The organism is Chryseobacterium sp. ZHDP1 (assembly GCF_018603435.1).
GTDB classification, from domain to species: Bacteria; Bacteroidota; Bacteroidia; order Flavobacteriales; family Weeksellaceae; genus Chryseobacterium; species Chryseobacterium indicum.
The window spans coordinates 3,171,936-3,229,606 of record NZ_CP075682.1 but is presented as its reverse complement, the minus strand read 5'-3'; the positions used below and the strand labels follow the sequence as shown (position 1 = coordinate 3,229,606).

Below are 57,671 nucleotides of genomic sequence, written 5' to 3'. Positions count from 1 at the left end.
CGTCTAAGGTTCTACACATACAGGTTTGAACTCAAAACATTAAATTCTGAACTTATTGAATTTGCAAAGATACAAAATATTGTGACAGAATGTCAGGATTATCTTTCATAGAAATTTGTAGAAAAAATTATGGGATAAACTATTTTCTCTTTTATCGGAATGTTGGAATATAAAGCTGGCTTCCAGACTTTTTTAAGTCGAGACAAAGTTCTCAGAAAATCGATATTAAATTTTGGATCATAAATTTCGGGATAGATTCTCGGGTTTGTAATTTCTCCTTTTTGATTGATATAAAACTCCAGATTAACGTTCCCGTTAATATGATAGTCTGCAAACAAACTCATAAATTCATCATGGAAATCCTTTCTAAATCTCTCATACCCTTTTGGATACTGTGCAGACAAAACATAATTATCCGCATTATATCCTTCTTTATAATTTTCCATAACATCTTTCGGATACAATATGAATTCTGCCAAAGCACCGAATTTTCCTCCTTTAACTTCAGCAGGTTTCCAGTGTTTCAGGTTTTTCAGAAGTTCGAGCGACAGATCGTATGCACATCTGTTTTTTGCAATATTTGCAGTGTCGTTGTCTTTTACCAGCTTCACAGCCGCATCTTTTGTTACCACAAATCTTGGCTGATAAATTTCCTGATCACTGCATTTTTTAAAATTACCTTTAGACAAATAATCATGGGCTTCTTTATAAAAATTCACCGGTCCGCCTTCATAAAATTCCTGATTTTTAGGATATTCATCTAAAACCTGAGCATTCGATACAAAAAAGATGATGATTGCAGAAAAACTCAAAAACTTTTTAATCATGGTCATAAGTATTGGTACTGAAATTCACCTTCATAACAAATTTTGAATCGACCGGAACACTGTTCTTTTTTGCGGGAGTCCATTTTCCTTTTACTTTTTTCGCCGCATATTTCATGTCGTCGATAAACATTTCATTGTTTTTGAATTTCGGAAGGACATCGATCTGACTGATTTTTCCTTTGGCATCAATATTAAACACAAAAGTCACTTTTCCCTGAATGGCATACAGAGCCATATCAATATAGGCATGAACCATATTCATGAATTCTTTCTGAAAAGCCTGATCGCCTCCCGGAAATTCTGCTTTTTGATAACTTTCCGCTGCCTGTTGAACCTGAGTAGTATTTTCTTGAGAAAAGCCTTTACCGCTTATAAGCAATAAAGGTAAAATTAAAAGATATTTTTTCATGGTTATTAAAAGTTGTCTTATACATCTGTTGCTATGGAAGACAGATTCATTTTTATTTTGATCTGAGATGTTACAGGCTGTCCGTTGCAGCTTGCAGGAATCCAGTTTTTCTTAATTCTTCTTACCACATATTTCATATCATCAAAAAATACCTGACTGTTTGAAACTTTTGGAGTTCCTTCGATATTGGTTACTTTTCCGTTTTGGTCTACGGTAAGGGTAAATGTGAAATCACCGTTCAGAACATAAAAATCTGTATTCAGGTAATCGTACATATATTTTCTCAGCATTTCTTTGTAAGCCGGAATTCCGCCTTCAAAACTTGCCGCCTTAAAATCGTTACAATTTTTTACAGCAACCTGCAGCAAAGGTTCTTTTATATCTATTTTGAGAATATTTTTATTGTTCTCCGTCATAAAATTATCATCTCTTTCTTCTACATCATTAAACTGTGCTATTGCAAAGTTTGATGCGAAAAACGTAAGAAGTACTAATATCGTTCTCATAGGATTTTTCATTAAAATTAAATTTACTTAAACAAAGATACTACTTAAACCAAATAGAGAAAAGTATTATCTCATGATGTGCATTACAAAAGATCTTTAATGTGTTTGTAATTGCTTTTCACAGTGTCGAGTGCTTCTTCCATTTTTCCTCCCAACATAAGCTGAGCCATGGATTTTGTCATTCCTAAAATCTGAGCGGCTTCAATTTTCGGAGGTAAAGCCAGTGCATTCGGATTGGTAAAAATATTTAAAAGATAAGGACCGTTATAATCCAGACATTCTTTAATGGCAGCTTCCACATCTTCAGGTTTATTTACATTTTTTCCGGGATATCCCATTGCTTGGGCAATCATTGTAAAATCAGGATTAATCATATCCGTTTCATTGTCCGGCATTCCTCCTACTTCCATTTCCAGTTTTACCATTCCTAAAGATCGGTTATTGAACACAATAATTTTCACCGGAAGTTTATATTGAAAAATCGTTGCCATATCTCCCAAAAGCATAGATAAACCTCCGTCACCGCATAAAGCAACAACCTGTCTTTCAGGATACGCTAAAGACGCTCCAATTGCCATCGGCATTGCATTCGCCATCGAACCATGATTAAAAGAACCGAGCATTTTCCGTTCTCCGGTTCCTGTGATGTATCTTGCACCCCAAACACAGCACATTCCTGTATCTACTGTAAAAATGGCATCTTTCTTTGTTAATTTATCCAAAGTATGGGTAACAAATTCCGGCTGAATGGCATTTTCTGTTCCCGGATCTTTCACATAGGTTAGCTGATTTTCTTTAACCTTTTCATAAAACTCAAGTTGCTGTTTAAGGAAATTGGCATCAGTCTTTTCTTTCAATAATGGCAAAAGTGCTTTAATGGTTTCTTTTACATCGCCCGTTAATCCCAATTCCAGTTTTGCCCTTCTTCCCAAACGTTCGGGCGCTTCATCAACTTGTACAATTTTGTTTTTGACGGGCATAAATTTCTCGTAAGGAAAATCTGTCCCCAGAAGAATCAGAAGATCGGCTTCGTGCATGGCATGATAAGCAGAAGGGAGTCCCAAAAGTCCGGTTAATCCGACTTCATTGGGATTATTCGGCTGAATAGACATTTTTCCGCGGAAAGAATATCCCACCGGAGCTTTTAAATATTTTGAAAGCTCAACCACTTCAGCATTGGCATTTTCCGCACCGATTCCGCAATAGATCGTTACTTTTTTACTTTCGTTGATTAAATCTGCGAGTTCTTTTAATTCTTCATCTGAAGGACGAATAACAGGATTTGTTCTGAAAATTTTATTGGAAGTCACCGCTTCTTCTGCATCCAGTTCCGAAACATCTCCCGGAAGACCGATTACCGCAACGCCTTTTTTGGAAATTGCATGCTGAATTGCCGTCTGTACCGTTCTCTGAACCTGTTCCGGTCTTGTAATCATCTGGTTGTAATGACTGCAGTCGTCGAACAACTTAATAGTATTGGTTTCCTGAAAATAATCCATCCCCATTTCTTCACTTGGGATGGTGGAAGCAATAACGAGCATAGGAACATGAGAACGGTGTGCTTCGTAAACCCCATTGATTAAATGAACGTGTCCCGGTCCGCAGCTTCCGGCGCAAACTGCAAAACCATCCAGTTCCGCTTCCGCAGCAGCGGCATACGCTCCGGCTTCTTCGTGCCTTACGTGAATCCATTCGATGCTGCTTTTTTTTACGGCTATATTTAAATGGTTTAAACTGTCGCCTGTAACGGCATAAATTCTTTTCACATTGGCGTTTTCAAGCATTTCTACAATTTGCTCTGCAATATTTTTAGCCATATTTTGATATTTTAGTGTTGATGTTTAAGAAAAATTTTTGGCATGGACTGATAATGTAGAGATGTAAAGATTATGCCAAGAGCGTAAAATAAATATTAAAAAACAATAAAAAAGCTCCGCAAAAAATGCGGAGCTTCCATATATCTTCGAGCCGGATTATTTTGTATTCTGATTCGCAAAAGAGTCTCTTCCCTGAAACGCCAGTCTGCCGTCTGAAGTTTTCAAATCTCTTCCGAAACTTAATCCAACGGAAACTTTTTTTGGTTGATTTACTGCAAAATGCTTTTTCATTCTGCCCAAATCTCTTTTTACTTCTCTTTCAAATCCTTTATCATAAAGCTCAGGCAAAAGTTTAACGTCGGTAATATCTCCGTTTTCATTTACTTTAAAATTCAATGTAAAATCACCGTTTGCCTGAAATGCATTTGCTGTATATCTCAAATTATTGGTGAGATCATATTCAAATTTTTCCTGTCCGCCTTTGTAAACATTTTCTACCTGATTTTTAACCGAAGAAACATTTACATACGTCTGGGAAAATGAAAAGGCAAAAACTGTTACTGCCAAAACTGAAAATATTTTTTTCATAAATTATTACTATTTTGTTTTATAAAGTTAAGCCTTTTTTAAGAATCTACAACACCTCGATCTGATTTTTCAAAAGATCTTCGAATTCATCTCTTTTTCTGATAAGGTGGGCTTTTCCGTCTAAAAACAGAACTTCGGCAGGTTTTAATCTTGAATTAAAATTGGAACTCATCTCAAAACCGTAAGCTCCTGCATTGTGGAACGCCAGAATATCGCCTTCTCTTACTTCATTAAGCTTTCTGTCCCATGCAAAAGTATCCGTTTCGCAGATGTTTCCTACCACGGTATAAATTCTTTCCGCTCCTTTCGGGTTCGATAAGTTTTCGATCACATGGTAAGAATCGTAGAACATCGGACGAATCAGATGGTTGAATCCTGAATTCACCCCGACAAAAACAGTTGCCGTTGTTTGTTTAATCACATTGGCTTTCACCAGTAAATATCCGCTTTTTCCGACAAGGAATTTACCCGGTTCAAACCATAATTCGAATTTTTTTCCGGTTGATTTTGAAAATTCGGAGATTACTTTTTCCACTTTTTTTCCTAATGTTTTTACGTCGGTTTCTTCTTCCGTGTCCTGATAAGGAATTTTAAATCCGCTTCCCATATCCAGATATTTCAGATTCGGAAAATGTTCGGATAATTCCAGCATGATCTCCAAAGCCTGAAGAAAAACATCCGGATCTTTGATCTCGCTTCCGGTATGCATATGAAGACCTTCCACATTAAGATTGGTAGATTTCATCACTCTTTCGATATGACGAACCTGATGGATGGAAATTCCGAATTTACTGTCGATATGCCCTGTAGAAATTTTATAGTTTCCGCCGGCAAAAATATGCGGGTTGATTCTTACTAAAATCGGGTAAGAGTTTCCGTATTTGTTCCCGAACTGCTCCAGAATAGAAATATTATCGATATTGATGTGCACCCCGAAAGTCATCGCTTCTTCGATCTCGGCAAGATCTACACAATTGGGCGTAAAAAGTATTTTTTCTTTTGGAAAACCTGCTTTTAATCCAAGTTTTACTTCATTGATGGATACACAATCTAATGAAGCTCCCAGATTTTTCACATACTTCAGGATGTTGATATTGGTAAGCGCTTTTGCTGCGTAGAAAAACTTTGTGTGTTTTAGGAAAGAAGAGGTAAGTTTCTCGTATTGTGTTTTAATGGATTCGGCATCGTAAACATACACCGGGGTGCCAAACTCATTGGCAATCTTTAATAATTCTTTTGAATTCATAATTTCTTTTTAGCATAAAAAAGGCAGATTCTTCGAAAAAAGAGTCTGCCATTAACATTATTTTTTATGCAATACAACTCTTTTATACATTCCAAACCTTAGAGAACTTCACAGTTCCCTTTTTACCGGTTTTATGTTGTTTAAAATTTAGCATTGCTTTCTTTAATTTTTTACAAAAATACTAATTCTTTTTTACTTTTAAAAAACTGATTTTAAAATGATTCCTTTCAGATTCAGCCGTGTTCTATTATTTCGGTAAAGGCAGGGTTTCAAAATCTCCCCTGAGCAAAGCTAGCTGCAGCTCATTAATGAGGTCTGCAGATTGTGAAAGCAGATCGATCTTTAATTTATTAACCTTGCTTAAGGTCTGAATCTGCGTAAAAAGTTCATAAAAACCATAAGAAACCACTTTTCCGTTTTCGATAATCAAAAACAGTTTTTCACCCAGTTTTCTGCCTTGTCCTAACCAGAGTTCATTTCGTTTTCTGAATTCGATTTTCTTTTTAAAAACCTCTATATCATTATATTCTTCGAACTTTCCGATGAACTGTACTGCTTTCGAGCCTTGTGTAAAAGACCTGAATTTTAAAATCGGTTTTTCCAGTTTATTCAGCTTGTTTTTTTCCACGACGTATTTTCCGTTTCTGCAATACAGACCGAATGAAAGAATTTCTCTTTTTTTAATTCCTTTAGAATTCAGAATTAGTTTGGCAATGATATCCGTTCCTGTAAGTTCGTAATTGATCTGTTCAACGTCTTTCTGAATGGTTTCCCACTTTTTAGATTTGGAATTAAAAACTTTTTTTGAAAATTTATTAATGTCCTGAACATGATCGGAAAAAATGATCTTTCCCGCTTCATTCTGAAAATATACAAAGCCTTTTTCATTGGGAAGATCCTGCGTTAATTCCTTGATTTTGTTGATGTAAGTCTTGGAATTGGTTTCATCATGCTGCTTCTGAATGATTTCGTTTTCTGTGTCTTTTGAAATCAGAAGTTTGAATAATTCCAGCGTTGCTCTTGCATCGCCTTCTGCTCTGTGATGATTGGTTAGAGGAATTCCTAAAGATTTCACCAATTTTCCGAGAGAATAACTTACCTCATCCGGAATCAGTTTTTTAGCTAAAGGAATTGTATCTAAAGTATTGATTTTAAACTCATAACCCAACCTCTGAAACGATTGACGAAGCATTCTGTAATCAAAATCTATGTTATGACCTACTAAAGTTGTATTTGCCGTAATTTCAACAATTCTTCGGGCTATTTCATGGAATTTCGGTGCTGTTTTAACCATTTTCGGGGTAATATTGGTTAATTTCTGCACAAAAGGGGTAATATCACTTTCGGGGTTTACCAATGAGATAAACTGGTCCACAATTTTCTGACCGTCATATCTATAAACCGCAATATCAATAATGCATTCTTTCCTGTAACCTGCACCATTACTTTCTATGTCTATTATTGAATACATTTAAATTTTTTACAACTTCTTTTTAGATTAACGATTCATTTCCTTTACTTCTGGAAACATAACTTATGCCAATACATCAATAGCAATAAGGCAATTCTGCTAAAATAATAAAAATATTTATCTTCGTCTTCCTCCCAGACCAAGCATTCCCAGGATTGCTTTTGCTCCTTCACGCATCAGTGTGCTGGTAAAGGTTCTTCCCGCCCTGCTCTGTAAAACCTGCTCGAAAATTCCGGGTTCTTCTTTTACAGGCTTTGTCTTCTGGTTAGAACTCTGCGATGCTTCCTGTGCAGCCTGTTCCATTCTGCCCACTAAAATTTCATATGCAGATTCGTTATCCACTACTTTATCATATTTGGCAACTAAAGCTGATCTTTTTGTTAAATCTGAAATTTCCGCATCATTCAGAACGTCCATTCTGGATTCTGGTGAAATTAAATAGGTATGAACCAGCGGTGTCGGAATTCCTTTTTCATCCAGAGCGGTAACGAAAGCTTCCCCGATTCCCAGATTCTGGATCAGCGTTGGAGCATCATAAAATTCTGTGGTCGGATAATTTTCTACTGCTTTGGAGATTTCTTTTTTATCTTTAGCGGTAAAGCCCCGCAATGCGTGCTGAATTTTCAGACCGAGCTGAGAAAGCACCGATTCCGGAACATCACCCGGAATTTGCGTGATAAAATAGATTCCGACTCCTTTTGAACGGATCAGTTTTACCATGGTTTCAATCTGTGAGACCAAAGCTTTTGAAGATTCATCAAAAATTAAATGCGCTTCATCGATAAACAAAACCAGCTTCGGTTTTCCACTGTCGCCTTCCTCCGGAAAGGTCATGTAGATTTCCGCAAAGAGCGAAAGCATAAATGTTGAAAACAACTGCGGCTTACTTTGAATGTCTGCAACTCTAAGAATGTTTACTACTCCTTTTCCGTCTCTTGTTTCCAGTAAATCGTGAACGTCAAAACTCAGTTCTCCAAAGAAACCGGAAGCTCCCTGCTGTTCCAATGCAACGATGGATCTTAAAATCGCGCCCAGAGAAGCAGAAGCTATCGAACCGTAATTGGAAGAAAGTTCAGCTTTTCCCTGTGGATTTTCTGAGACGTACTGAAGCACTTTTTTCAGGTCATTCAGATCAATCAACGGAAGACCTTTATCATCACAATATTTAAAGACAATCGACATGATGCTTTGCTGAGTATCGTTCAACTGTAAGATTTTGCTTAATAAAACCGGACCGAATTCTGTAACAGTGGCCCTTAATTTCACGCCTCTTTCGCCGGAAATGGTCATTAATTCTACCGGAAAAGCCTGTGGATTGTACGGAAGCTGCGTTTTGGCATATCTTTCCTGAATGGCAGGATTTTCAGTTCCCGCTTCTGCGATCCCCGAAAAGTCTCCTTTAATATCCAAAACCAGAGACGGAATTCCCTGATGCGAAAGCTGTTCTGCGAAAACCTGTAATGTTTTTGTTTTTCCGGTTCCCGTTGCTCCGGCAATTAATCCGTGGCGGTTGATGGTTTTTAACGGAATGGTAACATTAACTTCCGGAACGACTTCGCCATCCAGCATTCCTTTTCCTAATATAATATGATCTCCTTTGGGAGTGTATCTCGCATTTAATTCTTCAATGAATTGTGTTTTGTCTGCCATTTGCTCTTTTTTAACCTATAAATATAAAGTTTTTTGTAAAATCTGACCACGATGAATCATTAAATTAATTTCCATTGTGAAATATTTCATATAATCAATAAATTCACCAATTCTTTCAGGAATTTTCAGACAGGAAATCGTAAATTAGAACAAATAAAAACTTTATAGATTTATTCTATCAGTATCCATTTTTTATTTTGATGGTATTTAAAAAAATAAACACGATTTTTGTATTTCAAATATAAAACATTAAAACGGTTACAATCACATAATGAAAGTCGAACAAATATACACGGGATGTCTGGCTCAGGGTGCGTACTACATCGTATCTGAAAATGAAGCAGTAATTATCGATCCTTTAAGGGAAGTAAAGCCTTATCTGGATCGTCTGGAAAAAGACAATGTAACTTTAAAATATATTTTTGAAACACATTTTCATGCAGATTTTGTCTCGGGACATCTGGATTTAAGTAAGAAAACAGGTGCTCCTATTGTTTACGGACCTACCGCTCAGCCTGAGTTTGAAGCTATTATTGCAGAAGACGATCAGATTTTTGAAATAGGAAAAATAAAAATAAAAGTTCTTCATACACCCGGTCATACGATGGAAAGCACGACTTATCTTCTGATTGACGAAAACGGAGTTGAAACAGCCATCTTCACAGGAGATACTTTATTTTTAGGAGACGTGGGAAGACCGGATCTTGCCCAGAAAGCAGGAAGTATTACTCAGGAAGATCTTGCAGGAATTTTGTACGACAGTCTTCAGACAAAGATTATGCCTCTGGATGACAGCATTACAGTTTATCCGGCTCATGGAGCGGGTTCTGCCTGTGGAAAAAATATGCAGAAAGAGACGGTTGATATTCTGGGAAATCAGAAAAAAACAAATTATGCTTTGAATCAGCCTGATAAAGAATCTTTTATCCGCGAAGTTCTGGACGGTTTAACGGCTCCACCGAAATATTTCGGGATGAATGTTGCCATGAACAAAGGCGGTTATGAAAGCCTTGATGCCGTAATGGATAAAGGTTTAACTGCAGTTTCTGTTGAAGATTTTGAAGCTTTTGCGGAAGAAACAGGCGCGTTAATTTTAGATACCAGAAGTCCAGGCGAGTTTTATAAAGGATTTGTGCCGAATTCTGTAAATATCGGATTAAAAGGAGATTTTGCACCATGGGTAGGAACGCTTATCGTTGATGTAAAGCATCCTTTGCTTCTTATTGTAGACAAAGGCATGGAAGAAGAAGCCATTACAAGACTTAGCCGCGTTGGATTCGACAATGTTCTGGGCTATCTTAAAGGAGGTTTTGAAGCATGGAAAAACAGCGGAAAAGAAACAGATGAGGTAAAAAGAATTTCTTCTGCAGAATTTGCAGAACTTTATAATGAAAACTCAAAAGTAATTGATGTTCGTAAGATCTCGGAATATTCTGCCGAACATATTGATAATGCTTACAACAAACCTTTGGACGTAATCAGCGACTGGGTTCACACGATTGATGATTCTGAGCATTTTTTCCTTCATTGTGCAGGAGGCTACAGAAGCATGATTGCAGCAAGCATCCTTAACTCAAACGGAATCAGAAACTTTACTGAAATAGAAGGAGGTTTCGGCGCAATTAAGAAAACGGAAAAATTCCCGACTTCAGATTTTGTATGTCAGTCGAAAACAATATAATACCTCTTTTTTGAAATTATCATTGTAGTAAATATAAAGTCATGACACTTTAGTTTATTGACTGAAAAGCATTTAACAGCACAAAGTTTTCGGTAACCTCCGTTTTTTTTAAGTGATTTTAGATAGTAAGCTTTTCGGATTATTAAACTAAAGTGTTTCTTTTTTAATAAAAACCACCAACTATGTCTCAAGCATTTCAGGAAATTATCGATTCGGAAAGACCTGTTCTTATCGACTTTTTTGCAACGTGGTGTCAACCCTGCAAAGTACAGTCGTCTGTTTTAAATACCGTAAAAGAAAATATAGGAACTTCGGCAAGAATCATTAAGGTAGATGTGGATCAGTATCCTGCTCTTGCCAATCAGTATGGCGTTCGTGGTGTTCCGACATTAGCTATTTTCAAACAGGGAGAGATGCTGTGGAAAGAAAGCGGCGTGCATGATGTAAATACATTGACTCAGCTTCTAAAGCAGTATACATAAAAATAAAGATTAAGGCTAAGATTGAAAAAATTTTAGCTTTAATTTTGATATATTTTCTTTAAAATTCAATTGAAAATGAATCGCGGTCATTTAAAAACTGAAAATGGCTTCTGAAATCTTTCAGTTCTTCTAAATTTAATTCTGCTGTTACAAGATTTCCGCTCTTTTGTGAAATTTCTTTTCCGTCTGCAAAAAAACAGTGTGAACTTTCCTGATAAAACAGGTTATTTCCATCGGTCCCGATTCTGTTTAATCCAAAAACGAAGGACAGATTTTCAATAGCTCTCGCTTTTAACAGATGTTCCCATGCTCCTACTCTTTTTTCGGGCCAGTTTGCCACATACAAAATCGCATCGTAATCATCATTATTTCTTGCAAAAACAGGAAAACGAAGATCATAACAAACCTGCAAAAGGATTCTGAAACCTAAATAATTTACAATCACCCTTTCTTTTCCGGGAGTGTACACTTTATCTTCTCCTGAAAACGAAAACAAATGTCTTTTATCATAAAATTCAACCTGAGAATCGGGCTGCACAAAATACAATCTGTTGTAGAATTTTCCGTTTTCCTCAACCGGAGCGCTTCCGCAGAATGCAGCGTTTTTTTCCTTCGCCATTTTTTTTAAAAACTCCATCGATTCCAGATTTCTGTCGGAAACTTCGGAAGCATCCATACAAAACCCCGTTGAAAACATTTCAGGCAAAAGAAAGAGATCTGCCTCCTGATTCTGCAACTCTTTTTCAATAATGTTAAAGTTTTCTGCTTTGTTTTTCCAGATAATATCTAAATTCAATCCTGTAATCTTCATAAACTTTGTTAAAAAACTTCCCTAAAAATACGATTTTTCAATGATTTCGGTTTTATTTTTGTTGCGAATATTTAATCGATAAAAATTAGTAAAAAGTAAAATTTATGAAGAAGTTATTTTTTATGTTTGTTCTCATCCTTACGGGAACATTTGCCAATGCTCAGGCGTGGACAGGAAAAGGAGATCAGAAAATCAATGCCGGACTCAGCGCATGGGGCTACGGAACAGGAATTACCGGAACTTATGATTATGGATTGAATAAACTAATTTCCGTAGGAGCCGGATTGAACATTTATTTTGATAATTATAAAAATAATGATGATAAAAACCGTGCTTTTGTATTCGGAAGAATCAATTTTCATCTGAAAGACGCTTTACAGCTTCCTGAAAAACTCGATATTTATCCCGGAGCAGATGTAGGAGTTGTAGGAAACAGTTTTGGGTTAGGAGCCCACATTGGAGCGAGGTACTTTTTTACTGAAAGAATCGGCGTTTTCGCAGAAGTCGGCAACAATGGCAGTCTCGGAGTTTCGATTAATTTATAATAAATCATCCCATTATATGACAAAGCTTCTCGTTTCGGGGAGCTTTTTTATTTGGCATAGTTTTGATAATTGTTACCTTTGCAAATTAAACATAAAAAGCATTAATGGAAATAGCAATCAAACTGTTTCAATTTATATTGAGCATTTCTATCCTGGTTATCCTACACGAACTTGGGCATTTCTTACCCGCCAAATACTTTAAAACCAAAGTTGAAAAATTCTATCTGTTCTTCGATCCATGGTTTTCTTTAGCCAAGAAGAAAATTGGCGAAACGGAATACGGAATCGGATGGCTTCCTTTCGGAGGATATGTAAAAATTGCCGGAATGGTGGATGAAAGCATGGATACCGAACAGTTGAAACAGCCTGCACAACCATGGGAATTCCGCGCAAAACCGGCTTGGCAAAGGCTGATTATCATGTTGGGCGGTGTTACGGTGAACTTTTTCTTGGCTTGGTTAATTTACTCGTGTCTTTCACTTTTTAACGGTGAAACATACACAGATCTTACCAAATTCAACAACGGAATCGGAGTTACGGAAGCCGGAAAAAAAATGGGATTCCAGAATGGTGATAAGATCATTAATATCGACGGAAAACCTGTTGAAAGACTGGAAAATGCTTCCATCAATATTCTTTTAGGAGATAATGTAACGGTACTTAGAAACGGAAAAGAAGTAACTTTTCCTGTTAATAAAGATGGCGTTGCAGAAGTTTTAAAACAAAGAGAGGCTAAACTTTATATTACGCCGAGATTTCCAATGATTATCGATTCTCTGGCAACTCCTGTTTCTCAGGCTTCAGGGCTTAAAAAAGGAGACCAAATTGTTGCGATTAACGGAAAACAAACACCTTATTTTGATGAAGTAAGTTCTTCTTTATCTGAAAATAAAGGAAAAACGGTAAACATAGAAGTTGTAAGAAACGGAAAACCTGAAACAATTGCTGCATCTGTTGACAAAAACGGAAAATTGGGTGTTGGTGTAGATCAGAAAGCATTAGCAAACTTCATTACAGATAAAAAATATTCTTTCGGGGAATCTATTCCCAGAGGTTTTGAAAGATCTATTGAGTCTTTAACGATGCAGGTGAAACAGTTTAAAATTATGTTTAACTCTAAAATTCAGGGATACAAAAATGTAGGAGGACCGATTGCTATTGTAAAAAACATGCCGGTAGATAAAAATGCAAACGGAGAAATTTCCATCAATTGGGCTGCATTTTGGGGCTTTACTGCGATGTTCTCGGTTTGGCTGGCATTCCTAAACCTTATTCCTATTCCAGGACTGGATGGAGGACACGTTATTTTCACTCTTTATGAGATGATTGTGGGTAAACCTGTTCCTCAGAAAGTTTTAGAAAATGCACAGACGATTGGTGTTATCTTCCTGTTAGGCTTGATGTTAGTAATCTTTGGAAGCGACATCTTCAAGATCTTCGCGGGGAAATTATAATATTTTTACAAAATTTTAAAAAAATATTTGCAGGGTACAAATATTCGTCCTATATTTGCACCACTTAAAACAAAGGACATTCCTCCTTAGCTCAGTTGGTTAGAGCATCTGACTGTTAATCAGAGGGTCGCTGGTTCGAGCCCAGCAGGAGGAGCCACAAAATGAAACACTTACGAGGATCGTAAGTGTTTTTTTATTCCTGTTGCAAGAATATTGCAAGAACTTTTCAAAATCATAAGTCATTTTAAACTCGTAATATTATTTTTAATTAAATCAAATGACTGTTGATTTCAAAAACCGTATCCAAATCCATTGAGTCTAAATAATGCTGAGTAGTTTTAGTGTTGGAATGGGATAACATTTCTGATATTTTATCAATAGAAACCCCACTTCTTTTTAAAACTGACGCATAGGAATCTCTTGCGGTCTTGAGTTTCAAAGGAACGGAAAGTTCTAATTTTTCTGATAATTCCGATAGTGAATAATTAATCTGTTTTCTAAGTTTACGATTATAATAATCAAAGTTCTGCTCTGAATATCCTTCTTTTAGAAAACCCAATACAAATTTACTGTTTCTATCACCTACTTTTTGTAGCAATAGTTCCAGCTTCCTGTCAATAGGAACAACAACATCCTTTTTTAAATTTTTTCTTGTTTTTTCAGTTTTTTTCCTGAAAAACACAAAACATTTTCCATTTTGCTGTTCCCACCTCAATCTCAATAAATCGGCAAAGTTGATCCCATTACAACGGTAAAGAAGTTCCCAAATATTTCTTGCAAATTCTTCTTCAGGATTTGCAAAATTTTTAAAATTTACGATCTTTTCAATTTCTTTATTTGACAACACATATTTTTTGGGAATATATTCTGTAATCTTATATCCTTCTGCTGAAAAAGGATAAACATAATCTTTTGGTATTATTTTCTTTTTATTGCAAAAGTAATTGATAACCGTTCTGAGATCCCGTAAATTGGAATTAATGGATGATATAGACGTTCCTTTCCTAAGTCTCTTTTTTTCATTAGTTACTAAAAACTCTTTGTCAATCTCGGTAATACTAATCCCGGAATTTCCTCTCAAAAAAACATTCCGGGAATGCTCCATATGTTTAATAGTTCTAAAACTCAGATGCTCATTTTCTGAAATGTACCGTGTAAATAAGTCTGATAGTTTTAAAGAGGTAAAAATCTGTTCATTTTTTAAATCAGTATCTTTATTGAAAAACTTAGTTTTAATCTTATTCCGGTCAAAAAAATCAAGTTCAGATATTATTTTTTCAGCTTGAGAAACCCGTTTAATGCATTCATGGCGGAATTCTACTGATTTTTCCTCCATATTCTTTTTATCAAAAATATGAGAATACTGTACCTCTGTTAGTTTTGCGATATTGAGATACAATTGATTTTTACCTTCAATAATACGGATGCTTAGATTATAATTATTATTTTTCAGTTTAACTCTTTTGTCGAGTACGAGACTACATGTTGCCATTTTTGAAAATATTTAAATTTAAACCACTAAAACCGGAATTTTCACTTCTTTTTTCATTTTTCCGCCTTCATCAATCCAACGGTCAATCTCCTCTTTACTGAATATTAGTTTTTTTCCAATTTTTTTAAATGGTATTTGATTTCTGTTTACTTTTGAGTAAATCGTTGCCTTTGTGAAAGGGATATATTTTATTAATGAATTGAGATCCATATATCTGTTTTCTTGCATAGTTTTGATATTATTTTGAAAACAAAGGCATCGCAATGCTAAGCCTTTGTTTTGATTTTGCCAAAGCGGCAGTTAAAAATTTACGTTTTTTCAATGTAACCATACCCAAATTCAAGACATGACTTATTCTGTTCACAAAATCTGTGAATTAAAAAATTTGATAAAAGTTTAGATTAAATTATAGGAAACGGTAAATAAAAATTTCCTGATGGTTATTGAAAACCTTTAGGCAGCAAGATCAATTTGATCATCTGAGGAAAGAAAATCTTTTCTCAAAGAAGAATATTCATTTTCATCATATTCAGAAACACCCTTTTCAAGAATTTCTGAGATTTTGGCAACGTTTTTTTCATACAGTTCACTGATAATCACTTTACGGTTCAGCATCAATGCCGCTCTTCCTGTTGTTCCAGTTCCGCCGAAGGGATCCCATACAGTCCCGTTTTCAGGAAAAAATGATAAGATAAATGGAATGGGTAGCAAGGTTGGAAACGACCCGAAAAACCCATTCTGAAGACCATCCTTCTGTGATCTCTCCTTTGAGATATTTAACTTTAAAATTTGTTCAATGTCGTTATCACATAGGAAATTTCTCATCGTTTTATAGGGATTAGAAATATGATATGATTTCTTTTTGCCCAAACCTTTGTTTCCCTGTTCTGAACAACCACTTTTAACGGTTGCTGATTTTTCTGGATCAAATATTCTCAGTTGATCGTAGTAATAATCCGGTGATTTGGAAAATATAAGAATAGATTCGTATGAATTTGTAAAACGTGAAGTTTCGTTACTTTGGGGCTTAGGATTTGATTTTTGCCAGATAATCTGATCAATAAAAAAGAAACCAGCCTTCTGCATCTCTAAAATCAATAACGCAACGACACCAACACAAATTGAACCTTTATAGGTATCATGGAGATTGATAATGATAACACCATCCTCAGTCATATGATCTGCCCCTATTTTCATAACATCAACAATATTTTCTACGAAATCTTCACGTTTTTTCTCTCTTCCAATTTCCAACTCAGATCCTATATCTCTACTTCCCTTCGAAATATTATCTTTTCCATATTCTATTAGGTTGAAATAAGGAATTGAGGTAAAAATACCGTTGATCAATGTTCCTTCCGGAAACTGAGTATCCAGACTGTTACCGGGAAGTATTAAATATCTGTCTGAAGAAATATCATTTAAAACAGTGATTTCAGATGTTCCCCTATCAACTTTAGTATTGTATTGACGCATCATTGACTCTGCTTTTTTTAAGTCATAGTTTTTACTGATATATCCTTCAAGAATTTTAGCCTCATTTTCCTTTTGGAGGTCATAATTATTTTTTGGATCTGCTAAAATATCAAGACATTTTTTTGCTCTGTCGAATGATATTTCATTTTCTAAAAGTCTTGTAGAAAGATTAAGGGCATTCTCCGGATTTTCGTTATCGAAGACCAATGATCTTTTTGCCGTAATAACATTATTTCGTCCCCATCCTCTGCCATATTGTTCAGAAACGAATCCATACTTTTCATTACATGAAATTTCATCCTCTTCATTACCATCTACCACTCTCAAATAGTGAGAGAGTAATCTTCTGCGTTCCTCAACAGTTGGAACCGATTTCAGATTAAATTCAATAATCCAATCTTTGACTTGGTCTTTCGAGTTGGGTGTCTTTTCAATAATTATACAGTCGATTTGGTTTAAATTTAAATCCTGTAACGCTAAAAATCTTAAAACACCATCTACAATGACATATTTATCGTTATACCTGAAGACAACCAGAGGAATATAACATCCTGTCTTCTCAAACTGTTCCTGTAATTTTTTAATGAACTGTTTCTTTTCTTTCCTGTCAAATAACTCATCCCATTCTTCCGGAATTTCAATTTGATTTAATGATAATTTGGTTACTCTGTTAAATAACGGCAAAACTACCCCTGCTGTAAATGTTTCTTTGTGCATGATATTATTGTTTAAATATTATGATGCAAAGTAACAGGGGTCACCAAAAAATGTGAAGACAAATTACATTACAAACCTCGTTTTGTAACGTTACAAAAATGACGATTATTTTGTTTTGCCTTTCTTTAAAATGTATTTCTGATCCATTGATATAATCTCCTTTTGAATATTGATTTTATAGTATTTATCAACAGAATCATCGAAAGTATTGATCATGTAGAACTCCGCTAATTTCTCACCGACAGTCTGATTAATTTCCTTATTGATAGAATTTTTTTCTTTTAAAAATCTTTTATACCCATAATCGTTTTCAAATAATTTCTTTACGATTTCATCAACCTCTTTCTGTTTTAAAACTAAAATATGATCTTTAATCTCCTCCTTATCTCTATTCTTTAAAGACTTTGTTGGTGGATATTTTATCTGAACATAAATTTCAGTCAGATCTTCTTTATATTCGTCTAATTTATTTGTTAGAATACCATTTAAATGATTCAGAAAAAGGTAATATAAAGATTTAGGTTGGGGACCCAGACTGATCTTATGTTTTCCTATCGTAAGTATTCCTTTTTCATCCACACATATCGGTTCTTTTGGAATCTGGTTTAGAATTAAACTAAAATTATCCACCATCGAATTCCGTATAGAATCTATAATTGATTTCAAATGGCTTATAACAACAATATCAATATTTTCACTCAAAATTCTCTGTACACACGAGTCACAGATATACCCCTGACGAAGTTTAAACATGATGTCTTTCTTGTTACCACAAAAATCATTAATACAACCTATGGATTCCTTATGGATATTAGGTTCAGTATAAATATTATCGATATTTAATTTCATTAAAGACTGAATAATATTCTCGACAATTTGAAAGGCTATCCCATACTTTGAATCTTTATCAGAAAAATATTCCCAATCGTTAGAATCCACAAATATATTATGACCGTTAAAACCACTGAACCAATTCTCATCATGTTTATTTGGTGATATTAATACAGCATAATTATCGGTTGGGATTTTATTAATAATCCTGTACATATTGAGGATTTCCCAATACTGTCCGAAGGATAAACGTTTTTGCAAAGAATAATCCTTAATCTGTAGTTGAAGTATTTCGGTGGGTATTGTTTCTCCCTTTATAAATTTTACCGTTCCGGGAACAGTGTTAAGTAATTTTACAACTTCATTCAGTTCTTCCTTTGGACATTGAGGAAGGGCAGTGACAATAATATTCATGCTGAAAATTTAAACCCTAAATGTAGCGACTGTTTGGAAAATAAACAAGAAACGCTAAAAACTGCTAAAGTTTATTGTCTTTTTTGGTTTTTCAATTTTTTGCGGTTATATTTTTATTAAGAGTGGTTTTCCACTTCATAAACTTTCCAAATAAATAAAAAATGGAAGAAAAAACATTTAAATATTCTGTAAGTAACAGAATATTCAACGAAAAAATAGAGGATGGTTTGTTTAAAACTATTTATAATTCAATGATTCCGATAAAATCAACAATAGAAGAATTTTCGAAACTAATTTTAAAGCCAGAGGCACACAGTTGGTGTGGTGGTACATTTTCAGGATTAATAAATGATAATAACTGGATTGACTCTTCGATAATTGGAATGGACTTCGATAAAGGAGAAATAACACTAGATGAAGTGTATTATAAATTCAAAGAATTTGATATTATCCCAAATCTTCATTACGATACGTTCAGTAGTTCGGAACATCTGCATAAATTCAGGGTGGTTCTCTTTTTTGACACCCCCATTACATGTAAGAGAATTTATACAAAGATTTTGATTACTTTGGAAAAGTTATTCTACACGGATCCTAACTGTAAAAACCCTTCTAGGATTTTCTATGGTGGTACGAATGTTCATATAACTAATAAAATTCCCCTTTCTTTAGAATATTTCATACAATTTATTGATATAAATACAATTGCCAGAGATAATAATCTTACTAGAGGAATTACAGATACCAGTTCAATTGATGCTAATTTTTGTAAACCCTTATATTCTAATAATAAGAATGTACATTTTTTAGCATCACATAATAAATTAAATTGTACTTCTATAGCAGGGGAAAAAGTAATTAATTGGGATAAGGCGTGCGAAAAAATAAAAATATTAAATGATTTCAATAGTGGAAAATGGTTATATCATCAAGAATTATTTGGGTTGGCAACCAATTTAATGTACGTGAGAGGAGGATTAAAGAAGATGAAATCAATCATGAATAAATTTAATAAGACTGGTAAAACAGATTATACCAAAAATAATTTTGCCATATTACCTTATGTGAAACTTAAAGGATATAATCCGATTCCAGTTCATAGGTTTTCATCCCATCTGGAAGATCAGGAGATTCATGATATTATAACAGAAGTTCGCAATATCCGGGGACATATCGAGGTCATAACACCGGTAGAGAATATAAGTCTCAAAGAAGCAGAAAATAAAATGATTTCAAAATTCAATGAGGTTATTTCAAGTGAAGAAACCGGTAAAACTTATATTTTTTCGTTACCAACCGCCATTGGTAAAACCCGGTTACTTGAAAATGTAGAAAAGTGTATCATTGCCTTACCTACCAACCATTTGAAAAATGAAATAAAGGAAAGAATGAAGGTTAATTATACTTACTCACCGGATTCGATTGAGTTTAAAGACTCTTTTCTCAATAAAAAAATTGAATATTTTTATAAGATCGGATTACCAAAAAAATCAATGAAAATCATACGGAATATTGCCGAAGGAAAATATCTTTCCAACAAGGAAGATGTACAGTTGGCAATAGATTATTGTTCTCAACTTGATCTGTGTGATAATCCAGACATAACCGTTTTATCCACCCATAAAAGAATAATTAATTCTGATTGTCTTTTGCACAAAACCGTAATTTTCGATGAAGATCCTTTAAATACTTTGGTTGAGATAAAAACAACTTCAATCAAAGATATAGCTGGAGTGCAGTATTTCTACACCCCTTTAAAGTCAGTAGCAAATCATCTTTCAGATATTAAGGAAGGAATCTATGAAACACCATTCTTTAATATCGATCAGGATGATTTATTTAAATTTATTGACGATAAAAGAATATTGGAAACCAATGTGTTTGATTTTCTTAACAGTAAATTCTTCATCAAACATGAGGGTTCTATTCATTACATTATGAAAAAGGAATTACCGGAAAATAAAAAGAATATTATCCTATCAGCAACTATTCCAATTGACTTTTATAAAAAACTGTATCCAAATATTGAATTTGAATCTGTTGATATAAGAAATGTGGAACAGGTTGGAAAGGTCATCCAATATACCGGACGTTCATGTTCAAGAAGTGGTCTGGAAAGATATGGGGAAACTGTAAGTAAAGAAGTTGGGGAACAAACAGTAATTACTTTTCAAAGACTTAAAGGATTATTTAAAAATCCAACCCAAGATATCCATTTCGGGAACTGTTCAGGATATGATTATCTCAGTGGTAAAGATTTGGTGGTTGTAGGAACTCCGCACCGTAATAATATCGAATATTTCCTCCTCGCCAAACTTATGGGAGTAGAATTCGATTACTTCAACTCACCGTTCCGTTATCAAAAAATTGAATACAATGGATTTAAATTTATGTTCAATACATTTGATAATGAAGATCTCCGAAATATTCAACTCCAGTTAATAGAATCAGATTTAATACAGGCAGTTGGAAGAGCAAGAACACTAAGAAATAAATGTACAGCACTGGTTTATTCAGGATTACCTTTATCAATAGCAGACGAGTTTATCATCAAAAAGAAATCTGCATAGTCATCAAAAAAACTCAATTTTTAGGCAAAAAAATTGAAAAATTTTTATTTTTATTTTGGGTATCAAAATATTCTAAAGGTTTTTCTCCAGTTTAATATTAAATAACACTTTTCTGAAATTTTAGTGAAAAACTGGAAAAAAATAATTTTGAGATATTATCCCCCCTATCGAACCATAGTAATTAGGAGGAGGGAACGGAGGAAGGATTTAAGGCAAGGGGGGCAGGGGGTTATATAATCTACAATTTGAAAGGTGTTAATTCACACCTTTCTTTTATATATAGTAATTTTGATACATCCGGAAGATAGAATTGTTTTGCTCCACACAAGCAAAATAAATTTTCTATCCGGAGATCATTCAATTCATGTACAATTGTAACTATAGATTTCTACAGGACCTGCACTAAAAAATATTTTGCTCTTCAGTTTACTGCAGTTACCGGGGACCTTGAGTGCTTAATTTTATTCTGCTCTCCAATTGAAAAAAACCAGACTCAATTCCTGATCAACAATATTTAATTATTATTCTTTACAATTCTGCGGTCTTAAAATTTAAAACAAAAACTACATCTGTTTTTAAACGCTAAATAGTGCTAAAAGCATAGGCAGAACGTCCATTTCGCCGTAAATTTAATCTGAAATTAAAATTACAACAAAAATGAGGGTTAAATATAATAGAGTTTCTACTTTAGGTCAGACAGGAAATCGTTTTGAAGCAGATACGGATAAATATGATTTGGTATTATTAGACAAAGTTTCAGGCACAGTAAATTTTAGAGACCGAGAGAACGGACGGATCTTAATTGATCTTGCGGGAAAGAGTCAGATAACTGAAATAGTGGTCGAAGAAATTTCCCGTTTGGGTCGTAATACAAGAAACGTACTCGAAACACTCGAGATCTTTGAGGAGCATGGGATTAATGTGGTGGTAAGAAACATGGGACTACAATCCCGACCTAATGGAGAGAAAAACCCTATATGGAAAGTCATAATTACGATAATCTCAAGTTTGTATGAGCAGGAACTTAGTAACCTAAGGGAAAGGATCGCCGCCGGAAAATTAATCGCCCTTCAGCGAAATGTGCGATTTGGCCGTCCCACCGGGTCTAATGAAAGTGATGCAACCTTCATTAATAAACCAAAAAATAAAAAGGCGTTGGAATATCTGAAAAAAGGAAGAACATTAAGAGAGATTGGAAAACTACTTGAAATGTCAACTAAAACAGTACAGAAAGTAAAAAAAGTTGCTGTAAAACTTGATATGATGTAAATGTAAGTAATGTTAATCCATCCATTTAACCTTAAATTTTGAATTTTTCAAAAAAAACTAGCACTTGCTTGTTAATAGGTACGGTTTTTTTCGGTGCAAAATAATATTGTTTTTTATATTATAATTGAATGAACACTGTTATATGTTCCCAGATAAAGATTTTTATTTTCCGGTTTAAATTTCAATCTTTTATGATTTACGGCAAAAATGTACCTTAAAGGTACCGAAAAGTACATATAAAGTCTTAATAACTTAACATAAAGTACACTTTCAACTGATTAATTTTGAGTTTTGTATATTTTGCTACAACATTTACGAAAATAAATTTTCACTTTAATGATAGACTAATTATATTTGCTATTGATAAGATTAAATAATCCTATCAAATACATTTCGAACACATAGAACGCTTGTCTAACGACATTCCTCAGGTAAATCTGGTACATTTAATTAGGGGGAATATGTTAGCAACTCTCATGTCATATCTATATGGCGTGGGGGTCTGCTACTTATTTGACCCTAACGGTTTACCAGAACCTACCTGATAGAATAAGTTTAGTAGTCCTCACGCTTTCTTTATTAATTAACAACTCTTTTTCGGGACTGAAAGGAAATAAAACTTTAACTATGAAAAAAGTTTATTTATCTCTATTAACAGTAATCTTTTTAGGTTCATGTTCAAACAATGATTCTGAAACTACAGAAGAAAATAAAAATCAATCACAACAATTTATCGGTAAATGGCACCGTTACAAAACGGTAATTCTCAACGGTAAAACCGACACTCCCCTAAGTTCTTACGATCATGCTAAATGCGAAATAGAAGCAATACATGAGTTTACAACAAACAGTAAATACTTATTGACAAATTATGTTTTAAATTCTTCCACTCAACAATGTCAACAAATAGGGAGTATAGAAACATATCCTTATTCTTATAATGCTACAACAAATATTTTAGATATTGATGGAGAACGTTATTACATTAAACATAGTGATTCCAAGGAATTAATTCTTCAGGATTATGAATATTATGATCAAAATGGTGACGGAACAAAGGAGAAAAGATTAGATTACTATAAAAAATAAACCACCGAAAACCGAAATTCATCATGAATTATTTAAACTACCTTGAGAATCTTGATTTCGAATCAATGATTACAACTTCATTTCTATTGCCTTTCTTCGCTATAATGGTGGTTGTTAAAATTCTTTCCGCAATAATTTTTTCTTTCGTCCCGGATGATTATGACGATGATCCTTATCAAGTTACCGTATTTTCGAATATACTTTTGTACTTCATTTTCTCTTTCTTTATTGTAACAGTATATGATTATAATGATAGGAAAGGGATATTAGATTTCCGGTATTCTCAAAATGTATTTGAGGAAAATTCTAAAGAATTCGTAGTGAAAGAAGATACTAAATTAGAAAATGATCAAAACATTAATATTGAAGATCTAAATTCTTTTGAAAGTAAAACATTTTCTTGGGATGATATAGTAATTACACCCGAAGCTGAAAGACTAATAGATAATGCAAACCTAACCGAGAAATATGTGGGATTATCATCTGAGGATATTATCAAACTAAAAAAGATAATGAGTGACCCGAATCCCGATCCACTATCTAAGGCTGAAAACAAGATCGAGGTTGGAAGCACTGAATGTAAATGGTGTGAAAAAAAGATTGATATCAAAGCGATTATTTATACTTCAAAGGATTTGTTAGGGGTAATTGTAAAACCTAAGTCTGAAGACCCTTTTGAAATGATTGCTTCTGTAATGACGGTTTTAACAGTTAGTCCCCAAGCCTGCATTGAAAGTTATGAACTCCAAGATACAAATCAACATAAATATCAATTTATTGTAACCGATGAAAAAGAATTTTGTTCCTTAAAATGTGAGAAAGAATTCAAAAATAACAGAGGATACTAAAATTTAAAATAAACTTATGAAAACATTATCACTTATTGGAATTTTGATCAGTATTTTAGGAATTGTATTGTGTTTAGGAATTATTGATAATTTTGTCGCATACGGGAACAAACTTATTGACTATTTAAATTTAAACCACAAAGAAATTAAACACGAAATTTTCTCGATAACTTCCGTTTTAGATACCGGTAGAACTATTTGTTTTGTTTTAATGGGTCTTTTTGCATTCAATCTTTTTGTATGTACTAAAGTTTACCGTTCCAGAACTTAAGATATGTATTCCAAAAATATTAATACAAGTCAAAAGAGGCTGTCTCAAAAGTACCCTCTCTCTCGGACTCCTGTTTGACAACTTTTATCATTTAGGAGATTCTCAGAGCATTAGTTTACCTTTTGGGACAGCCTCTTTATTTTTTTCCGAATTGTTTCTTGGCAGTCCAATTTCATGTTCCTGAGGATAAGGCTTTCTAAAAGTCATACTTACATCTTCTTTAATTTGACGGTGAATATCATATTGTTTTTCTTTATCGTAAGAATACCGGGGATCGGTGATCATTGGCATCTTTGCCATTTTATGAATAGTAATGGTAGGAAAGTGAAAATCAACTTCAACCCTTCCGAGTAATAAATAACAACCGCCTTCCTGAAAATCATATTCCTTTAAACTATTGGGAAAATGTGCGGTGTCAAAATAATCACCGTTGACATCGATCCAAGTTCCAAAATACATCGTCCCTTTTTTAGTGGGAACGTGTTTTCTGGAAATAAGATATGCTAACATTTTTACCTGTCTTTTATGAAATTTCAACAAGTCTTTTACAAATACTGATCCTCTGTATTTGGTTTTTAATAAATCAAAAGGACTACATGAAACTGGAAGTCCAATTAACTCAATTTCATCAAATGCATCCTCGAAACTTTCTCTTTTCAGTTGTGGAAGTTTAAATTCCTGAACAGGTTCTTCAATTAACATCAAACCCCTATTCTTAGGTTTAAAATTTATTAATAGTAATCTTATTTCAACAAGCAATTCATTCTTTGGTTTACAAGTAAACCAGAATGCTCCAATAAAAATTAGAACCTTCATCGGTTCCATCATAATATTAATCCGTCTGATAAAATCTTCTTATGCTTTATAATCTCCACAAATTTTCAATTTCCATAGCAATATCATGAGATACTTGATTCAAAATTTCCAAATCTTTATCACCTCGATATATCATGGAAATGAAAGCATACATTTCAATTTCTTTTTTAATCCTTGGGATAAATTTACGACGCACTCATCTATGCCAAAAATAAAACAAACTCATAATCAATATATTAAAAAATAAGTTTAAATTTGCACTTCTATTAAAATCAAGATGAAAAATAAGATTGCCTTAGTTTTAGGATTATTCACAATAGTTACTGTAAAATCACAGAACACAGTACGCCCCGCTTCCGAAATATTTTCAGATTTCAATGGTTATTGGAGAAGCTCCAACAATGCAGTAATACCCAATAACAATCATAATTTACTTGCCTTTACTTGGAATGCAAATGGAATTAATAATATTAACACACCCATAACTTATTCTACCGGAGTTAATAATTCGGCTTTATCCAGCAATAATATTCCTTTCACATCTGCCACATTTATTTCATTACCCATTTACACAATCCCCTCTCCAGGTAGCGGAACTTTTATTGGGGTAGGACAAGCATTTGGAGGAAATGGTAATGTAACGCCGGTGCCGGTTAATAATAATTTAGTACAATATCTTACTGATGGTATTAACGGTTTAGGTTTAGGAACTGCTATTTTTAATATACCACAAGGCTCTAACATTGCCTTCAATACGATGGGAATTGTTCCCACATCAATCGGAGATGGTGTACCGGATCTTATTTTTACTCAGATGGGACAACCCAGCAGTACATCAGATGTATTTCACTTTCAAAATGGTCCCACCCCATCAGATCCGATGGTAGGAACTCCTTATTCGGTAGCTTTTGGTGCAGAAGTAAATGGTATACCGGTAGTTCCGTCTATTGGTAACGCCTGCTGGAAATTTTACAGAGCAAATGTATCGCCTCCTCTTTATGATGCAGGAACTTCAAGTGGATGTACGAGAAACATTAGAGTTATCGCTTTAGATTGGTCTGAAATGGGAATAACGACCGCAAATTATCAGAGTGCAACAACATTAATTCAAACATATTCAGGAACATCAGACCCTGCTTTTATTGGTGCTTATAACGCTGCATCAATTACTTTTGCGTCTACTTTTAGCGGAACTGTCTTTAATGATAACAATGCAGGAACTCCTGATGGTAACGGATATCAGGGAGCAACTGTTAAGCTCTTTAATAATGGAGTAGAAATAGGATCAAAAACAACTGATGTAAACGGATATTATTATTTTGACAATATAAACATCAATACTTATCCCGGTCCTTACACAATTCAGTTAACAGAGCCAACAGGTTTTAATGTTGTAGGTAATAAAGTGGGAACTACTGCCAACAGTTTCACAGCAACAATCTCTAACAGCATTTCTTCAGGGAATAATTTTGGAATCAATCAACCTCCTGTAGCGGTAGATGATAATGCTTCTGTTGGTAAAAATATGTCTAAAACATTCAGTATCGTAACGAATGATTATGACTTGAATTCAGGGTCTTTAATATACTCTACAATTAATCTCATCGCTCCCTCTGGTGCAACCAATATTATAACTTCCGGAGGATATACGAAAGGATTTATAATTGCCGGACAAGGAACTTGGCTGGTAGATAATCTTGGAAATCTAACATTTACCCCCGCTATCGGATTCTTCGGAAACGCTACTACCGTTAATTATAATATTAAAGATTTAGCCGGGCTTACAAGCAATAATGCCTCAATTTTCATCGCTGTAGATTACTGCATAAAACCAGGAGCGTCAGGAATTCCTGATGGATATTCAAAAGTAGGAATTACTACATTAAAAACCCGTAACAAAAACTGGCCCGAAGGCCCAACAATCAATGAAGGAGGTGTTCCCAATGGTTTTATTGCGTTAGAATCTAATACAAAAGGACTGGTTATTACCAAAACTACAAGTACAGCAAATATTATTAATCCCCAAAAAGGTATGATAGCATATGATATTACAGATCAATGTATAAAACTTTATAACGGAACTACTTGGAAATGTATAAAAAGAGCGTGTAACGATTAAATATAAAATATGAAAAATATAAAAAATACAAAAACATTCTATATAGGCAGTCTTATATTTTGTTCTTTAACCTTATCCGCCCAGGTAGCCATTGGTAAAACATCAGTAAATGGAAACAGTACACTGCTGGATTTCGGGGGAGCAACAGCTACTAATTCTCCGACAGATGTTGAAACCACTAATTTCAAAGGCATCATTCTCCCTGCATTAACAGCAACTCCTACATTTTCTGCTACCACTCCAACTACTAATAATCCACAAAACGGAACATTCATATTTGATAAAACTTCAGTAAAAGTGAGAATGTTTACTAATGGTAGTTGGGTAGATATGTCAGATACGGGAAGTTTAACCAATCTTACATCCAATACAAGTGCAGAGAGTGGGAATGGTGTGATAATAGGTTCCAATATAAGTTCGGCTACGGGAGTACTTGTTTTAGAGTCTCCCAATAAGGCAATTATATTACCTCACATTAAAAATCCTCATACAACAGTAAAAAGTCCCTATGCTGGTATGATGTGCTATGATACAGTAAGCAATTCGATTGCGGTATATGATGGCAGTAACTGGAACTATTGGAAATAAAAATCTTTACCAACTCTACGCCTCTGTTTTTGCTTTAATAACTGATAGAAGATTTTAACGGAGCACAGAAAGGATTCACAAAGATGGAGGTTTCCTGCGGAACGTCGAAGACTATTCGAAATACCCCGAACCTATTCACTTTTAGGAAAATAGCAACAGTGGCAGCAAAGCTTAAATTTAAACATAATATTCTGAATATAAGAAGTGATTCAATATCCTTCAACTCCACCAAAATAAAAGGGTATAACACCATTTAAAATCTAAAAATATTTTATAAATTGCTCAAATTCATTCCGTTTCATTGATTGCCTTTGTGGTGATTGAAATGGTGGTCACAAAATTTAATTATTTTTTAAAACATATTTTCTTACCGCGCTCGACGAGATCATTACATCCTTCTTGAATTTTCTTTACATAAAAAAATGTACGGAAATTATTGATGATGATGTGTACTTACAAACCTTCTAAGAATGGAGTCTTGCCGGTTTTGGCGGGATATAAATTTTAAAAAAGTTGCAAGATTTATTGCAAGACTTTTTTAGTAAATGGTCATAGAACATATTAAATCATCAAAGAAATGAAAGTACTATATTTTTTCAATCATCTCATATTCAGAACCTTAAAATCAAAAACACTATGACTGTTAATCAGAGGGTCGCTGGTTCGAGCCCAGCAGGAGGAGCCAAAAAGACTTACAGAAATGTAGGTCTTTTTTATTTCTGCGATTTTGCATCACATCAACTCAAAAATAATTTCTTAAAAATCATCATATTTTAACAAAACAATAACTATAACACCGTCAAAACGATGATGTTATTTTTATTACATTTGCAGTTTTGTATTTAAACCATTAAAAGTTTAAATAATATTTATTTTTTTATAATAAAAGTGCATACTTTTTGTTATGCAAATAGCTTGAAGAAACAACAAATGTTAATTAACAATTCCAAATATTATTCCCTCTTTTTATTTCTATTTTTTGCAGATCTCGTATACTCACAAAATTTGGCAAACGGCAGAATTGTAGACGCAAAGACCAATAAGGAGGTCTCAGGAGTAGATATTTTCATTAATGAAAATCAAAAACCATCTCTTACAACCACTTCCGGAAAATTTACCGTACAGTCAGACAGCCTGATTTATAAACTCAGATTTTTAAGAAAAAATTATTCTTTAGAAAGTGTTGATGTAACTCCACAGAATGCCAGCAATATTTTTGTGAAACTGGCTCAGGAAAAAGTCGGGAGTATACAGGAAGTTGTTATTCATAACGAAAAACCGAAATATAAAAACAAAAAGGAAAATCCCGCTTACGCGATCATGCAGAAAGTCTGGGAACGGAAGAGAAACAACGGTTTAGATAAATTCGACACCTATACCTATAAAGAATACGAAAAAATTCAGTTTGATGCCAATAATCTGGACAGTGCATTCATGAAGAGAAAAATCTTCAATAAACTTGAATTCATTTTTGATTATAAAGATTCCACGGCAAGCGGAAAAATTGGCCTTCCTATTTTCCTCAATGAAGCCGTTTACGAAAATTACGGAGAAAACAGACCTTCCAAACGTACAAAAAGGCTTCTCACGGCACAAAAAACATCAGGTTTTCAGGATAACCAGATCATTACTCTGATGGCTAAAAACCTTTACCGCGACATCAATATTTATGATAATACTTTAAATTATTTCGACATCGGATTCCCAAGTCCTGCCGGAGAAACAAGCTTCAGTACATATGATTATAATCTGGTAGATACTATTTCAGTACGCGGAGAAAATGCTTTCAAAATCCGCTATCAGCCGAAAAGGACAGAAGTTTTAGCATTTCAGGGATATCTTTATATTGATACAGACAGTTATGCAGTTTTGGGTGCAACCTTAAAATCCACGCAAAAAATTAATGTAAATTTTATTAACGGAATTTCTACAGAACTGGAATATGACAATCCCGACGAAAATACTTTTTTGCCGAGGAAATTTGTTACAGAAATTGAAATGACTCCTTTTTCAAAAAAGAAAACTTCAAAAAGCATTATTGCCAAAAGATCCGTAGATTATTCGGAATACCAGTTTAATAAACCGCTTGAAGACAAAATCTTTAAAAGAAAGGAAGAGGAATACAATGATAAATTTGTAGAAAAAGATGATGCGTATTGGGTAAAAGCAAGACCTGATTCCCTGTCAAAAAGCGAGCAGGGCATTTATGATATGCTTGATAAGCTTGAGCAGACTCCAAAATTTAACCGTATTGTAAAACTTTACGAAACGCTGGGTTCCGGATATTATAACATTACAAAAGGTATTGATTTAGGTCCTATTTTTTCTGTGTATGGAAAAAATCAGGTAGAAGGCGACAGGATACGAATTGGAGCAAGAACCTATTTCACACGGAACGATCCCTGGAGAGTTCAGTTTTACACCGCTTATGGATTCAAAGACCAACAGGTGAAATATGGTGTTGAAGGAAGATTTATGTTTAACAGAGTAAACCGTTTTACGGTAGGAGCAGGAACAAGAAGAGATATTCTACAGCTTGGCGTTCGGCTGACCAATGATGACGGAATTATGGCAAGAACGTTTGCTTCTTCAACGATTTTTGCAAGAGGAGAAAACGCTTCACTAAGCTCGATAAACCAGACAAATGTATTTACTTCTATTGAACCCTGGAAAAATTTTCAGATCAGACTAGACGGAACCATGCAAAGCATTAAATCGGCAAATCCCGAAGGATTTAATCTCATGTATTACAAAAACGGAGATTTGAGAAAAACAACCAATGATTCGCATTTTACATTAAGCTTAATCGCAAGACCGGGAGCAAAATTTTCCCAGACCGGAATCGACAGACACGAACACGGAACTCTTGCCCCCACTATTGTCTTGAAATACACAAAAGGTGTTGAAGGTTTATTCGGGTCGGATTTTAATTATAACAAATTGCAGTTCCTGTTTTATAAGCCTTTTCTGATCGGAAGCTGGGGAAAAACAGTAGTCAGCTTTGAGGCTGGAAAGAATTTCAATACCGTTCCCTTGGCTTTACAGAACGTAATTCCGGGAAACCAGTCATATAGTCTCGCTCAGAATACATTTGCACAGCTTAATTACTATGAATTTGTGGCTGATACGTATACTACGCTTCATTTAGAGCATCATTTCAACGGGAAAATCCTTTCTTATATTCCTTTGATCAAAAAATTAAAATTAAGAGAGATTGCCTTCATCAGAGGAGCTTACGGAACATTAAGCGACGCTTCTAAAGCGATTAATGTGGAAGGATTCAAATATTCTGCCCCAAGTGAGCATATTTATTATGAATACGGTTTCGGGATCGAAAATATTGGTTTCGGAAACCTTCGAATTTTCAGAGTAGATTTCAACTGGCGCGGAAATTACCTCAACAGACCGGATATTTCAACTTTCGGAATTAAAGCAGGTTTTCAGGTCGGCTTTTAAAATACAAAACTCCTTCAGCGCGAAGGAGTTTTTTTTTATTTCTTAAGATTCTTCACCATAACCTTTGCAGCTATTGCAATGCGCTACAATGTACACAATTTTACATGGCGGTCTCTGCCCTTCCGGAAGTCTACAATACACATCGCAAGGTAAGCATCCCTGATCCGGAGATGCTCCTCCCATTACATTTTTAAGATCCTGTCTTTGGATTTTTTTTAAATTTTTCATAGTTATAGATTTTTATAAAGTTGGTAAAACAGCCTCAAAAAAGAGGCTTGAATTCTTTAGTTTAGCAATCACAAGGAGTATCAATTACCGCATTCAGACAATGTGCTTTTTGCCATGCCGTCCAAGTACACCATTCAGAACACCAACTGGCTAAGGCAGGACATTTTTCTCCTCCAGCAATTGTTTTAAGCTGTCTTTTTGTTAATTTTTTTAGATTTTTCATATTAGTTTGGTTTAATTTGTTGCCTACTCTGTCTGCTTTTCGGCTTACGCAATATATTCGTTATTTGATAGTTACCAAATATATAAATATTTCCCGTTAAATTGAATAAATATAAAAACTTTAACTTTTCCTCACATCAAAATACAAAAAAGCCTCAGCAAAATTGCCAAGGCTTTTAATTTTTATAAAACGCTTATATATTATGCGTTTGCTTCTACAGATACGAAAGATCTGTTATTTGCTTTCTTTCTGAAAACTACTTTTCCGTCAACTAATGCGAACAAAGTGTGATCTTTACCGATACCCACGTTTGCACCTGGGTGGTGTTGAGTACCTCTTTGTCTAACAATGATGTTACCTGCAATAGCATCTTGACCACCGAAAATCTTTACACCTAATCTTTTAGAGTGAGATTCTCTACCGTTTTTGGAACTACCAACTCCTTTCTTGTGTGCCATTTTATTTTAAGGTTTTTTGGTTTAAAAAATTATTCTGCGCCTTCAGTTGCTTCAGCGTCAGCTTTTTTAGTTGTCTTTTTAGCAGGTTTTTCTGCTTTTTTAGCTCCTTCAAATCCTGTAATACCAGTAATCTGAATTTGAGTTAATGATTGTCTGTGACCATTTTTCACTTTGTAACCTTTTCTTCTTTTCTTTTTGAAAACGATTACTTTATCAGCTTTTACATGATCCAGGATCTCTGCCTCTACAGTGATTCCGCTTACAGCTGGGGCGCCTACCGTGATTGCTCCGTTTACAGTAAGAAGTACTTTATCAAAAGATACTTTTCCTCCTTTATCTCCTTTTAAACGGTTTACAAACAACTTCTGGTCTTGCTCAACTTTGTATTGAAGCCCTGCTATTTCTACAATTGCAAACATTGTTTATAAATTTTTAGTTATTTCGAGGTGCAAATATAAGAAATATTTTCTAATCTCTTCAAATTCAATTCAATCTTTTTTAAAATAAAATTTTACTATGTTTTGAATATTTTTTCACAATAAAGTGATATGAAATTCCTTTTTATTTTTTATCTTCGTTTTCACCAAAATATTTGTATATATGAAAAGAAAAATCCAATTCCCGATTCTTTTGGGAGCCATTGCTGCACTTTCTCTGTCAGCATGTAACGACGACACCATGGAAACACCTGTACAACAGGAGCAAAAGGCAGAAAGCTTAAAGCCGGAACAACCGAATGGTCTGGAGAAAGTCTGCTATTATGTTGATAACAACTGGAGTTCTTCATCTGTACTGCTTACTTCATTACAGAATTCTACAGACACCAATTTTATGAATTCTCAGATGACAAAAATTGCAAGCATGTGGGGAAGGAGCAATCCTACATTGAGATTTGTGAATGATCCTTCGAATTTTAATTCTACCTACAATGCAATTTCCTATTCTACAGGAAAAATCTATTACGGCTACGCTATTTATTACGATGCAAAAGCAAAAGGCGGAGACATTGTAAACGCGATGATTCTTGCTCATGAGTACGGACATCAGCTTCAGTACATTTTTGGACTGCCTACAGTAACAGAATCTACGGCAAGACCAAACGAACTGGAAGCAGATGGCTTTGCAGGATATTATCTGAGAAGACCAAACGGATACAACCAGACAAGCTTTACGCAGATTGCAGCCGCTTACGAATTTGCACAAAGCATTGGCGATTACCAGACTACAAGTCCGGGTCACCACGGAACTCCCGCACAGAGAAGATCTGCTGTTCGTCTAGGATTTTTACTGGGTCAGTACAGCCTTACTGCTGCAGATTTCGATTATAACTTCTTCTATTATTATCAGGGAGTATTGAACGGAACTTACAAAATGGCAAAAAATACGCAATATCCTGAACTTGATGCTTATATGCAGCAGTATCTTGAGGAGCTTAAACAAATTCAGACCGGAGAAATCTCTGCCGAAGAATTTAAAAACCTGAAATAGATTATCATTTTTTGGAAATATCTTTCTCGAAGAGACAGGGACACGATTCCTGTCTCTTTTTATTTGTCTGCATATTCTTAAAGTTTATTACTTTTGAAACATCATATCAAAAAAAATGAACAGAGACCTCTATATTGATTTCGCAAAAGGACTGGCTACCATTTCCATCATTTTCATCCATACCGCTTTCTGGTCGGGGCAATTTTATATCCAGCCTGAAGTGAGGGTTTTCTCTTTGGTATTTGATGTTGCATTGTTTTACGCATTAAGCGGAATAACATCCGGTTCCAATATCGAAAAAACATTATACAGGCTGCTGAAATTGCAGATCACATATATGATTTTTGTAACTCTTCTGTTCTTTCTGGATTATTTCTTCAAAGTTTTCGGATTAACATTTTTTTCTCTGGAATGGCTGCAGAATTTTTATTCGACCTTCGGATCAAAGTATGCCACCATAAGTATTTCTACCACTCCGCAATGGGAAAATTTAGGAAACTGGTATCTCCACCAATACATCAATGCAGATACTTTTCCTGTGGTAATGGGAAGTTTCTGGTATTTAAAAGTATATTATATTTTAACCGTTTTTGGTGTTTTAATATTAAAATTCTTTCCGAAACATGTTAACTGGTTCATTGGGCTTTGTGCCGGATTGACCTTATTATTTAATATTTTTCCGGAAATTTATCCTTCCGGACAGGTGGGATATGTTGCTTTTTATCTGACTGTTTTTCTGATTGGAAACAGAATGAAAGGTAAAAAAATTCCGGACAGAATGGTTCCTGTATTATACGGATTTGTTGCGATTGCGTTAGCCGGACTCTTCGGATTTTACGGACCGGAAATATTTTACAAAATCAATAAAAATAAATTTCCGCCTCAGATTCCTTATATTATCTGGACGCTGTTTTCTCTGGTAACGCTTTTTGTTTTTTATAACAGGTTTAAGATCACAAAAGAAAATGTTGTGACCTACATTGGGAAAAATGCGATATTTTTTTATTTTGCACAGGGAATAAGCTCTTCACTGGTTTACTTTTTAGTCGTTCCCATGAAACAAAATATGTCTTGGTGGATTTTAATGATTTTAATTTACGGAATCAATATTATTTTGGCATTCATCATTTCAGCCGGCTTGAAAAAAGTTGATGAATGGGGTTGGAAAGCTTTAGAGCTTTTAAGAAGCAAAACTGCATCTCATTAATCCCTTTCTCTTCCTCCTCTTGCAATAAGTGCTATGATTACAATTAAAACAACAGCTCCGATAATAATGTAAGTAGGATTTGCATACCATTCTGTCGTTGTAGTTGTAGTTTGTTCTGTTGTTACGGTTCCGCCTCCCGTTTTAGTTTCCTGTGCGAAGCTGAGCGCTGACATAAAAAGAACAAAAATTGCTGAAAGTAAAGCCTCTGCTTTAGATTTTAAAGTTGTAATAGTTTCCATTGTTTATATTTTAATTTGGTTTTTTATTGAAAACAAATTAAATACCAAGATTTTTAAATTATTAAGAAAAATATTTTTTCAACGTTCTGAATCTTTAAATAAACTTTAATCGTATTGCAAATTATTTTAATTTTACAGAAAATTTTAAAACATGTTTAAGTTGAAACTTCCTACCGATCCAAGGTGGGCAAATATTGCAGAAGGAAACATTGAAGAAATTTTAACGGATCATGCGTGGTGCGAGCAAAAAGCAGCTACCAATGCCATCGGATTAATCACAATGCTTCCTGAATATCCGGAAATCGTGACGGAACTTCTTGCCATCGCACAGGAAGAACTGGAGCATTTTCGTCAGGTTCATGAAATTATAAAAAAAAGAGGATATACTTTCGGACGTACCCGAAAAGATGACTATGTGAATGAACTGGTGAATTTTATCCAGAAAGGCGGCAACAGAGACGATCTTATTGTCGATAAAATGCTTTTCGCAGCTATGATTGAAGCCAGAAGCTGTGAAAGATTTAAAGTTTTGACTGAGAATATCAAAGATGAGGAGCTTAAAACTTTCTACAGAGAACTGATGATTTCAGAAGCCAACCATTACACCACCTTCATCGGATTTGCAAGACAGCTTGGAGACGAAGAAAAAGTAAATAAACGATGGGAAGAATGGCTGGAATATGAAGCAAAAGTCATAAAGTCTTACGGAAAAGGAGAAACCATCCACGGATAAATAGTATTTAGATTGAAAAAACTGACGTTTGAAAATATTGCCAATTTTTTCCTGAAAAATTTCTTTCAGGGACTAGTGATTATCGGCCCCATCGGACTGACAATTTTTGTTATCTGGTATATTGTAACGTCTATTGATAACATTATTCCTTCCGTTGCAAAGGAAATTCCCGGTCTTGTTTTTATCTCGACCATTTTATTTACCGCACTTTTAGGCTTTTTGGGAAATAAATTCGTTGTCGGAAGATTCTTTTTCGATTCCATGGATCGCCTTCTTGAAAAAACACCCGGTGTAAAACATATCTACACCCCTACTAAAGACGTAATGTCCTCCTTCGTAGGAGACAAAAAAAAATTCAACGATCCGGTCTGGGTAAAGACCAACGAAAATCCTGAAATATGGAGAATCGGGTTTTTAACGCAAAAAGAAATGGCTGATGTTGAAAAACACAATTATGTTGCGGTTTATCTTCCCCACTCTTATGCCATTTCGGGCTGGGTAATCGTTACGGAAGAAAAAAACATCAAACCTGTTGTAGGGATGACGGCTGCTTCTGCAATGAAATTTGCGGTAAGCGGCGGTGTTGCGGGGTTCCATTCCGATGATAATATTTTCAAGGCACCGGAATAGTCTTTCTTTTTATTCTGAAATAATATCACAGAAGATATTATCTATTTTACATTTCCTTCAAAGGGCTGATTTTAGCAGTAAGGAAACATTCTTTTCATATTCATTAACGGATAATCCTGTTTTCACAAATAAAAAATTTACGCAGATTATTCTGTTTTAATGAAAATTTTACAAATTAAAAAACAAAACTAACAACAATAAAAAGATGGGCAAAGTTGCAATCATAGGAGCCGGTGTATCCGGACTGAGTATGGCAAATTATTTGGAAAAAAATAATATCGACTATCATCTCTACGAAAGAAGAACCCCAAACGATCTGAAAGGACATGGATTTATCATTCCCAAAGAAGGAATTGAGCATCTTTCAGCTATTATTGATATTAATGATCTTTACGCCAGAGGAAGTTTTCTGAAAAAATACATCCATTACAACCAAAGCGGCGAAATTCTTTCCGAAAAGGATCTGGATGATGTTTTTGTCGTTTCCAGAAGTACTTTAATTGAGATTCTTGCGAAGAGAATTCCATCAGATAAAATCTCTTACAATTCAACTGTGGCACTGAATGGATTTTCGGAGGGAAAAGCACAAATTACGCTGGACGAAAATAATACTTTAGAAGCAGATGTTGTCGTTGCTTCAGACGGATCAAGAAGCCGTATCAGAAGAACCATTTTTCAGGACGAAATCATGAGAGCCGTTCTGGAAAATGAAGTGGTAAATATCATCGAAAATGAAGAACTCGCAAGCCGAATTGAAAGCAATTTCCTGAAATTTCATCACGAAAACGGCGGACTTACTTTTGGTGTTTTAAAACTTTCTTCTACAAAAATTCTTTGGTACTGTCAGTTTGATATTACCAAACATTTCATCAACGAAGATTATAGTCCGGACTGCATTAAACAGTTTATGCTGGATAATTTTGGCGGCTGGAATACTCTTGTTTCATCCATTATTGAAGGTTCAAGTTATGAAAACGCTCATATCTGGAGAGTGTATGAACTTGAAAAATTAAATCCTTTTTACCATCAGAATGTCGTTTTCATCGGCGATGCTGCACATCCGCTGATTCCTTTTACAAGTCAGGGTGTTACTTCTGCGTTGAAAGATTCTTTCACATTAACAAATCTTTTAGCCGAAGGAAATGACCTTCAGGAAACGTTCAGAAAATACGAAGAAGACCGAAAGCCTGAAATCGAAACCCACATCAAAAACGGAAGAGCTTTACTGGAGCAATTCCTTTTACCTCTGAACGAACAGCCTAAAAATACCTTACCAATTTCATATAAATAAAATGTTCACAAACAACGATATCAATTTTGAAGCGCTGAAAAGAAAAGCCTACAACGGAAGATGGGCAACTCTGGAAGAAGGTATTATCCCTTTAACTGCAGCAGATCCGGATTTCAGAATGTCTAAAGAAATAGAAAACGGAATTATAGAATATATTAAGGACGGCTATTTGAGTTATGGCCCGTTCTCCGGACTTCCTGAGTTCAAAAAAAGTGTTGCAGAGCATTTTAATACAGGAAAAAAAGGCAGCTTTACTCCGGAAAATGTTTTGGCTGTAAACAGTGCCGCAATGGGAATGTATATGGTTGCCAAATATGTGCTGAATCCGGGAGACGAAGCGATTATTTTCGATCCGGTGGATTTCCTTTTCAAAAAAACAGTGGATTCGGTTGGCGGAAATATTAAATTATGCGCGGTAGATTCCAAAACAGGAGATATCGACTTTGAAATGCTGGTTTCTTTAATTTCTCCGAAAACAAAACTGATCAGCATCTGTAATCCCCACAACCCTGTAGGAAGAGTGTATTCCAAAGAAATTTTACAGAAAATTGCAGACATTGCGGCGGCTCATGATCTTTGGGTAATGAGCGATGAAATCTGGAGCGATATTGTGTACGACAAAAAAGAATTCAACACCTACTCTTCTGTTTCCGAGAACGCTAAAAAGAAAAGTTTTACTGTTTTCGGATTTTCAAAATCATTCGGAATTGCAGGATTGAGAATTGGTGCGGTTTTATGCAACGATCAGGAATTATTGGATGATTTTACAGAAAAATCCATGTTTAATTCAACCATCGAAGGTGTTTCTACACTGTCGCAGATTGCGGCAAGTGTTGCGATAGATAAAGCAAAACCATGGTTTAATGATTTTCTTGCGCATTTACAGAACAACAGAGATTTAGCTTACAGTATGCTTAGCAATTCGGGTATTTTAATTCCTAATCATCCTGAAGCAACATTTGTTATTTTCCCTAAGATTAACAATGGAATGTCCAGCGACGAATTTGCACAACATGTTTTAAAAGAAGGAAAAGTAGCGATTGTTCCCGGCTCGGAACGATGGTTCGGAAAAGGCGCTGAAGGACACGTCAGAATATGTTTTTCAACTTCGCAGGAAATTCTCTCCGAAGGATTGAACAGAATAATCAACAGTTTTTAAAAAAATATGAAAGCGGATTCAAATTTATTGAATCCGCTTTTTATTAAAAAAAATATTCAGAAATTCATTTTTTTCTTAAAATTATACCGATTCTATTTTTCTACATAATCACTGTTTTTATTTAATTTAAATACATTTATCAAACAAAACCATATTTTATTACTGATTTAAAAACAAAATTTAATATTTTTGATATAAATGTCAATTTAAATCCAACGAAATATGAAAATTAAATACATAAGTGCCTTTTTTCTTGGAGTATCTTCTGTTCTGTATTCTCAGCAGACCAATGATACCATCTCTAAAGAAGGAAAAATTGATGAGGTAGCCATAACAGGAAGCAGGAATAAAAAAAGAACGGTTGTAGACACTCCGGTTCCGATTGACATCATCGACATTAAGCAGGTAAGCCAGTCAACAGGGCAGATTGAAGTCAACCAACTTTTACAGTTTTCTGCACCTTCATTTAATTCCAATAAACAATCCGGATCAGACGGAGCAGATGCAGTAGATCCGGCAACATTAAGAGGACTTGGTCCTGATCAGACATTGCTTTTGCTCAACGGAAAAAGATATCATCAGTCTTCATTAATCAACCTTTTTGGTACAAAAGGCCGCGGGAATACGGGATCTGATATGAACACGATTCCTGTAGGTGCGATAAAAAGAATTGAGGTTCTTCGTGACGGAGCATCGGCACAATATGGTTCAGATGCGATTGCAGGAGTAATTAATGTAATTTTAAATGACCGTAATCACGGTTTTGAAGGCAATGCTTTTTATGGAGTCAATCTTTTTAAAAGTCCGGGAGATCATGATGTGGTTTCTGACCGGAAAATAGACGGAAATACCTTTGATTTTTACGGAAATTACGGAACAAAAATAGGTTCTAAAGGCGGTTTCGGAAATTTTACGGCAGAATTTGTGAATAAAGAATATGCGATCCGTAATGCCAATCCTGAAAAATACGATGCTCCGAGACAAAGATTCGGGGATGCAAAATCACAGAATTTTTATTTTTTCGGAAATATTGAGATTCCGATATCGGATAATTTAAAATTCTATTCCAGACAAGGATTTTCGCACAGGAATACAAACGCATATGCATGGACAAGAAGTGTGGACGCAGACGGAAATATTCCGCAGGTTTATCCCAATGGCTTCAATCCCGTTCAGGATACAAGCATTTCAGATTTCACGTTTGATAATGGTTTAAAATTTAAAGTTGCAGAGTGGGAAGTTGATGCCTACAATGCGTTCGGAAGTAACAGGTTTACATACCAGATCGATCATACCATCAATGCAACGCTGGGTGTAAAATCACCAACGAGTTTTGATGCAGGAGGACATTCTTTGCTGCAGAATACAACAGGCTTCAATGCAACCCGACAGTTTTCGGTTCTGGAAGGGCTGAATGTGGCGTTCGGATCAGAATTCAGATATGAAAAATTCAATATTATCAAAGGTGAAGAAGCTTCTTACGCTATGTATGATGTGAATGGAAATATTGTGACGGTAAGTACTCCTTCAACATTATTGGTAATCAACCCATTAAGCGGAAATGTAAGACCGGGCGGTTCTCAGGGCTTTCCCGGATATTCTCAGGAAATTAACAAATCCAGAAATAATTTTGCAGCGTATGTAGATACCGAACTCGACATTACCAAAAACTGGATGGTAAGCGTTGCCGGAAGATTCGAAAATTATAATGATTTCGGAAGCACCCTGAATGGAAAACTGTCTACAAGATACAAAATAACACCACAGTTTGCATTCCGCGGCTCTTTTTCTACGGGATTCAGAGCTCCTTCTCTGGCTCAGAAATATTACAGCTTACAGTTTACCAATTTTCAGGGCGGAAATCTGGTAACAATTCAATTGGCGTCTAATGACAGTAATCTGGCAAAAGCAGTAGGAATTCCGCAGCTTAAACAGGAAACTTCTGTGAATGGAAGTGCCGGATTTACCTTTAACACAGGGAAATTTACGGCAACAGTAGATGGATATTACATCAAGGTAAAAGACAGAATTGTTTTAACGGGAAATTTCTCGCAGGATGATGATGCGATCGGAAATATTTTAATTGAAAACCGCATCGATCAGACTCAGTTTTTCACCAACGCAATAGATACAAGAACTAAAGGGCTTGATGTTATTTTAAGTTTTAACGAAAATATCGGAAAAGGAAAACTGACGGCAACATTAGCCGGAAACTACAACGAAATGGAGATCACAAAAGTGAATACTTCCGACAGGCTGAAAGGAAAAGAAGACATTTATCTCAGCCCTAGGGAAAGAGCTTTTATTTTAGCTTCTGCACCGAAAACGAAGATCAATTTAAACCTGAATTATAAGATCAGTAAATTCAATGCTAATTTACAGCTGGTTAGATTTGATAAAGTGACTCTGGTAGGCTATAACGGACCGGACGATTACCAGACTTACAATCCGAAAGTCACGACAGATCTTTCTTTTGGTTATGAATTTTCCAAAAACATCAATCTGACTATAGGAAGCAAAAATTTATTCAACAGATACGCTACTTTACAAAGAGATGCTGTTTCATCCGGAAACACGGAATCAGGAGGTATTTTTGATCCGGTACAGATGGGATTTGCAGGAAGACAGGTTTTTGCAAGATTTAATTTTAAATTTTAATCTTTATATCATAACAAATAATGGCTTCTGGAAATTCGGAAGCCATTATTTATTGAACAAAACTATTATTTTTTAGAAATTTTATACAATTTTCCACTGTCTGTAACAGCGTACAGATTTCCGTCGCTTCCATTGAGAACATCTCGGAATCTTTCGTTCTGATCTTCCAGAAGCCTTTCTTCTCCTATCACTTTATTGTCTTTCATTACAATCCGGCTGATGTGTTCTCCGCTTAAACAGCCGATCATTAGATTCCCTTTCCATTCGTCGATATTTCCGGTGTAGAACGTAACTCCGCTTGGCGAAATCACAGGATCCCAGTAATAGACAGGCTGTTCTGTTCCTGCTTTTTGTGTTGTCCCATTGTTGATTTTATCTCCGGAATATTCGATTCCGTAGGTTACATCTCCCCAACCGTAATTTTTTCCGGGTTTTATTAAATTAATTTCATCTCCGCCTCTCGGTCCCATTTCTACATCCCAGAGATTTCCGCTCGGATCAATTGCCAGACCTTGCGGATTTCTTATTCCGTACGCATAAATTTCAGGTTTAAACCCTGTTTTTCCTATGAAAGGATTTCCGGGAGCCGGCTTCCCTTCCTTTGTTATTTTTAAGATTTTACCTAAATAATTATCCGTTCTCTGCGCATAAACTCTCGTTTGCTTATCCGATCTTTCTCCTGTACTTACAAATAAATTTCCGTCTTTATCAAATGCCAATCGGCTTCCATAGTGCTTGTCTCCATCATACGTCGGAGTTGCTCTGAAAATAACTTTTACTTCAGAAATTGTTTTTAAATCCTGAGAAAGCTTTCCTTTTGCAACAGCGGTATGATTTCCATTTTCATAAGGTTCTGAAAAACTGAAATAAATGATATTGTTTGTTTTAAAATCAGGATCTAAAGCCACGTCAAGCATTCCGCCCTGCCCTTTCGAATCTACTTTAGGGAAGCCTTCGATTTTTGAAATTTCTTTTCCGTCGGCAGAAACCACATTCATGTATCCTCTTTTATCTGTAATTAAAAATCTTCCGTCCGGTAAATTGATAATTCCCCAAGGATTCCCCAGATCTTTATTTAAAATTTCGATATTATAAGGCGTTGAGGTTTTTACAGCTTTTATTCTGGTCTGTCCGGCAAAAGCAGGTTTATATTCCGGAGAATTAGGCTCTTTTGTTTCTACGCTTCCGTCTTTCCCGAGCTTTTGGGCATTAAGTGTATTTTCTTTACATGATGAAAATATGAGAAAAACACTGATTGCTGAAATATAAAGTTTATTGATTTTCATTGAATTAGGATTATTATTGAATTTCAAATGGAAAAATAGTGCCATAAAATTTGGCAGTTTAAATTTTTATTCTACATTTGTAGAAACAAATAACAACTCGTAGAATATGAAAGAAATAAAACTGACCGATTCTGAGAAAGATATTATGGAAATTCTCTGGGAAAAAGAAAAAGTTTTCATGAAGGACATCTTAGAATCGTACCCCGAACCGAAACCTGCCACCACAACCATTGCCACCCTTCTGAAAAGAATGCAGAATAAGGATTTTGTTGGCTACAAATTGTATGGAAATTCTCGCGAATATTATCCAAAGATCGCGAAAGGAGAGTATTTCAAAGAGGAAATGACTTCCATGATTGACCGTTTTTTCAACAGTTCCGTAACGCAGTTTGCATCGTTTTTTACTTCCAATGCAAAGCTTTCCCAAAAACAACTGAAAGAACTCCGTGAAATTATCGACCAGCAAATCGACGAAAAATGATGATCATTTTAAAAATAATTCTGTGTTCTTCCTTGCTTTTGACTGGATATTACGTGTTTTTGCAGAAGGAGAAAATGTACGGTTTCAACAGGTTTTACCTTTTGCTTTCCCTTGTATTTTCCTATACCGTTCCATTTATTTCCATTCAATCAGAAACTTCAAGACCGATAACTCGTTTACAGAACACTATTGAAGCAACACAACAGATTATAGACATTACACCGAAACAGGAAAGCTTTAACTGGATGAATCTGCTCTGGATAATCTACGGAACTGTAACATTGATTTTCCTGATTAGAACTATATTATCATATTTAAAATTAAAAATCTGAATGGTGAAAAAATGATCTATCAGAATCAAAATATCATCATCACAAATGAACCTATTTCGCCTTTCAGCTTCTGGAATACGATTTATTTAGGCAGAAACTATCTGATTGACAATAAAATAGATTCCAGAATATTTCTTCATGAAAAGAGCCATCTGGAACAGAGGCATAGCATTGATATCATTATTGTCGAGATCATAAAGATAATTACATGGTTCAATCCTGCCGTCTATTTTTATAAGAAAGCAATAATTACCAATCATGAATTTCTGGCAGATGAATCTGTTTTAAAAAACGATTTTGCCATAAAAGACTATCAGAATTTAATTCTGGAAGAAATTATTTCAAGCCAAAACTATAACCTTACGCATACATTCAATTTCAAAAACACCAAAAAACGATTTATTATGATGAACACCAAAAAATCTAAGCTGGCAGACTTAAAAAAAGTAATCAGCATTCCGGTTTTGCTGATTGCTTTCGGACTATTCGTGCAGAAAACCTACGCCACTCCGATGGAGAAGATGATCGAAAAAACGCAGGAAACAATATCAGAACCTGTGAAAAAACAGATTGCTGAAAGTAATGAACCCATTACTAATGTTGTTAAAAACGAATCTTTAAACCCAGAAAGTGGAATTACTGAGCAATTAAGTGAAAACATTATTGATGAAGGAGTTATTCAGGATACCATCCGACCGAAAGAGGGTAAAAACATGGCAACAAAAGATGAGGCAACTTTACTTCCGCAATATCCGGGTGGAATTAATGAAATGAGGAATAAAATGTCGAAAGCATTTGACGCGTCTAAAATGAATCTAGGCAAAGAAACGTACAGAACTGAAATTAACTATATTGTTCTGGAAGACGGAAATATTGCGGATGTGAAAGCATCAGGAAACAATGAATCATTTAATGCAGAAGCAGTAAATTCTTTCAGAAAAGCTAATGAAAACATCGTCTGGAAACCCGCAGAAAAAGAGGGAAAACCTGTTCGTTACAGCATGAGAATTCCGCTAATGATGTCTTTTCAAAATTAGAATCGATTTTTTTAAATAAAACAGGATTCAGATTGAGTGCTGTTTTGTTTTGAATATAATCACGCATCTTATTCTAATGAATCTGTGGTATAAAATACTTCCCAATGTCAAATATATCTTTCGTATTTTTGTTAGGATAACATCACAATTTTTATGAATTTCAAACTTCAATCAGAATATAAACCTACCGGAGATCAGCCACAAGCGATAGAAAAGCTCACCGAAGGCATAAAAATCGGGGAAAAATACCAGACGCTTCTGGGAGTTACCGGATCCGGAAAAACATTTACCGTTGCCAATGTGGTGCAGAATGTACAGAAACCAACCTTGGTTTTAGCCCACAATAAAACTTTGGCAGCACAGCTCTTCATGGAGTTTAAAGAATTCTTTCCTGAAAATGCCGTTGAATATTTCGTAAGTTACTACGATTATTATCAGCCGGAAGCTTACATCGCCACAACCGGAACTTACATCGAAAAAGACCTGAGTATCAACGAAGAAGTTGAAAAATTAAGACTTTCCGCAACCGCGAGTTTACTTTCAGGAAGACGTGACGTCCTCATTGTTGCCTCAGTTTCATGTATTTACGGTATCGGGAACCCTACGGAATTTCACAAATCTTTAATTTCTATTGCGATCGGTGAAAAAGTGACAAGAACCGCACTGCTCCACTCTTTAGTTAACGCATTATATTCCAGAACATTAAATGAGTTCCAAAGAGGAACATTCCGTGTAAAAGGAGATGTGATTGATGTTTTCCCTGCTTATGCAGACAATGCGATCAGAATTCAGTTTTTCGGGGATGAAATTGAAAAAATCCAGAGTTTTGATCCGGTTTCGGGAAATGTAACAGGCGCTTTTGATCAGATTCAGATCTATCCTGCCAATCTTTTTGTAACATCGAAAGAGACTTTGAACGGCGCAATTCGTGATATTCAGGATGATCTTGTAAAGCAGGTTGATTTTTTCAATTCGATTGAAAAACCACTGGAAGCCAAAAGATTACAGGAAAGAACCGAACTTGATCTGGAAATGATTAAAGAACTCGGCTACTGTTCCGGAATTGAAAACTATTCGCGATATCTCGACGGAAGGTTACCGGGAACAAGACCTTTCTGTTTATTGGATTATTTCCCAAAAGATTATTTGATGGTGATTGACGAGAGCCACGTTACGGTTCCTCAGGTTCACGCCATGTACGGAGGCGACCGCAGCCGTAAAGAAGCTTTGGTGGAATACGGATTCAGGCTTCCTGCGGCAATGGATAACCGTCCTTTGAAATTTGAAGAATTTGAAGCCATTCAGAATCAAGTAATCTATGTTTCCGCAACTCCGGCAGATTATGAACTGGAAAAAACCGGAGGTGCTTATATTGAGCAGATTATCCGTCCGACCGGACTTTTAGATCCGATTATTGAAATCCGTCCTACCCAGAATCAGATTGATGATTTAATGGAGGAAATCCAGAAAAGAGCAGATCTTGATGAAAGGGTTCTGGTAACGACGTTAACCAAGAAAATGGCGGAGGAATTAACAAAATATTTTACCAAATTCGGGATCAGAACACGGTATATTCATTCCGATGTGGAAACCTTGGAACGTATCCAGATTATGCAGGATCTGCGTGTGGGACTTTTCGATGTTTTAATCGGGGTAAATTTATTGCGAGAAGGTCTGGATTTGCCGGAAGTATCTTTAGTAGCCATCCTCGATGCGGATAAAGAAGGGATGTTGAGAAGCCGAAGATCGATGATCCAAACTGTTGGTCGTGCCGCGAGAAATCTTAACGGAAGAGCCATTATGTATGCCGATAAGATCACCAAATCGATGCAGGCAACGCTAGATGAAACAGAATACCGCCGTGCAAAACAGATGCAGTATAATGAAGAGCATGGAAAAGTACCTGTCGCATTAAATAAAAAAATCTCGGAAAGTCTTGTCGGAAGAAGTAAAGATTTTCCTGATGAAAAATATACCCAGAAAGAAATTCTTCAGAAAGTTGCCGAAGCAAAAGCAAGCTATACTTCTGAAGATATGGAAAAGGTAATTGCGCAAAAGCAGAAAGAAATGGAATCTGCAGCAAAAAATCTTGATTTTATTAAAGCAGCTAAACTGAGAGATGAAATCGCTGCTTTGAAAGGATAATAATTTGGTTTCGGCGGTCGCGGCTTTGCCGCGACCGCCGAAACCTGAATATATTTAAAAACCAACCAGCTATAAAATGAAAAGAGTAACAGGAATCGGCGGAATATTCTTCAAGTGTAAAGATCCGAAAGCTTTAAAAGAATGGTATACAACTCATCTTGGAGTTGATGTTAATGAATACGGCGCAACTTTCGAATGGAAAGAGGCTGCGGAATCCAATCCAAATGGTTCTTTAACATGGAGTCCTTCTCCTGAAACCACTAAGTATTTTGAGCCTTCCACAAGGGACTTTATGATTAATTATACGGTTGATAATCTTGAAGCTTTAGTTGAAGAACTGAAAAAAGAAAATGTTGAAATTTTAGACGAGATCGCGGTTTATGATTTTGGAAAGTTTGTACATATTCTTGATCTTGAAGGAAATAAGATTGAGCTTTGGGAGCCTAAATAATTTTTGATTTATTTTGAGATAAAAAAAGTTTCGGCGGCATCTTCGATGCCGCCGAAACTTTTTGCTAAAATTTATACGTCTTTGTTTTAGGCTTTTGAAAACTCACTACTCCTCCCCGAATTGGAGCCAGCAAATCCATTAAACCATTCAGTTTTATTTCGTAAATCGTTGCTAACTGCATTCCCAGCTTGCCTTTTGGCATTCCTTTTCTGCAAAACCATTCAAGATAGCTTATCGGCAGATCCGCGAGAATGGTTCCTTCGTATTTTCCGAAAGGCATTTTAACAACGCAGATTTCCTGTAGTATTTCAGGGTTTATTCCGTTCTCCATGTTATATCATTAAATCTATTTTACCTTCCAGTTCTTCATTTTTGTTCGGAAGTTCAAGTTCAGGAGTATCGTCATCCGAAAACTCATTTCTGTATACCTGAATCAAAAGCAAAGTTAACGAAATTAAAATCGGACCGAAAACCAATCCCATGAATCCAAATAAATTCATTCCCATAATAATTCCGAAAACAGTGTTTAAAGGATGGATATCTTCTAATTTCTTCAGAAGCGTAAAACGAAGCACATTATCGGTTAATCCTACAACAATAAGGCAGTAAGCGGCCAATCCCAGTCCTGTTCCCGTATTGCCCTCTGCAATCATATAAATGCAGACCGGAATATACACAATTGCTGCGCCCACCACAGGAACCATCGAAGCAGCTGCCGTTAATGCAAAAAGTAAAACAGGACTCGGCGCATCAAAAATAAAATATCCTACCAGTGCAACAATACCCTGTCCGATAGCAACCACGGGAATTCCGATGGCATTTGCCATGATAAGCTTTCTCATCTTTTCGCCGATCATAGATACATTTGCTCTTTTCAAAGGAGCGGAAGACGACAGAATTCTTTCAAAAAAACGCGGCTTTGCCAACATAAAATAGAGAATAAAATACATCGACATAACTACGGTTAATGTATTTACAGTTCCGCTGAGAGCTTTTGTAGAAAACTGCCCTACGTTGCTTTTCAGCTTGTCCATATTTTCTTTGCTTAAAATATCGAACCCTACTTTATCGAAAATATAAGTATGAATTTTTTCCAGAAATACGTTAAACTTATCCATGTAAGCCTGCGCATTTCCTAATTTCTCAATTAAAAGATCTCCAATAAAATAAATGGGAAGAATAAGAATGACTAAACTGGCAAACATCAGTGTTAATGACGCAAGCCACGGTTTCCAGTTTTTCTCCTCCTGCAGATAAAAGTTATACTTTCTGCAAACCACATAGATGGTAATTGCTCCCAGAACAGAAGGGATAAACAGCGCAAGATTGTAACAGATTAAACCTGTAAGAACCAAAATGATAGCAAGAAGAAATACCTGCTTTATTTTAACGCTGCTGATTTGTTCATTTTTATTCATTATTTGTTAAATATTATTTGTCTTGGTTTTCCTAAATGAGCGCAGTACAGAGAATACATGACTGCAAAAATGAATGGTGCCGTTACAATAATTCCAATAAAGCAAAGCACTATTCCGGCCATTGATAAAAGGAAACCTACAAATGTTGCGCCAAGGAATACTCCGTAATTTTCTTTTACGATATTAAATGACTTTCCCAAAGCATCCGTTGCAGATGCATTTTCAAATAATAAAATCGGGTAACCCAGCATCAGAAAAGGATAGACAAAAATAATCGGGAATACACAAAGAGAAAGAGCAACGGAAGAAATAACTCCTGCCAGTAATGCGTAAATCAGGATATTTACAAAATTTTGTTTGTATCCGATAAAAAGATCAGAAAACTCGATAGGATTTTTTGTGTTGTATTTATTCGTCATGTAAATTAATCCCACATACAAAGGAGAAAGCAGAAGCCCTAAAACTCCGGATAACGTTAAATACAAAGGCATTCCCGGCGCACTGAATGCGCTAAAACTAGAATAATCGCCGGAATCCCGCATATCTTCGAACATTGCCGCTGAATTCACCCCGGAAACAGACTGAATAATGGCACCTAAAATACTGTAAATAATCATTGCAATTACTGCATACAGGAAAATACCTTTATACATTTCGAAAGCATGAGAAATAATGGATCCTGTACTTTTTTCCGGAACAGAACCCTGCTGGTCAAATTCATTAAATTCTGACATGGTGTAATTTTTTAATGTTATTACTACCAAATTAATATTTTTTTAGCAGAAATACATTAAAAACACGTCAATTTTATTCTTTTTCGGAGAAAATGGTTTTATAAAGTGAATAAATCATTGCATTCCAGAACGGAAAAGTGAATAAACCTCCTATAAAGAATAAAGTAAATCCAATGTATTTAAAAATTACTGCAACCATCACACAGACAAATATTTCCAGAAAATACATCTTCAGTGCTTTAAAATTCAAAGAAATCGATTCGAAGATGGTTCGGTTCATAAAAAACATCATAGGAGCTACAAATATTGTAATGCAAACCCAGATTACAGGCAAAATTAAAGTATTGAAAATCATGGCATAGATCAAAAACCAAAAAAGACCGTAAGAAATATATCTGAAGAAATTTGTGCCGTTATAACCTGCCAGCAAATCTCCGATCTCAATTTTCTCTTTTAAATCAATCTTTCTGAAAATCTGAAAAAATCCGAGATTTAAAGGATAAAGAAAAACCAGTGTCCCCAGTAAAGCATAGCTGAAATATCGAGAATTATCTGTTTGCCCAAGTTCTGCAGCTTTTGCTAAATAAGCATCCATTCCGTTTTTATAGGCTTCCAGAAGTTCCTGCTGCTGATCCAGAACTCCGAATTTTTCTGCAAAGAAAAACATTGAAGTAAAAAATATGGCAAAGTAAAGCACCGAAAACATCAGCTGAAAAATCAGTGTTTTATTCCAGTAGAAAAATGCCTGCTTCAGTATAAAATCTAATCCCGGTTTCTGCGGATATTTGTTTTCCATTAAAAAAATTTTGTGCAAAAGTAAACATCAATAATTACTTTTGCGGAATGTTTTCGGCGAATCATCAAAAATTTATTGAAATGGATGAACTTTCACTACAGAAAGTTCCCTACTTTTTTATCATTGATTTTCTTACGGAGAATGTTGAAATCTTTAAAGAAGATGAAATTGAAAATTCAGGCTTATTAATTGATTTTCAAAACTTTTCAAACGTACAAACAAAGCCTCATTTAAACAAAAAAGTAGAATGGATTTCTTATCCTGAAACTTTGGAAAGCTTTAAAACAGGATTCGATAAAGTTCAGAAAAATATTCGCTTCGGAAATTCTTATCTGGTAAATTATACCCGAAAAACTAAAATTGAGACGAATTTAACACTGAAAGAAATATTTTATCATTCTTCCGCGAAATATAAAGTTTTTTATAAAGATTTTTTCGTATTTTTTTCTCCTGAAACTTTTGTAAAGATCAACGACGGAAAAATTTTTACCTATCCCATGAAAGGCACTATTGATGCTTCTCTGGATAATGCGGCAGAAATTCTTAAAAATGATAAAAAAGAGAAAGCCGAACATTACACAGTGGTAGATTTGCTCCGAAACGATCTGAGCATGGTGGCAGACGATGTGAAGGTTGACAAATTTCAATACATCGATTTCATCAAAACAAAACAAAAAGATTTGTATGCCATGAGTTCCGAAATTTCAGGAAACATCAAACCTGAATTTAATGGAAAACTGGGAAGCATTATGAAAAAACTGCTTCCTGCAGGTTCTATTTTGGGAGCTCCAAAACCTAAAACACTGGAAATTATTCTGGATGCAGAAGGTTATGAAAGAGGATATTATACAGGAGTTTGCGGTTGGTTTGACGGAAAAAATGTCGACAGTTGTGTCATGATCCGTTTTATTGAAAAAGAAGGAGAAGAGTTTTTCTTTAAAAGCGGGGGCGGAATTACACACATGAGCAGGTTAGAAGACGAATATCAGGAAATGAAAAACAAAATCTATGTCCCAATTCATTGAAAGCATTAAAGTAGAAGATCAGGAAATTTATTTGCTTGAATTTCATCAGAAGCGTGTAGACCAGACTTTCGCCCACTTCGGGAAAGAAGGCACAATAGATCTTGCGAAGGTGTACAAACATCTGGATCATGATGAAGACGGTCTTTTCAAGCTGAGACTGGTGTATGATCTTGATAAAAAGATCCGTACCCAGATGATTCCTTATGCAATTCCTGAAATTGATGATTTCCAGCTGGTGGAAAACAACAGCTATGATTACTCTTTTAAGTTTGAAGACCGGAAAGAACTGGAAAAAATGAAGATGAAATCCAAAGCGGAAGAGATTATTATCGTTAAAAACAATCACATTACCGACACTTCATACTCCAACCTTTTATTTCTGAAAGGCAAAGACTGGTTTACACCTTCAACTTATCTTTTGAACGGGGTACAGAGACAAAATCTTTTAAAACATAAAAAAGTAAAAGAAACCGAGATCACTTTACAGAATATAAAGCAATTCTCTCATTTCCAAATTATTAATGCAATGAATGATTTTGACGAAAACTTCATCTATCCTTTGGACAGAATTATCAATCTGCCGGGAAATGAAGAATATTTAGATCTTTAATTTTCTTTCAGGAAGTTGAAATAAGATTTCTGTATATCTGCATTATGTAGAGCCTGCGTATTGATTTCCAATATTTTAGGCTGAACATCCGGTTTAAAGAAATTTTCAAGAACACGGTCTAAAGTTACCTCTTCATCTACTCTTGTGTAGGAGAATCCGAAATGTTTGGCTAAATACTCGGCATTTTTATGATGCTTTGTAGCGATAAATTCGTCTAACGTATTCGGATTGGCATTTCCCGGTCCCGGAATAATTTTGAAGATATTTCCTTCGCCGTTATTAAAAATCATGATTCTTACAAACGGAGGAATGTACTGATTCCAAAGTCCGTTAATATCATAGAAAAAACTTAAATCTCCGGTAATCAACAAAGTAGGATTAGAATTTTTGATTGCAAATCCCATTGCTGTAGAAGTGGAACCATCGATTCCGCTTGTTCCTCTGTTGCAGTAGATTCTTCTTTTGCCGTAATCGAAAAGCTGTGCATAGCGTATTGCCGAACTGTTGCTGAAATGAATATTGTAATTTTCAGGAACAATTTGTGCCGTTTTATTGAAAAAATAAAAATCTGAAAAATCCACGGAACTTATGAACTTCTCATGTTTTGCATCCTTTTTATCTCTTAAAACATCCCATAGATTGAAATAAGGTTTAGGTTCGAGATTGACAAATTTTAATAATTTAGAAAAGAAAACTTCAGGTTTTACCTCGATCTTTTCAGTCAGGGAAAAATACGTATCCGGCTGCCATACAGGATCTAAATGCCAGTGCTGTTTTGGCTTTGCCTTTCTTAAAAACTGTTTTACTTTTTTGGAAACAACGTTTTGCCCCACTGTGATCAGCAAATCCGGTGCATACATTTTAAAATCTTCTTCCGTGAAATTGAAAACGTATCGGTCTATATGTCTGAAAAATTTTTCGTGGTATAAATTTGAATTTGCTTCACTCAACACAACAACCGTGTGATTTTTAACCAATTGCGTTAGCTGATTTTCCAATTCCGGACTGTGATCTTTGGTTCCCACAAGAATCATGATTCTTTGTGAAGTATTCCAGTCTGCAACAAGGTTAGAAGGAATTTCGTATTCTTTCTGTTTGATTGTTCTTTCAACCGTCGGGAAAGTCGGCAATTCTGAAATTAATTCATACAAAGGTTCTTCCAGAGGAATATTGATGTGAACCGGACCTTGTTTTTCAATACAAAGTTCAATGGCTTTTTTAATGATATCAAAATTAATGTCTTCCGCATTTTCCTTTCCGTCTTCCAAAAGCTGAAAATCTCCGTAAGAATGCTGATGAAAAAGATTATTCTGACGGATCGTCTGTCCGTCGAAAATATCCACATAATCCGTTGGTCTGTCAGCAGTTAACACCAAAAGCGGAATATTGGAATAAAAAGCTTCCGTGATCGCCGGATAATAATTTACGGAGGCTGAACCACTTGTACAGGTAACTGCAACAGGTTTTTTCTCGCTCATCGCCATTCCCATTCCTACAAAAGCCGCACTCCTTTCGTCCACAATACTGTAACAGTTGAAACTGTCGATCTCTGAAAAATGAATCGCCAAAGGTGCATTTCTGGATCCCGGGGAAACAATGATATCTGAAATTCCGTATTGCTGAAGAAGGTGTGCAAGTATCTGAATACTTCTTTTGGAAGAATATTTTTTCATAATACAAATTTAACTGATAAATGCGTAACACGAAATAATTTTTAATTTAAAAATCTGTAATTTAGCAGTTCGTAAATTTCTAAAAATGGATAAAATACCTAGTGTAGACCTGCGTGATTTCCTTTCGGGTGACCCGGAACGCAAACAGAAATTTGTAAATGAAATCGGAAAAGCTTATGAAGAAATTGGTTTTGTAGCCTTAAAAGGCCATTTTCTTGATGACAAATTGGTGGATGAACTGTATGGAGAGGTAAGAAACTTTTTTGAATTGCCAACGGAAACGAAACAGAAGTATGAGATTCCGGGAATTGGCGGACAAAGAGGCTATGTAGGATTCGGTAAGGAGACTGCAAAAGGCTTCAAAAAAGGAGACTTGAAAGAGTTTTGGCATTTCGGACAATATGTGTCTGATGATTCCCAATACAAAAGCGAGTATCCGGACAATGTAATCGTTGAAGAACTTCCAAAATTCAACGAAGTAGGGAAAGAAGCTTTCCAAATGTTGGAAAAAACAGGACAGTATGTTCTGAGAGCTTTAGCGCTTTATCTTGGTCTTGATGAATTTTATTTTGATGATAAAATTGCAGAAGGAAACTCTATTTTAAGACCTATTCATTATCCGCCGATCACGGAAGAGCCGGATGATGCGGTAAGAGCTGCTGCTCACGGAGACATTAATCTGATTACTCTTTTAATGGGTTCTCAGGGGAAGGGTCTTCAGGTTCAGAATCATAACGGAGAATGGATCGATGCGATCGCAGAACCGGATGAACTGATGATTAACGTTGGAGATATGCTTTCGAGACATACCAACAATAAGCTGAAGTCTACGATTCACAGAGTGGTAAATCCGCCAAGAGAATTGTGGGGAACTTCAAGATATTCAATTCCTTTCTTTATGCATCCCGTGAGTTCAATGTCACTGAATGCTTTGGAAAACTGTGTAGACGAAAACAATCCTAAACTGTATGAAGATACAACAGCAGGAGAATTTTTACACGAAAGATTAATTGAATTAGGATTAATTAAAAAATAAATACAGACCGGGTAATTTACCCGGTTTTTTTTATGCCTTTCAGACAGCAAGAAATGATTAGACAATATAAAAAAGGAAGGTAATAAACACCTTCCCTTTTCTTACTTTATAATCTTTATTATCCTGTAATACAGTAGAATTCAGGGCATGGAGTAGATTGTGTAAAAGTACCCCACGGACAGATACATGTATAAGTATCTCCGCCACCGCCGGGATTTCCCGGATCTCCTCCCGGATCCTGATACGGTACACATTTTCCGCCAGAACAGATTTCATTTGCGCCACAGCCGCCCGAACCGGAACCGCCTCCTTCAATACAATACGCAGGACCGTAGCCCGCAGAAATTCTTTTTTTGTCTTCTCTTGAAAGCTTTTTAAAATTTTCCATAGTTTTTTGATTTTGATGTACTCCTACTCTGTCAGCTTTTCGGAAACCGCTTTAATATGATAAATATTTAACTATAAAATTCTAAAAATATTATTCACCAATATATGAAAATTCATTCATATTTTATTTTCATTGAAAAATTAATTAAAATATCCCACAATAGTTTGATTTATTAAAATTTTGATTATCTTTACATTAGTATCAAATTTTTAACTAAAACAATATGAAAAATTTAAAAAAACTAAGCAAAAGCCAGTTAAAGGGAATTAAAGGAGCAGGAGGAATTAAGTCTTTTCCGGATGAACCGGATTTTTGTATGTATGTTTGCGGAGACATCGTTGTATGCGCTGCATGCAGCAAAGATTTCGAATGTCCTGTAACGGATATGTAGGCTGCAAAAAAGTTATAAAAAAACCGTTCCTGATTGGAGCGGTTTTTATTTTTGTGAAACTGTTAATCAAACAACCTCAGCTGCTGATCTTTTGCTCCTGTAAAACCTTTAATGGAAAGTTTCGGAAATTCTTTTCCATCGAAAAACTTTTTTCGCCCTATTTTAAAGGTATTATGAATCATTTCTGCAATATTTCCTTCTCCCTTTTGTCTGTCGAAGAACTTTTTCTCACCTAATTTTCCGCCCCGCATAGAACGGATCAGATTTAAAACTTTCTGAGCACGGTCCGGAAATGCATTTTCAATCCAGTTCACAAAAACCGGCTCTACCGCATCATTTAATCTTACCAGAGTGTATCCGAAACTTTGCGCTCCTGCTTCAGAGATTGCTTTTAAAATGGTTAAAGGTTCATCGCTGTTTAATCCTGGAATAATCGGCGCGACCATCACATTGACAGGAATTTTATGTTCAGACAGAATTTCTATGGCTTTCAGTTTGTTTTTTGCAGCACTGGTTCTCGGTTCCATCTTTCTTCGAAGTTCCTCATTGATGGTGGGAATGCTAAGAGAAACGGACACAAGATTTTGTTCGGCTAGAGGCTGCAGAATATCGATATCGCGAAGAACCAAAGCGTTTTTTGTAAGAACATGAACCGGATGTCTGTAATCCAGACAGACCTGCAGTATTTTTCTGGTAATCTCAAAGTGCCTTTCTGCGGGTTGATAACAGTCTGTATTTCCTGAAAGTAAAATGGGAGCCGGTCGATATCCTCTTTTCTGAAAAAACTTTTCTAAAAGTTCCGGCGCATTTTTCTTCACCATGATCTTCCTTTCAAAATCAATTCCTGCACTGTATCCCCAATATTCATGAGTAGGTCTTGCAAAGCAGTAAGAGCAGCCGTGTTCACAACCCTGATAAGGATTCATGGAGTACTCCATCGGAAGATCATCACTTTTTACCTGATTGACGATGCTTTTAGGGAAAACTTCGGTAAAAGAGGTTTTTACAGTTTCGAAATCATCTTCTTCAGGCTCAAAGGTATATCGGTCGAAACGGTTGATAACATTTCGCTGTGCGCCCTGACCTTTTATGATATTTTCGTTCTGCATTGATGATGTAAAATTAGAGTGGAATGATGATAAAATGATCAATTTTAACATTAAAGTTTTCCACAAGAAAAATCCGAAACTTTAAAAGCTCCGGATTTTAACATGATTTAGATATATTTTTTAACTACTTCAGTGCATAAAATTCTACTCCGTGATATTCATCATCGTAGTTTTTGTCTTCGAAATGTCTGTGATAATCCGAATAGGCATCACTGTATTTTTTATCTTTTCTGTGTAATATTTTTTTAATTCCTATGATACTTAATACTGCCAAAAGACCAACTCCTCCTGCCAGTAAAACTCCGACTTCTTTTTTCATATTCTGTCTGATTTATATACCGTCTTTATTGCAAAAAGCATACCCAACCATTTTCTGTCATTATAATTTTTGTTAACAAATACTGAAAAAAATTTAAAATTGATTTGTTATTGCCAATACCACATAAAATAAAGCAATGGTTTAATTATTGTACTTTGAAGAGAAAATAGTATTATGGAAAGCACAGGTAACATTGATAAAATGACAACATTAAGCCAGGTGATGGCAAAATTGGCACAAAGAGGCGTCCACAGAGAATTCCGAATGAATGAAAACTGTGAAATGAAATTTGAAAATTCTGAGAGAGTTTATCAGCCTACAGATCTCACCATTATTAAAACATATCGTTTTGAAGGACCAAGCAGCCCGGATGACAATGCTGTTCTCTATCTGGTAAAAGATTCTGACGGAAATATAGGCATGATCATCGATTCTTACGGAGCAGACAGCAATTATCCCGGCGAAGATTTTGATAAATTCCTAAGAGAAATTGCTTTTGACGAGACTGAAGATTACAATTACTAAAGTTTAAATACGATGAAAATCCGGACTTATTCAGTTCCGGATTTTTCTTTTTTCTTAAAGATTCCTTTCAGGAAACCTTTCTTCTCGGTTTCTTTTTCAGACTGTTCCTTTTTATTCTGATCCGGATTCTTTTTTATCTCCTGCCCGATTTCTTTTAC

Annotated in this window: 57 protein-coding genes, 1 tRNA gene and 1 pseudogene (1 of these 59 only partly in view); 30 read left to right on the top strand and 29 right to left on the bottom strand. The window is 35.2% G+C overall.

All coding sequences use genetic code 11. The annotated features are described in order from the left end of the window. Positions 1-98 precede the first annotated feature (98 nt). The 8 genes from KKI44_RS14675 to KKI44_RS14640 form a co-directional block, all read right to left on the bottom strand. The gene (locus KKI44_RS14675; protein ID WP_214588000.1) at positions 99-827 is read right to left on the bottom strand and encodes a hypothetical protein; all 729 of its coding nucleotides are present in this window, start codon (positions 825-827) and stop codon (positions 99-101) included. Beyond that, complete coding sequence (locus KKI44_RS14670; RefSeq protein ID WP_214587998.1) at positions 820-1,236, bottom strand: energy transducer TonB; 417 nt, start codon at positions 1,234-1,236, stop codon at positions 820-822. Before KKI44_RS14670 ends, KKI44_RS14675 begins: the two co-directional genes overlap by 8 nt. 17 nt (positions 1,237-1,253) lie before the next feature. Next, positions 1,254-1,742, bottom strand: coding sequence for a hypothetical protein (locus tag KKI44_RS14665; protein ID WP_214587996.1), 489 nt, complete (start codon positions 1,740-1,742; stop codon positions 1,254-1,256). Between the two features lie 83 nt (positions 1,743-1,825). Further along, positions 1,826-3,559: a thiamine pyrophosphate-dependent enzyme gene (locus tag KKI44_RS14660; RefSeq protein WP_214587993.1), complete on the bottom strand. Its 1,734-nt coding sequence runs from the start codon at positions 3,557-3,559 to the stop codon at positions 1,826-1,828. 156 nt (positions 3,560-3,715) lie between these two features. Continuing rightward, a complete protein-coding gene (locus KKI44_RS14655; protein WP_214587992.1) occupies positions 3,716-4,147 on the bottom strand; it encodes a hypothetical protein in 432 nt (143 codons plus the stop codon). A gap of 46 nt (positions 4,148-4,193) precedes the next feature. Further along, positions 4,194-5,393: a diaminopimelate decarboxylase gene (lysA, locus tag KKI44_RS14650; protein WP_185117447.1), complete on the bottom strand. Its 1,200-nt coding sequence runs from the start codon at positions 5,391-5,393 to the stop codon at positions 4,194-4,196. Between the two features lie 247 nt (positions 5,394-5,640). Beyond that, on the bottom strand, positions 5,641-6,864 hold the full coding sequence (locus KKI44_RS14645) for a PolC-type DNA polymerase III (RefSeq protein ID WP_214587991.1): 1,224 nt from the start codon (positions 6,862-6,864) through the stop codon (positions 5,641-5,643). Between the two features lie 117 nt (positions 6,865-6,981). Further along, on the bottom strand, positions 6,982-8,514 hold the full coding sequence (locus KKI44_RS14640; RefSeq protein ID WP_214587990.1) for a helicase HerA-like domain-containing protein: 1,533 nt from the start codon (positions 8,512-8,514) through the stop codon (positions 6,982-6,984). Positions 8,515-8,785: 271 nt separating this feature from the next. Between KKI44_RS14640 and KKI44_RS14635 the strand changes: the two genes are divergently transcribed. Together KKI44_RS14635 and KKI44_RS14630 are read left to right on the top strand one after the other, a co-directional pair. After that, on the top strand, positions 8,786-10,195 hold the full coding sequence (locus tag KKI44_RS14635; protein ID WP_214587989.1) for an MBL fold metallo-hydrolase: 1,410 nt from the start codon (positions 8,786-8,788) through the stop codon (positions 10,193-10,195). A 182-nt stretch (positions 10,196-10,377) separates the two neighbouring features. After that, positions 10,378-10,677, top strand: a complete 300-nt coding sequence (locus tag KKI44_RS14630) for a thioredoxin family protein (protein WP_214587988.1) — start codon at positions 10,378-10,380, stop codon at positions 10,675-10,677. Positions 10,678-10,735: 58 nt separating this feature from the next. Here KKI44_RS14630 and KKI44_RS14625 read toward each other — a convergent pair whose 3' ends face one another. After that, positions 10,736-11,488 carry a nitrilase family protein gene (locus KKI44_RS14625; protein ID WP_214587987.1) on the bottom strand — a complete coding sequence of 251 codons (753 nt, stop codon included), beginning with the start codon at positions 11,486-11,488 and terminating at the stop codon, positions 10,736-10,738. A gap of 104 nt (positions 11,489-11,592) precedes the next feature. On the opposite strand from KKI44_RS14625, the gene KKI44_RS14620 reads away from it, so the two are divergent. The 3 genes from KKI44_RS14620 to KKI44_RS14610 all read left to right on the top strand — a co-directional run bounded on the left by KKI44_RS14620 (position 11,593) and on the right by KKI44_RS14610 (position 13,644). After that, positions 11,593-12,033 (top strand): DUF6646 family protein, encoded by a 441-nt coding sequence (locus KKI44_RS14620; protein WP_214587986.1) that lies wholly within the window; start codon positions 11,593-11,595, stop codon positions 12,031-12,033. 104 nt (positions 12,034-12,137) lie between these two features. Beyond that, the gene (gene rseP, locus KKI44_RS14615; protein WP_214587984.1) at positions 12,138-13,487 is read left to right on the top strand and encodes an RIP metalloprotease RseP; all 1,350 of its coding nucleotides are present in this window, start codon (positions 12,138-12,140) and stop codon (positions 13,485-13,487) included. An 80-nt stretch (positions 13,488-13,567) separates the two neighbouring features. Continuing rightward, positions 13,568-13,644 (top strand) — tRNA-Asn (locus tag KKI44_RS14610). Between the two features lie 111 nt (positions 13,645-13,755). Here KKI44_RS14610 and KKI44_RS14605 read toward each other — a convergent pair. The 4 genes from KKI44_RS14605 to KKI44_RS14590 form a co-directional block, all read right to left on the bottom strand. Next, a complete protein-coding gene (locus KKI44_RS14605; RefSeq protein ID WP_040999614.1) occupies positions 13,756-14,979 on the bottom strand; it encodes a tyrosine-type recombinase/integrase in 1,224 nt (407 codons plus the stop codon). An 18-nt stretch (positions 14,980-14,997) separates the two neighbouring features. Continuing rightward, positions 14,998-15,207, bottom strand: a complete 210-nt coding sequence (locus KKI44_RS14600; protein WP_040999616.1) for a helix-turn-helix transcriptional regulator — start codon at positions 15,205-15,207, stop codon at positions 14,998-15,000. Between the two features lie 225 nt (positions 15,208-15,432). Then, positions 15,433-17,172 (bottom strand): DNA methyltransferase, encoded by a 1,740-nt coding sequence (locus KKI44_RS14595; RefSeq protein ID WP_040999618.1) that lies wholly within the window; start codon positions 17,170-17,172, stop codon positions 15,433-15,435. A 105-nt stretch (positions 17,173-17,277) separates the two neighbouring features. Next, positions 17,278-18,417, bottom strand: coding sequence for a hypothetical protein (locus KKI44_RS14590; protein WP_040999620.1), 1,140 nt, complete (start codon positions 18,415-18,417; stop codon positions 17,278-17,280). A gap of 161 nt (positions 18,418-18,578) precedes the next feature. Here KKI44_RS14590 and KKI44_RS14585 point away from each other — a divergent pair, with 161 nt between their 5' ends. From KKI44_RS14585 to KKI44_RS14565, 5 genes are all read left to right on the top strand, one after another. Beyond that, entirely contained in the window at positions 18,579-20,987 is a 2,409-nt protein-coding gene (locus KKI44_RS14585) for a hypothetical protein (RefSeq protein WP_040999622.1), read from the top strand. Between the two features lie 657 nt (positions 20,988-21,644). Then, a complete protein-coding gene (locus KKI44_RS14580; protein ID WP_040999624.1) occupies positions 21,645-22,256 on the top strand; it encodes a recombinase family protein in 612 nt (203 codons plus the stop codon). 627 nt (positions 22,257-22,883) lie between these two features. Further along, on the top strand, positions 22,884-23,345 hold the full coding sequence (locus KKI44_RS14575; RefSeq protein WP_040999626.1) for a hypothetical protein: 462 nt from the start codon (positions 22,884-22,886) through the stop codon (positions 23,343-23,345). Positions 23,346-23,368: 23 nt separating this feature from the next. Next, positions 23,369-24,193 (top strand): hypothetical protein, encoded by an 825-nt coding sequence (locus KKI44_RS14570; protein WP_146028539.1) that lies wholly within the window; start codon positions 23,369-23,371, stop codon positions 24,191-24,193. Positions 24,194-24,209: 16 nt separating this feature from the next. Then, positions 24,210-24,464 (top strand): hypothetical protein, encoded by a 255-nt coding sequence (locus tag KKI44_RS14565; protein WP_040999630.1) that lies wholly within the window; start codon positions 24,210-24,212, stop codon positions 24,462-24,464. Positions 24,465-24,566: 102 nt separating this feature from the next. Here KKI44_RS14565 and KKI44_RS14560 read toward each other — a convergent pair. After that, positions 24,567-25,319: pseudogene (locus KKI44_RS14560) on the bottom strand (DNA polymerase III subunit alpha); the annotation flags it as partial. Positions 25,320-25,557: 238 nt separating this feature from the next. On the opposite strand from KKI44_RS14560, the gene KKI44_RS14555 reads away from it, so the two are divergent. From KKI44_RS14555 to KKI44_RS14545, 3 genes are all read left to right on the top strand, one after another. Next, a complete protein-coding gene (locus KKI44_RS14555; protein ID WP_214587983.1) occupies positions 25,558-27,399 on the top strand; it encodes an Ig-like domain-containing protein in 1,842 nt (613 codons plus the stop codon). Positions 27,400-27,408: 9 nt separating this feature from the next. Beyond that, entirely contained in the window at positions 27,409-27,987 is a 579-nt protein-coding gene (locus KKI44_RS14550; RefSeq protein WP_065721269.1) for a hypothetical protein, read from the top strand. Positions 27,988-28,992: 1,005 nt separating this feature from the next. Next, positions 28,993-31,443, top strand: a complete 2,451-nt coding sequence (locus KKI44_RS14545) for a DUF5686 family protein (RefSeq protein WP_250902072.1) — start codon at positions 28,993-28,995, stop codon at positions 31,441-31,443. Positions 31,444-31,485: 42 nt separating this feature from the next. Here KKI44_RS14545 and KKI44_RS14540 read toward each other — a convergent pair whose 3' ends face one another. The 4 genes from KKI44_RS14540 to rplU form a co-directional block, all read right to left on the bottom strand. After that, positions 31,486-31,671 carry a bacteriocin-like protein gene (locus KKI44_RS14540; RefSeq protein WP_214587980.1) on the bottom strand — a complete coding sequence of 62 codons (186 nt, stop codon included), beginning with the start codon at positions 31,669-31,671 and terminating at the stop codon, positions 31,486-31,488. 61 nt (positions 31,672-31,732) lie between these two features. After that, complete coding sequence (locus KKI44_RS14535) at positions 31,733-31,894, bottom strand: bacteriocin-like protein (protein WP_214587979.1); 162 nt, start codon at positions 31,892-31,894, stop codon at positions 31,733-31,735. 200 nt (positions 31,895-32,094) lie between these two features. Beyond that, on the bottom strand, positions 32,095-32,352 hold the full coding sequence (rpmA, locus tag KKI44_RS14530; protein ID WP_047399085.1) for a 50S ribosomal protein L27: 258 nt from the start codon (positions 32,350-32,352) through the stop codon (positions 32,095-32,097). Positions 32,353-32,381: 29 nt separating this feature from the next. After that, positions 32,382-32,771, bottom strand: a complete 390-nt coding sequence (gene rplU, locus KKI44_RS14525; protein ID WP_185207426.1) for a 50S ribosomal protein L21 — start codon at positions 32,769-32,771, stop codon at positions 32,382-32,384. A gap of 181 nt (positions 32,772-32,952) precedes the next feature. On the opposite strand from rplU, the gene KKI44_RS14520 reads away from it, so the two are divergent. Both KKI44_RS14520 and KKI44_RS14515 read left to right on the top strand, forming a co-directional pair. Continuing rightward, entirely contained in the window at positions 32,953-33,840 is an 888-nt protein-coding gene (locus KKI44_RS14520) for a metalloprotease (protein ID WP_214587978.1), read from the top strand. Between the two features lie 115 nt (positions 33,841-33,955). Further along, positions 33,956-35,047, top strand: a complete 1,092-nt coding sequence (locus KKI44_RS14515; RefSeq protein ID WP_214587976.1) for an acyltransferase family protein — start codon at positions 33,956-33,958, stop codon at positions 35,045-35,047. On the opposite strand, the gene KKI44_RS14510 is transcribed toward KKI44_RS14515, so the two are convergent. Next, positions 35,044-35,286 (bottom strand): hypothetical protein, encoded by a 243-nt coding sequence (locus KKI44_RS14510; protein ID WP_214587975.1) that lies wholly within the window; start codon positions 35,284-35,286, stop codon positions 35,044-35,046. The two genes, KKI44_RS14515 and KKI44_RS14510, sit on opposite strands and share 4 nt — an antisense overlap. Positions 35,287-35,437: 151 nt before the next feature. On the opposite strand from KKI44_RS14510, the gene KKI44_RS14505 reads away from it, so the two are divergent. The 5 genes from KKI44_RS14505 to KKI44_RS14485 all read left to right on the top strand — a co-directional run bounded on the left by KKI44_RS14505 (position 35,438) and on the right by KKI44_RS14485 (position 41,757). Continuing rightward, positions 35,438-36,019: a tRNA-(ms[2]io[6]A)-hydroxylase gene (locus KKI44_RS14505; RefSeq protein ID WP_214587974.1), complete on the top strand. Its 582-nt coding sequence runs from the start codon at positions 35,438-35,440 to the stop codon at positions 36,017-36,019. 12 nt (positions 36,020-36,031) lie between these two features. Next, entirely contained in the window at positions 36,032-36,649 is a 618-nt protein-coding gene (locus KKI44_RS14500) for a DUF502 domain-containing protein (protein WP_214587972.1), read from the top strand. A gap of 205 nt (positions 36,650-36,854) precedes the next feature. Further along, positions 36,855-37,940: an FAD-dependent oxidoreductase gene (locus KKI44_RS14495; protein ID WP_214587971.1), complete on the top strand. Its 1,086-nt coding sequence runs from the start codon at positions 36,855-36,857 to the stop codon at positions 37,938-37,940. A gap of 1 nt (position 37,941) precedes the next feature. Further along, the gene (locus tag KKI44_RS14490; RefSeq protein WP_214587969.1) at positions 37,942-39,099 is read left to right on the top strand and encodes a pyridoxal phosphate-dependent aminotransferase; all 1,158 of its coding nucleotides are present in this window, start codon (positions 37,942-37,944) and stop codon (positions 39,097-39,099) included. 222 nt (positions 39,100-39,321) lie between these two features. Next, complete coding sequence (locus KKI44_RS14485) at positions 39,322-41,757, top strand: TonB-dependent receptor plug domain-containing protein (protein ID WP_214587968.1); 2,436 nt, start codon at positions 39,322-39,324, stop codon at positions 41,755-41,757. Positions 41,758-41,822: 65 nt separating this feature from the next. On the opposite strand, the gene KKI44_RS14480 is transcribed toward KKI44_RS14485, so the two are convergent. Further along, on the bottom strand, positions 41,823-43,043 hold the full coding sequence (locus tag KKI44_RS14480; protein WP_214591164.1) for a PQQ-dependent sugar dehydrogenase: 1,221 nt from the start codon (positions 43,041-43,043) through the stop codon (positions 41,823-41,825). A 106-nt stretch (positions 43,044-43,149) separates the two neighbouring features. Here KKI44_RS14480 and KKI44_RS14475 point away from each other — a divergent pair, with 106 nt between their 5' ends. The 5 genes from KKI44_RS14475 (at position 43,150) to KKI44_RS14455 (ending at position 47,489) form a co-directional block, all read left to right on the top strand. Further along, positions 43,150-43,524, top strand: a complete 375-nt coding sequence (locus tag KKI44_RS14475; RefSeq protein WP_214587967.1) for a BlaI/MecI/CopY family transcriptional regulator — start codon at positions 43,150-43,152, stop codon at positions 43,522-43,524. Continuing rightward, complete coding sequence (locus KKI44_RS14470; RefSeq protein ID WP_214587965.1) at positions 43,521-43,856, top strand: hypothetical protein; 336 nt, start codon at positions 43,521-43,523, stop codon at positions 43,854-43,856. The genes KKI44_RS14475 and KKI44_RS14470 overlap by 4 nt, the downstream gene beginning before the upstream one ends. An 11-nt stretch (positions 43,857-43,867) precedes the next feature. Next, positions 43,868-44,893, top strand: coding sequence for a M56 family metallopeptidase (locus KKI44_RS14465; RefSeq protein WP_214587964.1), 1,026 nt, complete (start codon positions 43,868-43,870; stop codon positions 44,891-44,893). Between the two features lie 153 nt (positions 44,894-45,046). After that, positions 45,047-47,038 carry an excinuclease ABC subunit UvrB gene (gene uvrB, locus KKI44_RS14460; protein WP_214587962.1) on the top strand — a complete coding sequence of 664 codons (1,992 nt, stop codon included), beginning with the start codon at positions 45,047-45,049 and terminating at the stop codon, positions 47,036-47,038. A gap of 76 nt (positions 47,039-47,114) precedes the next feature. Then, positions 47,115-47,489, top strand: coding sequence for a VOC family protein (locus tag KKI44_RS14455; protein ID WP_214587960.1), 375 nt, complete (start codon positions 47,115-47,117; stop codon positions 47,487-47,489). Positions 47,490-47,553: 64 nt separating this feature from the next. Here the strand turns inward: KKI44_RS14455 and KKI44_RS14450 are convergent, their stop codons facing one another. The 4 genes from KKI44_RS14450 to KKI44_RS14435 form a co-directional block, all read right to left on the bottom strand. Continuing rightward, positions 47,554-47,808 (bottom strand): DUF3820 family protein, encoded by a 255-nt coding sequence (locus KKI44_RS14450; RefSeq protein ID WP_214591163.1) that lies wholly within the window; start codon positions 47,806-47,808, stop codon positions 47,554-47,556. A gap of 13 nt (positions 47,809-47,821) precedes the next feature. Beyond that, the gene (locus KKI44_RS14445; RefSeq protein ID WP_214587959.1) at positions 47,822-48,907 is read right to left on the bottom strand and encodes an AI-2E family transporter; all 1,086 of its coding nucleotides are present in this window, start codon (positions 48,905-48,907) and stop codon (positions 47,822-47,824) included. After that, complete coding sequence (locus tag KKI44_RS14440; RefSeq protein WP_214587958.1) at positions 48,907-49,641, bottom strand: beta-carotene 15,15'-monooxygenase; 735 nt, start codon at positions 49,639-49,641, stop codon at positions 48,907-48,909. Before KKI44_RS14440 ends, KKI44_RS14445 begins: the two co-directional genes overlap by 1 nt. Before the next feature lie 73 nt (positions 49,642-49,714). Then, entirely contained in the window at positions 49,715-50,437 is a 723-nt protein-coding gene (locus KKI44_RS14435) for a hypothetical protein (protein WP_214587957.1), read from the bottom strand. A gap of 47 nt (positions 50,438-50,484) precedes the next feature. Between KKI44_RS14435 and KKI44_RS14430 the strand changes: the two genes are divergently transcribed. Both KKI44_RS14430 and KKI44_RS14425 read left to right on the top strand, forming a co-directional pair. Next, positions 50,485-51,462: an aminodeoxychorismate synthase component I gene (locus KKI44_RS14430; RefSeq protein ID WP_214587956.1), complete on the top strand. Its 978-nt coding sequence runs from the start codon at positions 50,485-50,487 to the stop codon at positions 51,460-51,462. Then, entirely contained in the window at positions 51,446-52,072 is a 627-nt protein-coding gene (locus tag KKI44_RS14425) for an aminotransferase class IV (protein ID WP_214587955.1), read from the top strand. The genes KKI44_RS14430 and KKI44_RS14425 overlap by 17 nt, the downstream gene beginning before the upstream one ends. Here the strand turns inward: KKI44_RS14425 and menD are convergent. After that, positions 52,069-53,745, bottom strand: a complete 1,677-nt coding sequence (gene menD, locus KKI44_RS14420; protein WP_214587954.1) for a 2-succinyl-5-enolpyruvyl-6-hydroxy-3-cyclohexene-1-carboxylic-acid synthase — start codon at positions 53,743-53,745, stop codon at positions 52,069-52,071. The genes KKI44_RS14425 and menD overlap by 4 nt on opposite strands. An 85-nt stretch (positions 53,746-53,830) precedes the next feature. Here menD and KKI44_RS14415 point away from each other — a divergent pair, with 85 nt between their 5' ends. Next, a complete protein-coding gene (locus KKI44_RS14415) occupies positions 53,831-54,781 on the top strand; it encodes an isopenicillin N synthase family dioxygenase (RefSeq protein WP_214587952.1) in 951 nt (316 codons plus the stop codon). A gap of 118 nt (positions 54,782-54,899) precedes the next feature. Here the strand turns inward: KKI44_RS14415 and KKI44_RS14410 are convergent, their stop codons facing one another. Further along, positions 54,900-55,169 carry a hypothetical protein gene (locus tag KKI44_RS14410; RefSeq protein WP_214587950.1) on the bottom strand — a complete coding sequence of 90 codons (270 nt, stop codon included), beginning with the start codon at positions 55,167-55,169 and terminating at the stop codon, positions 54,900-54,902. A gap of 223 nt (positions 55,170-55,392) precedes the next feature. On the opposite strand from KKI44_RS14410, the gene KKI44_RS14405 reads away from it, so the two are divergent. Further along, complete coding sequence (locus KKI44_RS14405; protein WP_214587948.1) at positions 55,393-55,560, top strand: bacteriocin-like protein; 168 nt, start codon at positions 55,393-55,395, stop codon at positions 55,558-55,560. 62 nt (positions 55,561-55,622) lie between these two features. Here the strand turns inward: KKI44_RS14405 and KKI44_RS14400 are convergent, their stop codons facing one another. Further along, the gene (locus KKI44_RS14400; protein WP_214591162.1) at positions 55,623-56,669 is read right to left on the bottom strand and encodes a PA0069 family radical SAM protein; all 1,047 of its coding nucleotides are present in this window, start codon (positions 56,667-56,669) and stop codon (positions 55,623-55,625) included. Between the two features lie 124 nt (positions 56,670-56,793). After that, complete coding sequence (locus KKI44_RS14395) at positions 56,794-56,988, bottom strand: hypothetical protein (protein WP_087706921.1); 195 nt, start codon at positions 56,986-56,988, stop codon at positions 56,794-56,796. Between the two features lie 174 nt (positions 56,989-57,162). On the opposite strand from KKI44_RS14395, the gene KKI44_RS14390 reads away from it, so the two are divergent. Next, a complete protein-coding gene (locus tag KKI44_RS14390) occupies positions 57,163-57,513 on the top strand; it encodes a hypothetical protein (RefSeq protein ID WP_214587946.1) in 351 nt (116 codons plus the stop codon). A gap of 26 nt (positions 57,514-57,539) precedes the next feature. Here the strand turns inward: KKI44_RS14390 and KKI44_RS14385 are convergent, their stop codons facing one another. Beyond that, positions 57,540-57,671 carry the 3' portion of a hypothetical protein gene (locus KKI44_RS14385; protein WP_214587944.1) on the bottom strand. It continues 2,553 nt past the right edge of the window, so only the last 132 of its 2,685 coding nucleotides appear in the window; its start codon lies off the right edge, out of view; its stop codon occupies positions 57,540-57,542.

What these genes read in the sequence shown, in the direction of transcription:
- KKI44_RS14495 (WP_214587971.1), top strand. Translation starts at nt 36,855, where the DNA reads ATGGGCAAAGTTGCAATCATAGGAGCCGGTGTATCCGGACTGAGTATG.
- KKI44_RS14480 (WP_214591164.1), bottom strand. Translation starts at nt 43,043, where the DNA reads ATGAAAATCAATAAACTTTATATTTCAGCAATCAGTGTTTTTCTCATA.
- KKI44_RS14415 (WP_214587952.1), top strand. Translation starts at nt 53,831, where the DNA reads ATGGATAAAATACCTAGTGTAGACCTGCGTGATTTCCTTTCGGGTGAC.
- rplU (WP_185207426.1), bottom strand. Translation starts at nt 32,771, where the DNA reads ATGTTTGCAATTGTAGAAATAGCAGGGCTTCAATACAAAGTTGAGCAA.
- KKI44_RS14425 (WP_214587955.1), top strand. Translation starts at nt 51,446, where the DNA reads ATGTCCCAATTCATTGAAAGCATTAAAGTAGAAGATCAGGAAATTTAT.
- KKI44_RS14565 (WP_040999630.1), top strand. Translation starts at nt 24,210, where the DNA reads ATGAAAACATTATCACTTATTGGAATTTTGATCAGTATTTTAGGAATT.
- KKI44_RS14515 (WP_214587976.1), top strand. Translation starts at nt 33,956, where the DNA reads ATGAACAGAGACCTCTATATTGATTTCGCAAAAGGACTGGCTACCATT.
- KKI44_RS14470 (WP_214587965.1), top strand. Translation starts at nt 43,521, where the DNA reads ATGATGATCATTTTAAAAATAATTCTGTGTTCTTCCTTGCTTTTGACT.
- KKI44_RS14430 (WP_214587956.1), top strand. Translation starts at nt 50,485, where the DNA reads ATGTTTTCGGCGAATCATCAAAAATTTATTGAAATGGATGAACTTTCA.
- KKI44_RS14670 (WP_214587998.1), bottom strand. Translation starts at nt 1,236, where the DNA reads ATGAAAAAATATCTTTTAATTTTACCTTTATTGCTTATAAGCGGTAAA.
- KKI44_RS14505 (WP_214587974.1), top strand. Translation starts at nt 35,438, where the DNA reads ATGTTTAAGTTGAAACTTCCTACCGATCCAAGGTGGGCAAATATTGCA.
- KKI44_RS14405 (WP_214587948.1), top strand. Translation starts at nt 55,393, where the DNA reads ATGAAAAATTTAAAAAAACTAAGCAAAAGCCAGTTAAAGGGAATTAAA.
- KKI44_RS14625 (WP_214587987.1), bottom strand. Translation starts at nt 11,488, where the DNA reads ATGAAGATTACAGGATTGAATTTAGATATTATCTGGAAAAACAAAGCA.
- KKI44_RS14555 (WP_214587983.1), top strand. Translation starts at nt 25,558, where the DNA reads ATGAAAAATAAGATTGCCTTAGTTTTAGGATTATTCACAATAGTTACT.
- KKI44_RS14535 (WP_214587979.1), bottom strand. Translation starts at nt 31,894, where the DNA reads ATGAAAAATCTAAAAAAATTAACAAAAAGACAGCTTAAAACAATTGCT.
- KKI44_RS14660 (WP_214587993.1), bottom strand. Translation starts at nt 3,559, where the DNA reads ATGGCTAAAAATATTGCAGAGCAAATTGTAGAAATGCTTGAAAACGCC.
- KKI44_RS14600 (WP_040999616.1), bottom strand. Translation starts at nt 15,207, where the DNA reads ATGCAAGAAAACAGATATATGGATCTCAATTCATTAATAAAATATATC.
- KKI44_RS14630 (WP_214587988.1), top strand. Translation starts at nt 10,378, where the DNA reads ATGTCTCAAGCATTTCAGGAAATTATCGATTCGGAAAGACCTGTTCTT.
- KKI44_RS14575 (WP_040999626.1), top strand. Translation starts at nt 22,884, where the DNA reads ATGAAAAAAGTTTATTTATCTCTATTAACAGTAATCTTTTTAGGTTCA.
- KKI44_RS14605 (WP_040999614.1), bottom strand. Translation starts at nt 14,979, where the DNA reads ATGGCAACATGTAGTCTCGTACTCGACAAAAGAGTTAAACTGAAAAAT.
- rpmA (WP_047399085.1), bottom strand. Translation starts at nt 32,352, where the DNA reads ATGGCACACAAGAAAGGAGTTGGTAGTTCCAAAAACGGTAGAGAATCT.
- KKI44_RS14570 (WP_146028539.1), top strand. Translation starts at nt 23,369, where the DNA reads ATGAATTATTTAAACTACCTTGAGAATCTTGATTTCGAATCAATGATT.
- KKI44_RS14550 (WP_065721269.1), top strand. Translation starts at nt 27,409, where the DNA reads ATGAAAAATATAAAAAATACAAAAACATTCTATATAGGCAGTCTTATA.
- KKI44_RS14595 (WP_040999618.1), bottom strand. Translation starts at nt 17,172, where the DNA reads ATGCACAAAGAAACATTTACAGCAGGGGTAGTTTTGCCGTTATTTAAC.
- KKI44_RS14475 (WP_214587967.1), top strand. Translation starts at nt 43,150, where the DNA reads ATGAAAGAAATAAAACTGACCGATTCTGAGAAAGATATTATGGAAATT.
- KKI44_RS14590 (WP_040999620.1), bottom strand. Translation starts at nt 18,417, where the DNA reads ATGAATATTATTGTCACTGCCCTTCCTCAATGTCCAAAGGAAGAACTG.
- rseP (WP_214587984.1), top strand. Translation starts at nt 12,138, where the DNA reads ATGGAAATAGCAATCAAACTGTTTCAATTTATATTGAGCATTTCTATC.
- KKI44_RS14675 (WP_214588000.1), bottom strand. Translation starts at nt 827, where the DNA reads ATGATTAAAAAGTTTTTGAGTTTTTCTGCAATCATCATCTTTTTTGTA.
- KKI44_RS14465 (WP_214587964.1), top strand. Translation starts at nt 43,868, where the DNA reads ATGATCTATCAGAATCAAAATATCATCATCACAAATGAACCTATTTCG.
- KKI44_RS14390 (WP_214587946.1), top strand. Translation starts at nt 57,163, where the DNA reads ATGGAAAGCACAGGTAACATTGATAAAATGACAACATTAAGCCAGGTG.
- KKI44_RS14635 (WP_214587989.1), top strand. Translation starts at nt 8,786, where the DNA reads ATGAAAGTCGAACAAATATACACGGGATGTCTGGCTCAGGGTGCGTAC.
- KKI44_RS14580 (WP_040999624.1), top strand. Translation starts at nt 21,645, where the DNA reads ATGAGGGTTAAATATAATAGAGTTTCTACTTTAGGTCAGACAGGAAAT.
- KKI44_RS14540 (WP_214587980.1), bottom strand. Translation starts at nt 31,671, where the DNA reads ATGAAAAATTTAAAAAAAATCCAAAGACAGGATCTTAAAAATGTAATG.
- KKI44_RS14520 (WP_214587978.1), top strand. Translation starts at nt 32,953, where the DNA reads ATGAAAAGAAAAATCCAATTCCCGATTCTTTTGGGAGCCATTGCTGCA.
- KKI44_RS14645 (WP_214587991.1), bottom strand. Translation starts at nt 6,864, where the DNA reads ATGTATTCAATAATAGACATAGAAAGTAATGGTGCAGGTTACAGGAAA.
- KKI44_RS14655 (WP_214587992.1), bottom strand. Translation starts at nt 4,147, where the DNA reads ATGAAAAAAATATTTTCAGTTTTGGCAGTAACAGTTTTTGCCTTTTCA.
- KKI44_RS14455 (WP_214587960.1), top strand. Translation starts at nt 47,115, where the DNA reads ATGAAAAGAGTAACAGGAATCGGCGGAATATTCTTCAAGTGTAAAGAT.
- KKI44_RS14485 (WP_214587968.1), top strand. Translation starts at nt 39,322, where the DNA reads ATGAAAATTAAATACATAAGTGCCTTTTTTCTTGGAGTATCTTCTGTT.
- KKI44_RS14410 (WP_214587950.1), bottom strand. Translation starts at nt 55,169, where the DNA reads ATGGAAAATTTTAAAAAGCTTTCAAGAGAAGACAAAAAAAGAATTTCT.
- KKI44_RS14620 (WP_214587986.1), top strand. Translation starts at nt 11,593, where the DNA reads ATGAAGAAGTTATTTTTTATGTTTGTTCTCATCCTTACGGGAACATTT.
- uvrB (WP_214587962.1), top strand. Translation starts at nt 45,047, where the DNA reads ATGAATTTCAAACTTCAATCAGAATATAAACCTACCGGAGATCAGCCA.
- KKI44_RS14445 (WP_214587959.1), bottom strand. Translation starts at nt 48,907, where the DNA reads ATGAATAAAAATGAACAAATCAGCAGCGTTAAAATAAAGCAGGTATTT.
- KKI44_RS14400 (WP_214591162.1), bottom strand. Translation starts at nt 56,669, where the DNA reads ATGCAGAACGAAAATATCATAAAAGGTCAGGGCGCACAGCGAAATGTT.
- menD (WP_214587954.1), bottom strand. Translation starts at nt 53,745, where the DNA reads ATGAAAAAATATTCTTCCAAAAGAAGTATTCAGATACTTGCACACCTT.
- KKI44_RS14510 (WP_214587975.1), bottom strand. Translation starts at nt 35,286, where the DNA reads ATGGAAACTATTACAACTTTAAAATCTAAAGCAGAGGCTTTACTTTCA.
- KKI44_RS14440 (WP_214587958.1), bottom strand. Translation starts at nt 49,641, where the DNA reads ATGTCAGAATTTAATGAATTTGACCAGCAGGGTTCTGTTCCGGAAAAA.
- KKI44_RS14665 (WP_214587996.1), bottom strand. Translation starts at nt 1,742, where the DNA reads ATGAGAACGATATTAGTACTTCTTACGTTTTTCGCATCAAACTTTGCA.
- KKI44_RS14395 (WP_087706921.1), bottom strand. Translation starts at nt 56,988, where the DNA reads ATGAAAAAAGAAGTCGGAGTTTTACTGGCAGGAGGAGTTGGTCTTTTG.
- KKI44_RS14585 (WP_040999622.1), top strand. Translation starts at nt 18,579, where the DNA reads ATGGAAGAAAAAACATTTAAATATTCTGTAAGTAACAGAATATTCAAC.
- KKI44_RS14490 (WP_214587969.1), top strand. Translation starts at nt 37,942, where the DNA reads ATGTTCACAAACAACGATATCAATTTTGAAGCGCTGAAAAGAAAAGCC.
- KKI44_RS14640 (WP_214587990.1), bottom strand. Translation starts at nt 8,514, where the DNA reads ATGGCAGACAAAACACAATTCATTGAAGAATTAAATGCGAGATACACT.
- KKI44_RS14435 (WP_214587957.1), bottom strand. Translation starts at nt 50,437, where the DNA reads ATGGAAAACAAATATCCGCAGAAACCGGGATTAGATTTTATACTGAAG.
- lysA (WP_185117447.1), bottom strand. Translation starts at nt 5,393, where the DNA reads ATGAATTCAAAAGAATTATTAAAGATTGCCAATGAGTTTGGCACCCCG.